The sequence below is a fragment of the Rothia sp. HMSC072B04 genome (assembly GCF_001813725.1).
Taxonomy (GTDB): domain Bacteria; phylum Actinomycetota; class Actinomycetes; order Actinomycetales; family Micrococcaceae; genus Rothia; species Rothia mucilaginosa.
The window spans coordinates 447540-501787 of the sequence record NZ_KV813803.1 but is presented as its reverse complement, the minus strand read 5'-3'; the positions used below and the strand labels follow the sequence as shown (position 1 = coordinate 501787).

Annotated in this window: 45 protein-coding genes; 4 read left to right on the top strand and 41 right to left on the bottom strand. The window is 59.8% G+C overall.

The window, feature by feature from the left end; all coding sequences use genetic code 11:
- Window positions 1-36 precede the first annotated feature (36 nt).
- The 4 genes from HMPREF2928_RS08990 to HMPREF2928_RS06330 all read right to left on the bottom strand — a co-directional run bounded on the left by HMPREF2928_RS08990 (window position 37) and on the right by HMPREF2928_RS06330 (window position 5584).
- The gene (locus HMPREF2928_RS08990) at window positions 37-993 is read right to left on the bottom strand and encodes a BsuBI/PstI family type II restriction endonuclease (RefSeq protein ID WP_083311392.1); all 957 of its coding nucleotides are present in this window, start codon (window positions 991-993) and stop codon (window positions 37-39) included.
- Window positions 990-2399: an Eco57I restriction-modification methylase domain-containing protein gene (locus HMPREF2928_RS08985; protein ID WP_210399874.1), complete on the bottom strand. Its 1410-nt coding sequence runs from the start codon at window positions 2397-2399 to the stop codon at window positions 990-992. The genes HMPREF2928_RS08990 and HMPREF2928_RS08985 overlap by 4 nt, the downstream gene beginning before the upstream one ends.
- A 224-nt stretch (window positions 2400-2623) precedes the next feature.
- Window positions 2624-4465, bottom strand: coding sequence for a translation elongation factor 4 (gene lepA / locus HMPREF2928_RS06335; protein ID WP_371440523.1), 1842 nt, complete (start codon window positions 4463-4465; stop codon window positions 2624-2626).
- A gap of 96 nt (window positions 4466-4561) precedes the next feature.
- The gene (locus HMPREF2928_RS06330) at window positions 4562-5584 is read right to left on the bottom strand and encodes a PAC2 family protein (RefSeq protein ID WP_070676389.1); all 1023 of its coding nucleotides are present in this window, start codon (window positions 5582-5584) and stop codon (window positions 4562-4564) included.
- 347 nt (window positions 5585-5931) lie between these two features.
- On the opposite strand from HMPREF2928_RS06330, the gene HMPREF2928_RS06325 reads away from it, so the two are divergent.
- Window positions 5932-6516: a hypothetical protein gene (locus HMPREF2928_RS06325; RefSeq protein ID WP_141754956.1), complete on the top strand. Its 585-nt coding sequence runs from the start codon at window positions 5932-5934 to the stop codon at window positions 6514-6516.
- Between the two features lie 267 nt (window positions 6517-6783).
- Here the strand turns inward: HMPREF2928_RS06325 and rpsT are convergent, their stop codons facing one another.
- From rpsT to pyrR, 19 genes are all read right to left on the bottom strand, one after another.
- The gene (gene rpsT / locus HMPREF2928_RS06320) at window positions 6784-7047 is read right to left on the bottom strand and encodes a 30S ribosomal protein S20 (protein WP_005505969.1); all 264 of its coding nucleotides are present in this window, start codon (window positions 7045-7047) and stop codon (window positions 6784-6786) included.
- A gap of 261 nt (window positions 7048-7308) precedes the next feature.
- A complete protein-coding gene (locus HMPREF2928_RS06315) occupies window positions 7309-7956 on the bottom strand; it encodes a type II toxin-antitoxin system PemK/MazF family toxin (RefSeq protein WP_070687758.1) in 648 nt (215 codons plus the stop codon).
- 15 nt (window positions 7957-7971) lie between these two features.
- Window positions 7972-9006, bottom strand: coding sequence for a DNA polymerase III subunit delta (gene holA, locus HMPREF2928_RS06310; RefSeq protein ID WP_070687756.1), 1035 nt, complete (start codon window positions 9004-9006; stop codon window positions 7972-7974).
- 168 nt (window positions 9007-9174) lie between these two features.
- Complete coding sequence (locus tag HMPREF2928_RS06305) at window positions 9175-11118, bottom strand: ComEC/Rec2 family competence protein (protein ID WP_246823575.1); 1944 nt, start codon at window positions 11116-11118, stop codon at window positions 9175-9177.
- 77 nt (window positions 11119-11195) lie between these two features.
- Window positions 11196-12311 (bottom strand): ComEA family DNA-binding protein, encoded by a 1116-nt coding sequence (locus HMPREF2928_RS06300; protein WP_070687753.1) that lies wholly within the window; start codon window positions 12309-12311, stop codon window positions 11196-11198.
- Window positions 12312-12532: 221 nt separating this feature from the next.
- Window positions 12533-13498, bottom strand: coding sequence for a DNA-binding protein WhiA (gene whiA / locus HMPREF2928_RS06295; RefSeq protein WP_005505961.1), 966 nt, complete (start codon window positions 13496-13498; stop codon window positions 12533-12535).
- An 83-nt stretch (window positions 13499-13581) separates the two neighbouring features.
- Window positions 13582-14634 (bottom strand): gluconeogenesis factor YvcK family protein, encoded by a 1053-nt coding sequence (gene yvcK / locus HMPREF2928_RS06290; protein WP_012903503.1) that lies wholly within the window; start codon window positions 14632-14634, stop codon window positions 13582-13584.
- A 109-nt stretch (window positions 14635-14743) separates the two neighbouring features.
- Window positions 14744-15658 (bottom strand): RNase adapter RapZ, encoded by a 915-nt coding sequence (gene rapZ / locus HMPREF2928_RS06285; protein WP_012903502.1) that lies wholly within the window; start codon window positions 15656-15658, stop codon window positions 14744-14746.
- A 314-nt stretch (window positions 15659-15972) separates the two neighbouring features.
- Window positions 15973-17412, bottom strand: a complete 1440-nt coding sequence (locus HMPREF2928_RS06280) for a bifunctional phosphopantothenoylcysteine decarboxylase/phosphopantothenate synthase (protein WP_070687751.1) — start codon at window positions 17410-17412, stop codon at window positions 15973-15975.
- Window positions 17413-17443: 31 nt separating this feature from the next.
- Window positions 17444-17902, bottom strand: coding sequence for a DNA-directed RNA polymerase subunit omega (gene rpoZ / locus HMPREF2928_RS06275; RefSeq protein WP_070687749.1), 459 nt, complete (start codon window positions 17900-17902; stop codon window positions 17444-17446).
- 267 nt (window positions 17903-18169) lie between these two features.
- Window positions 18170-18727 (bottom strand): guanylate kinase, encoded by a 558-nt coding sequence (gene gmk, locus HMPREF2928_RS06270; RefSeq protein ID WP_005505951.1) that lies wholly within the window; start codon window positions 18725-18727, stop codon window positions 18170-18172.
- A gap of 41 nt (window positions 18728-18768) precedes the next feature.
- Window positions 18769-19149, bottom strand: coding sequence for an integration host factor, actinobacterial type (mihF, locus tag HMPREF2928_RS06265; protein WP_005508715.1), 381 nt, complete (start codon window positions 19147-19149; stop codon window positions 18769-18771).
- Between the two features lie 443 nt (window positions 19150-19592).
- Window positions 19593-20468: an orotidine-5'-phosphate decarboxylase gene (gene pyrF, locus HMPREF2928_RS06260; RefSeq protein WP_070604310.1), complete on the bottom strand. Its 876-nt coding sequence runs from the start codon at window positions 20466-20468 to the stop codon at window positions 19593-19595.
- A complete protein-coding gene (carB, locus tag HMPREF2928_RS06255) occupies window positions 20468-23788 on the bottom strand; it encodes a carbamoyl-phosphate synthase large subunit (RefSeq protein ID WP_005505946.1) in 3321 nt (1106 codons plus the stop codon). Before carB ends, pyrF begins: the two co-directional genes overlap by 1 nt.
- Window positions 23789-24976 (bottom strand): glutamine-hydrolyzing carbamoyl-phosphate synthase small subunit, encoded by a 1188-nt coding sequence (gene carA / locus HMPREF2928_RS06250; protein ID WP_049327218.1) that lies wholly within the window; start codon window positions 24974-24976, stop codon window positions 23789-23791.
- A 165-nt stretch (window positions 24977-25141) separates the two neighbouring features.
- A complete protein-coding gene (locus HMPREF2928_RS06245; RefSeq protein WP_005508722.1) occupies window positions 25142-25681 on the bottom strand; it encodes a PH-like domain-containing protein in 540 nt (179 codons plus the stop codon).
- A 144-nt stretch (window positions 25682-25825) separates the two neighbouring features.
- Window positions 25826-27127, bottom strand: coding sequence for a dihydroorotase (locus HMPREF2928_RS06240; protein WP_070687747.1), 1302 nt, complete (start codon window positions 27125-27127; stop codon window positions 25826-25828).
- A 30-nt stretch (window positions 27128-27157) separates the two neighbouring features.
- Window positions 27158-28159 carry an aspartate carbamoyltransferase catalytic subunit gene (locus HMPREF2928_RS06235; RefSeq protein WP_070687745.1) on the bottom strand — a complete coding sequence of 334 codons (1002 nt, stop codon included), beginning with the start codon at window positions 28157-28159 and terminating at the stop codon, window positions 27158-27160.
- Window positions 28156-28824 carry a bifunctional pyr operon transcriptional regulator/uracil phosphoribosyltransferase PyrR gene (gene pyrR, locus HMPREF2928_RS06230; protein WP_049345471.1) on the bottom strand — a complete coding sequence of 223 codons (669 nt, stop codon included), beginning with the start codon at window positions 28822-28824 and terminating at the stop codon, window positions 28156-28158. Before pyrR ends, HMPREF2928_RS06235 begins: the two co-directional genes overlap by 4 nt.
- Before the next feature lie 388 nt (window positions 28825-29212).
- On the opposite strand from pyrR, the gene HMPREF2928_RS09275 reads away from it, so the two are divergent.
- The gene (locus HMPREF2928_RS09275; RefSeq protein WP_070687740.1) at window positions 29213-29935 is read left to right on the top strand and encodes a hypothetical protein; all 723 of its coding nucleotides are present in this window, start codon (window positions 29213-29215) and stop codon (window positions 29933-29935) included.
- A 322-nt stretch (window positions 29936-30257) separates the two neighbouring features.
- Here HMPREF2928_RS09275 and nusB read toward each other — a convergent pair whose 3' ends face one another.
- The 16 genes from nusB to aspS all read right to left on the bottom strand — a co-directional run bounded on the left by nusB (window position 30258) and on the right by aspS (window position 48608).
- On the bottom strand, window positions 30258-30668 hold the full coding sequence (nusB, locus tag HMPREF2928_RS06220) for a transcription antitermination factor NusB (protein ID WP_005505934.1): 411 nt from the start codon (window positions 30666-30668) through the stop codon (window positions 30258-30260).
- Window positions 30668-31231: an elongation factor P gene (efp, locus tag HMPREF2928_RS06215; RefSeq protein ID WP_005505932.1), complete on the bottom strand. Its 564-nt coding sequence runs from the start codon at window positions 31229-31231 to the stop codon at window positions 30668-30670. The genes nusB and efp overlap by 1 nt, the downstream gene beginning before the upstream one ends.
- Before the next feature lie 214 nt (window positions 31232-31445).
- Window positions 31446-32573: a 3-dehydroquinate synthase gene (aroB, locus tag HMPREF2928_RS06210; RefSeq protein ID WP_005505930.1), complete on the bottom strand. Its 1128-nt coding sequence runs from the start codon at window positions 32571-32573 to the stop codon at window positions 31446-31448.
- A gap of 25 nt (window positions 32574-32598) precedes the next feature.
- Window positions 32599-34137: a shikimate kinase gene (locus HMPREF2928_RS06205; RefSeq protein WP_070687738.1), complete on the bottom strand. Its 1539-nt coding sequence runs from the start codon at window positions 34135-34137 to the stop codon at window positions 32599-32601.
- Entirely contained in the window at window positions 34137-35354 is a 1218-nt protein-coding gene (gene aroC / locus HMPREF2928_RS06200) for a chorismate synthase (RefSeq protein WP_005508730.1), read from the bottom strand. The genes HMPREF2928_RS06205 and aroC overlap by 1 nt, the downstream gene beginning before the upstream one ends.
- 119 nt (window positions 35355-35473) lie before the next feature.
- Window positions 35474-36409 (bottom strand): shikimate dehydrogenase, encoded by a 936-nt coding sequence (locus HMPREF2928_RS06195; RefSeq protein WP_070687737.1) that lies wholly within the window; start codon window positions 36407-36409, stop codon window positions 35474-35476.
- A 308-nt stretch (window positions 36410-36717) separates the two neighbouring features.
- Entirely contained in the window at window positions 36718-37911 is a 1194-nt protein-coding gene (gene mltG, locus HMPREF2928_RS06190; RefSeq protein ID WP_070687734.1) for an endolytic transglycosylase MltG, read from the bottom strand.
- Window positions 37908-38471: a Holliday junction resolvase RuvX gene (ruvX, locus tag HMPREF2928_RS06185; RefSeq protein WP_012903482.1), complete on the bottom strand. Its 564-nt coding sequence runs from the start codon at window positions 38469-38471 to the stop codon at window positions 37908-37910. The genes mltG and ruvX overlap by 4 nt, the downstream gene beginning before the upstream one ends.
- Before the next feature lie 2 nt (window positions 38472-38473).
- Window positions 38474-41161: an alanine--tRNA ligase gene (gene alaS, locus HMPREF2928_RS06180; RefSeq protein WP_070687732.1), complete on the bottom strand. Its 2688-nt coding sequence runs from the start codon at window positions 41159-41161 to the stop codon at window positions 38474-38476.
- A 132-nt stretch (window positions 41162-41293) separates the two neighbouring features.
- Complete coding sequence (locus tag HMPREF2928_RS06175) at window positions 41294-41788, bottom strand: hypothetical protein (protein ID WP_005508736.1); 495 nt, start codon at window positions 41786-41788, stop codon at window positions 41294-41296.
- Complete coding sequence (locus HMPREF2928_RS06170; protein WP_049327226.1) at window positions 41788-42225, bottom strand: DUF948 domain-containing protein; 438 nt, start codon at window positions 42223-42225, stop codon at window positions 41788-41790. The genes HMPREF2928_RS06175 and HMPREF2928_RS06170 overlap by 1 nt, the downstream gene beginning before the upstream one ends.
- Window positions 42226-42531: 306 nt before the next feature.
- Window positions 42532-43164, bottom strand: a complete 633-nt coding sequence (gene rpsD, locus HMPREF2928_RS06165) for a 30S ribosomal protein S4 (protein WP_005505914.1) — start codon at window positions 43162-43164, stop codon at window positions 42532-42534.
- Window positions 43165-43860: 696 nt separating this feature from the next.
- Window positions 43861-45390, bottom strand: coding sequence for a replication-associated recombination protein A (locus tag HMPREF2928_RS06160; protein WP_070687730.1), 1530 nt, complete (start codon window positions 45388-45390; stop codon window positions 43861-43863).
- Between the two features lie 183 nt (window positions 45391-45573).
- Window positions 45574-46008, bottom strand: coding sequence for a D-aminoacyl-tRNA deacylase (dtd, locus tag HMPREF2928_RS06155; RefSeq protein ID WP_049327228.1), 435 nt, complete (start codon window positions 46006-46008; stop codon window positions 45574-45576).
- 106 nt (window positions 46009-46114) lie between these two features.
- Complete coding sequence (locus tag HMPREF2928_RS06150) at window positions 46115-46642, bottom strand: P-loop NTPase family protein (protein ID WP_070687728.1); 528 nt, start codon at window positions 46640-46642, stop codon at window positions 46115-46117.
- 193 nt (window positions 46643-46835) lie between these two features.
- On the bottom strand, window positions 46836-48608 hold the full coding sequence (gene aspS / locus HMPREF2928_RS06145) for an aspartate--tRNA ligase (RefSeq protein ID WP_044150411.1): 1773 nt from the start codon (window positions 48606-48608) through the stop codon (window positions 46836-46838).
- Between the two features lie 407 nt (window positions 48609-49015).
- On the opposite strand from aspS, the gene HMPREF2928_RS06140 reads away from it, so the two are divergent.
- Window positions 49016-49972: a DUF559 domain-containing protein gene (locus HMPREF2928_RS06140; protein WP_246823574.1), complete on the top strand. Its 957-nt coding sequence runs from the start codon at window positions 49016-49018 to the stop codon at window positions 49970-49972.
- 235 nt (window positions 49973-50207) lie between these two features.
- Here the strand turns inward: HMPREF2928_RS06140 and hisS are convergent, their stop codons facing one another.
- Window positions 50208-51569: a histidine--tRNA ligase gene (gene hisS / locus HMPREF2928_RS06135; RefSeq protein WP_049341928.1), complete on the bottom strand. Its 1362-nt coding sequence runs from the start codon at window positions 51567-51569 to the stop codon at window positions 50208-50210.
- A 304-nt stretch (window positions 51570-51873) separates the two neighbouring features.
- On the opposite strand from hisS, the gene HMPREF2928_RS06130 reads away from it, so the two are divergent.
- The gene (locus tag HMPREF2928_RS06130) at window positions 51874-53142 is read left to right on the top strand and encodes a DUF349 domain-containing protein (protein ID WP_070687727.1); all 1269 of its coding nucleotides are present in this window, start codon (window positions 51874-51876) and stop codon (window positions 53140-53142) included.
- 535 nt (window positions 53143-53677) lie between these two features.
- Here the strand turns inward: HMPREF2928_RS06130 and HMPREF2928_RS06125 are convergent.
- Complete coding sequence (locus tag HMPREF2928_RS06125; protein WP_070687726.1) at window positions 53678-53926, bottom strand: hypothetical protein; 249 nt, start codon at window positions 53924-53926, stop codon at window positions 53678-53680.
- Window positions 53927-54248 lie beyond the last annotated feature (322 nt).

Here is a 54248-nt window from a genome sequence, read left to right as displayed (position 1 = left end):
GGCGGTACACGAGGCACCAGCCGGGTTCTCATATGTCTAACTTTCGTAGGGCCCCATAAATCGTGAGCCATTGAAATGAATCATATGAGTCGGGTCGCTCTCCAGCCAGACTTCTGTCTCCCAAGCAATATCCATTAGGTGAGAGCGGAGTACTTGTCGGTTCGGGAAACAGGAAACATACACGATTCCAACTTTCGAACCTTTAAAAAGTGATTCCAAATCTTTCTTACGGAGAGGATTTACTGGACCATGAGTTGTTACTGCTTCCATTAAAAAGAGCCAGTTTTTATCCTTCTGATACACAACCAAGTCAGGCATCTTTCCGTGCATATCAAGATTAATACCAAGAGAGGAAAGTAGCTCTTCGTTATAATTTGATGTTTTACTATCCGCGTCACCTATATACAGAACCTGGCCCCCTGGCGCAAAACGAGGACAAAATTCCTCAACCATAGATTTAATTAATTTATTTTGACCGCCGGGGTTAATGTATGCAATTTCATTCGAGGGCATACGAACCGGAATCTTGTGTATTTTACGCTCTTCACGTTGCAATTCCACTAGGCTTGGAGCATATGCTAGATATTCTTCAAGAGCAATACGAAATTCACTAGAAGTATCATCATTGCTTCCTGAATACATGCGAATCACACTTAGCGCATTGGGGCTAACCCTATATACATTTTTTGATGAATTAGTCGGGCGATCCGGATCATCATCATTGTGTTCGCAAAAAGCTGCTGCTACAAACTGATGAAGAACCTCTCTGCGTATAGTCTCCCTGGAGTTTTCTGCAATTGGGAAATCAAGATTATTTCTCATCCAATCCATTAGACCACGCACTCCGATTCGATTATTTGTTGCTTGATCCCAGGTATCTCCTTCACGGAGGTTCAACAGCGACAGAAGAGTCCTTGCTGCCATATCGTTAGTTCGTTTTTCATCAAACTCAAAGAGTTTCAAAAGTCTTTTAGCTTCTTCATGTATGCTCATACGGCTTTCTCCTTCTTAATCTGTAAGGATTCGATATTATCTGAAAGAATCTCAGAAATGTCCTGAGTCGGTTGTTTTGAATGGGCAAGTTTTCGCAAAGAACTTATTGAGGGAAATGGGAGTTGACGCAAATCTCCAGCATTTACCTGGGTATGCCCACTGAAAATGCGAAAATAATCGTCTACTTGGGCTGAATTTAGCCAACGCTCAATTCCTATAGCGACATCCTTTTCAAGACCTGAGCCATTATTGTGAATATAGTTCACCTTATTATCTATTGCGAACAAGTTATTTGCATGGTACAAGGCTGCGCTTATGCGACGCTTCTCTTCTTTCGCAGAGAAACGCTTCACAAGGACATACCAGCCTGGTGAAATAACATTTTTTGCCGTATTTGGATGGAACCCATCAACCCACTGTTCTTTCTTACAAGATTCAAGAGGATGGATTACTTGTCCATTAAATATATGGGAAGCATGAATGAGAGGTAGAGAACCGACGAGTTGATTCTCAAGAAGAATCTCACGAGAGCGGAAACCCACCACTTTACCTGTCGAAACATTCAGATTCAAAGAGGATAACGTTTCCTTGGCATGGGACATTCGCTCAATAATCTCCCCGTCATAATCTGTATTGGGGACAAAGATAAAATCACCAGTTACAACTTGAGTGTACGGAACCGAACGCGTAGAGACTATTCCCTTATGGTCATGCGATACACTTAGCTGCACATGAGATTTTGCTACTCCCTTATACATACCAGTGATAACTGTTTCTTGGAGTACTCCAGACTCTCCAAAAACAGAAGAACGGGACTCAAAACTATGAATAGAATCAATACTAGATTCTTTGAGTAAATCTTGGCGAAAAGCAGTGTAGTAGGTTCCATTCATCCATGAACGCGGAGTAATGGACACCTGATAGCCACCATCCTTCAAAAGGCGCTCACCTAGGGACATGAAGGCAGCATACATATTGGGCACATTGCACCCATGCGAGCGTAGAATTTGAGCTACTTCTGACTTACTTGCAATCTTAAAATACGGTGGATTCTGAATAACATAGTCAAACAGGCTCTGACCTTGCAAAGCCCATTCAATAAAATCTTGATTAACGTATTCAAGATGCACCCCTGGGCGAGAACAATCTTTCAGAGTATTCTTCAACGCAGGAATGAGCTCAGAATCTTTTTCTACAGCAATAATCTCAAGATTGGTTTCTGGAGATTCTCGTGTGAATCGGTCCATAACTGCTGCTGTCAATATGCCAGATCCTGCGCCAGGGTCTAGGATACGAACTTTATTAGAAGTTGGAAGAGGCAACATCTGCGCCATCATCTGCGCGACTGCGAGCGGGGTAAAAAACTGACCTTGGTCGCTTTGGCTCTTCTCATCGAGAGCGCTCATAGCCTGCTGTCGTCGTATCTCAGCGCGTTCCACAAATTCCATACTTCAAGGGTAACTGCACCCCTGATGTGTGCCAAGTTAGTTCGTCATCTCAGGAATGTCCTACGCAAATTGATGTGTTTTCTAAGCTAGACAGCAGAGAACCCGGCGGTACACGAGGCACCAGCCGGGTTCTCCACAATCAACAGGTCAGCACACAGCCGGAAAAGCTACAGCAGCGAAGGCTACTTCTTCTTTTCCTTCTCCTCGCCCGAAGACAGTGCCGCAATGAAGGCTTCCTGAGGAACCTCCACACGACCGACCATCTTCATGCGCTTCTTGCCTTCCTTCTGCTTCTCCAGCAGCTTACGCTTACGCGAAATATCGCCACCGTAACACTTGGACAGAACGTCCTTACGCATCGCACGAATATTCTCGCGGGCAATAATACGCGAACCGATAGCCGCCTGAATCGGCACCTCAAACTGCTGGCGAGGAATCAGCTCACGCAGCTTAGAAGTCATCATCAGGCCGTACGAGTACGCCTTATCGCGGTGAGTAATGGCACTGAACGCATCCACCTTCTCACCCTGCAGCAGGATGTCGACCTTCACCAGGTCAGCCTCTTCCTCACCGTCGAACTTCCAGTCCAGCGACGCATAACCGCGGGTACGGGACTTCAACTGATCGAAGAAGTCGAACACAATCTCCGCCAGGGGCAGGCGGTAACGCATCTCCACACGATCCTCGGACAGGTAATCCATGCCGCCAATCTGGCCGCGGCGAGCCTGGCACAGCTCCATAATCGCACCAATGTACTCGCTCGGGGCAATAATCGTACACGCCACCATGGGCTCGCGAATCGTCGCGACCTTACCCTCGGGGAATTCGCTCGGGTTGGTCACACGCTTAGCGTTACCGGTCTCGTCCACCACGTCGTAAATAACGTTCGGCGCGGTCGAAATCAGGTCCAGGTTGAACTCGCGTTCCAGGCGCTCACGCACAATCTCCAGGTGCAGCAGACCCAGGAAGCCACAGCGGAAACCGAAGCCCAGAGCGGCAGAAGTCTCCGGCTCGTAAATCAGTGCGGCATCGTTAAGCTTCAGCTTATCCAGCGCGTCACGCAGCGCCGGGTAGTCCGAACCATCAATCGGGAACAGGCCAGAGAACACCATCGGCTTGGGGTCCTCGTAACCGCCCAGGGACTCCTGCGCAGGCTTCGCGGCGGAGGTGACGGTATCACCCACACGGGACTGACGGACGTCCTTCACACCGGTAATGAGGTAACCCACCTCGCCCACGCCCAGGCCCTTCGACGGGACAGGCTCAGGGGAAATCACGCCGATTTCGAGCAGGTCATGCTCAGCGCCGGTGGACATCATCTTAATCTTCTGACGCGGCTGCAGGCTACCGTCCACAACACGCACGTAGGTGACCACGCCGCGGTACGAGTCGTACACCGAGTCAAAAATCATGGCACGGGCCGGGGCGGAGGCGTCACCCTGCGGGGCGGGAATCGCCTCTACAATACGGTCCAGCAGAGCCTCAACACCCTCACCGGTCTTACCCGATACGCGCAGAACCTCGTCCGGCTCGCAACCAATCAGGTTCGCCAGCTCCTCAGCGTACTTATCGGGCTGAGCCGCGGGAAGGTCAATCTTATTCAGCACCGGGATGATGGTCAGGTCGTTCTCCATCGCCAGGTACAGGTTCGCCAGGGTCTGAGCCTCAATACCCTGGGCGGCGTCCACGAGCAGAAGCGCACCCTCACACGCAGCCAGGGAGCGGGACACCTCATAGGTGAAGTCCACGTGGCCGGGGGTGTCAATCATGTTCAGCGCGTAGGAGGTACCGTCAACATCCCAAGGCATGCGCACAGCCTGAGACTTAATGGTGATACCGCGTTCACGCTCAATGTCCATGCGGTCCAGGTACTGCGCCTTCATATCGCGCGGGGCAACCACGCCGGTGGCCTGCAGCATACGGTCTGCGAGGGTGGACTTACCGTGGTCAATGTGGGCGATAATGCAGAAGTTGCGAATAATCGCGGGGTCGGTCGCCGCCGGAACGGGCGGGTTCTTCGACATGGGTGCCAATCACATCATCCTTTCGAGATGCTGGCTGCGGGTATGGGCATAGTTACCTATCATTTTCCCATACCCGCGCCATATGTGCGAACGGACCTAACGTTCCGAAGAATCCTCCGCGGAATCCGCACCATCATCGGCAGGGTTTACGCCCTCGGAGGCGCCGCTGAGGGAATCCAGGTAGCCCTCAATATCCTCGGCAATCACCTCGCCGGAGACAGTGCGCAGAGTCGAATCCATCTTCTGCTCAATCTCACGCACCAGCTCAACCTTCTCGTAGTCCTTCGCCATTTCTTCGGCGAGCTCCGCCTCCCACTCATCAGCGTGGGCGCGCAGGCGGTCGTACTCCTCCGACTCGACCTTAATGCCGAGGATGACCTCCAGCGCCTCGATCAGGCTCACAACCGCGCGCGGGTTCTGCTGATCAAAGCTCAAATACCCCGGGATGCTCATGCGCAGCATGACCGAGGAGGACAGGCCGTGCTCGGCGGCGAGCGCAGACATCGCCATCGTCACCGAGGTAGAACCGGTGAAGTACTCGTGCAGAATACCGGGGATAGCCGCCAGCTTCTCGTCGTAAGTGGTCAGCGTGTACGGGTACGGGCGGGTGTGCGCCACCTGATCCTCAAAGGTCTCAACGAAGATCGCGTGGTCCACGTGGAGTTTCTTCACGTACTTGAAGAAGCGGGTCATGAACCGCCGCAGGCACAGGCTGGGAGCGGGTCCGGTCACCACGAGCAGGCGCAGGCGGCGCTCCGGGATGGTGACCATGTTGTAGAACATCTTGGGCCACACCAGAACCGTGGATTCGGAGTCGTCGCTGTTCTGCAGCTGCGGGGCGACGGAAGCATAGTCGTAGAAGTCGTCCATGTCGAAGCCGGGGCTCTCATCGCACGGGTCGAACGCGCGGTGAATCACGTCGAGGGCGTCCTCACCGTTGCCCGGGGGTTCCTTCGCGGAGTTGAAGCCGACCAGCATGACGGTCGTGTAGTTGTCCTCCTCGGAGGATTCGCTCAGGCGCAGCTTGCCGAGTAGTCCCTTCTTCGCGGGCTGTTCGGTGGAGGCGGGCTTGGCGAAAGCGTCAAAGAGTCGGGCGGGAGGGAAGTTCGGCTGGCTCATCGTTGTCCTTAGCTCGTGGTCGGTTCACCGGGTACATGGGGGGGTGTATGGAAAGTTGCCGGTGAACTGTCGGTGGTTGTGTAGTGTGTATCGGCGGTGCTCGCTCCCCCGCGCCATATATATGGTGCGGGCGGTGTGCGGTACCGCCGATAGTTCCCACTATACGGGCTCTTCCGCGACCCGCAAGCGGTTTCGTCACCGGGCGGGTGCTTGTATAGGATTGGGCATAAAAATTCAGTAACGAGTCACCAGATGCAAACAGATTACTCACCCGCAGTTGCGTTTAGCCTTTCACATGTTGCAGCGTGTCCTGTCATAGTGAAGTGTGACTGGTTATGATGACTGGTATGGATTCACAATTTATAGCAAATCTTATTTCTGGCATATCAGCACTTGCTACCGTCGTTGCGGCCATTTATACAAGGCGGCAGGCTATTGGTTCTAAGGAAGCGAAGGCAAAAGCAGAGGAATCACACAAGGCAGCTCTAGATATGCGTGATGCGGCTCAGCGTTCTGCAAAGGCTGCAGAAGAACAGGCTAACCAGGCTGAGCTGGCACGTAAAGCTGCAGAGGAACGAGCCCAACAAGCTGAAAAGTCACTCAAGCAGATGCAACAGATTGTCGCTGAACAGCAGAGCCAATCCCAGTCGCAGTCTAAGATTGCGGCTAACCTATGGCGCCCTAAATTTCAGCTAACTCATGTCCGAGAAATGCGGTACAAACTACAAAACATCAGCGAGCATTCTTTAGATGTGCTTAAAGTTGTAAACCAGAATGAATTTTTCCGGTGCGATGATATCAACCAGCAGTTTAATCCAGGCGAATCACTCGACATTCTTCTAGGTGGTGCGGGGGAGATTCCCTTACCTTCAAATTTAATTCTTCAGGTCGCGGGTCGGAATGAACCTATCCACGTTCAGATTCCTGCGTAAATCCAGCTAAGCAGGTTAAAGCCGGTAATTGCATATAACCGCAATAGAGACGGTATCTGCTTAAACGTATATCTGGCTCGTTAGGGCTCTGAGGAGGTCTGGGACGCAGCTAATTTTGGTCACGATTTACTCACGATTTTGAAGCAAGGAAGCACCCACAATAAACGATTCGGGTATAAAGAAACCCCCTACGTTCCCCTTAGAGGAGGGGGAACACAGGGGGTCTCTGCCCTTAAACCAGAGAGGTACTTAGGTACCTCGCAAGTTTTAGAAAGCCTTGTTTACCAGCGCAGCAAGACCGGACTTCTTGTTTGCAGCGGTCTTCTTGTGCAGAACACCCTTGGAAACAGCCTTGTCCAGCTTACGGTTCACAAAACGCAGAGCCTCAACAGCAGCTTCCTGGTTCTGTGCCTCAACAGCAGCCTTGACCTTGCGGGTCGCGGTCTTCAGCTCGGACTTTACAATGTTGTTGCGCAGGCGAGCCTTCTCGTTGGTGAGGATACGCTTCTTCTGAGACTTAATGTTAGCCACAATTAAACTTTCTGTTTTGTCTTATTGGTCGGTGAGGGCGACGCTGGCCGATCATCGACTGAGCGGCGTGGGGATGCCTATGGCAACCGGCCAGCAGTGCCCGATGACCATCGGACACTCAACCACACATAATACCAGATGAACAGCCTCCACGACAGACCCCCGCGGAGAGAAAAATACTGTGAAAACCGCTACAGGCAGCCTCCACATCCGGCGCAGATAATCGGCACCGGTCGCCGGTGAAACTACCGGCACAGGGCGTTAGCCGTTATGGCGAGTCCACGCACGCTCAATCAGGCGGAACGTATCCTCCGGCATAATCGCACCCTCACGGCGCATCGCATCCGGGCGAACACGAATCACACGATTCAGCTTCACCTCAGAAGCGCGGCCCTGCGGATCCCACGGACCCGAACCAATATCAAGGTAGTTCGGGTCAGCGTGCTCACGGTTATTGTGGTCCTTGCTGGTCATCATCAGCGCCAGCAGGTACTCACCGTCACGACCCACCAGAAGCACCGGGCGGTCCTTACCCTGCGAGTGGTCCTCCTCGAAGGGAACCCACGTCCACACGATTTCACCCGGGTCAGCGTCGCCGTCCAGGGAGGGCGAGTACTCAAAGTTGATCATGTCGCGGTAATCGCCCGGGTAATCCGAACCGTCGGATGCGCCGGTCGAAGCCGGTGCGGAAGGCTTCGGTGCCGAGGAAGACTTCGGGGCGCTCGGCTTGGGCGCCGAAGAGCCGGAGGTACGAGCCTCACCCTGACGAGATTCGCCCTTGTGGGACTCGCTCTTCTGGGAGGACTCGGAGCCGCCCTTAGACGCAGTAGCGTCGTTGAGGGCATCCTCTGCCGCCTTCTGCAGGAAGGGCAGCAGGGCAAAGAAAATTTTCTTCAGAATTTCGAGCATGGGCTCTATTATGCACTACAGGCGCGGAGGTAGAGCAATCGCCAAAACAGCCTGCTCCACCGCATACACAGCGTCCTGCGACTCGCCCTTCAGCTGGGCGTCCGCATCAGCCAGAAGCTGCACAATATGCGCCAACTGGGCGCCGGTAAAACGGCGGCCGTCACGCTGAGCCTGCTCAACCTGCCACGGTGACATACCCACCTCACGCGCCAGCTCGTTAGCGCTCATGCGCACGTGGTGCACGCGCGCAATATTGCGGAGACGCATGGCGAGCGCACCCAGCATCGGAATCGGCTCCGTGCCGGTGGCAAGGGAGTGGCGGAGCAGACGCAGAGCCTCCGGGGCGTTACCGGAAATCGCGGCGTCGCTCACACGGAATGCGGTGACTTCGGTGCGGCCGCCGTAGTAGCGGTTCACCGCCTCTTCGGTGATGTCACCGGGTACGTCAGAGAGCAGCTGCTGGCATGCGGCGGCAAGCTCAGCAGTGTCGGAGGCGGCAGCCGTCAACAACGCCAGAGCCCCGCCGGTAATCGGGCGCTGAGCTGCTGCGAACTCCCCCGCCAAGAACTCGCTCTTCTCGCGGTCGGTCTTGAGCGCCTTGCAGTTAATGAGCACGAACTGGGAGCGCACCAGGTCGATGAGCTTCTTGCCGCGGTTACCGCCCGAGTGGTTCAGAATGAGCATGATGTCCGGCTCGGGGGCGTTCAGGTAGGCGAGCGTATCGGTCAAAAACTCGTCGCTCATGGAGGCGAGGTTCTCAACCTCAATGATTTTCGCCGAACCGAATAGGGAGGGCGAAGCGTGCAGGATCAGCTCCCCCGCCGTGTAGGTGGCGGCGTTAATCTGAACGCGGTCCACCTCCGGGTGGATGCTGCGGAACAGCTCACGCAGGCGTGCCGCGGCACGGGAGGCGAAGTACTCCTCTGGGCCGTAGAGCATGACGGCGGGTGCCGGGGTGACGGTACGCCACGCGGTGTCGAGGGCGGGGCCGCCTCGGCGGGCGTAGCCTCGGGAACCACCACGCTGGGTTGAACGCTTACGCTCGGACACGCTTATCACTCGCCTTTATCTGCAGGGTACGGGCTGAACTCGACCCCGCTGCGCACGGGGTGCTGCGCGGGTAGAGTCTCGAGTATCCATCATAGCGTTTTCTTCTCAGATGCCTCCTAGCGTTGGTTAGGGTTAGTCGGTCAGGGTTAGATGCCCGCAGTTAGTCGGTTAGGAACGGGCGTGCCGGTGGGAGGGCGCGGTGCGCGGTACCACCCGCAAATACTGCCGGTGCGTGACCGCACGGTAGCGGCGCGCATCCACCCACCACAGGGCTACGCTCAACGCCAGCACGCAGAGGGCGCTACACACCACCGCAGGGAGGCTCGAACCGGGCTCCCACGGGTTACCCGGCGCGTGCGCGGCAGTGTGTGCCGCCCACTCGATACCCTGCGCGGCAAGGCCACCGGCACGAAGACACAGATCCGCCAGAGCGGGCAGACCCAGAAGTATGAATCCGAGCGCAACCAACCCGGCGAGCATACTCAGCGGCGACAAAGGAGCGGCAATCAGATTCGCCGGAACCGAGTAGAGCGGCACTTTACCGCTCATCGCCAAAATCAGCGGAGTGCACCATAAGGACGCCACAATCGGCGCGGCGAGCATTTCCGCGCAGAACACCGGCATGACGCGCATGAGCAGACGAATCAGCGGAGGACCCAGCAGAATCAACGCGGAGGTTGCCGTCACCGACAGAGCGAACCCCATATCCACGGCGAGGTGCGGGGCGGCAAGCAGACACATCAGTACCGTTGTCTGCAGTGCCGCCAAGGACTGGCGACCCGAGCCACGCAGCATCGCGTAAGCACCGAGCAGACCCATGGCGAGGGAACGAATCACGGAACCCTCAGAGTCCAGCAGCATGGCGTAGGCGAGTACCGCCGCAACCCCGCACAGCGCCATGACGCGGTGCGGAATGGCGAGGGTGCTCAGCCGGTGCACGAGCGGCGGCAGGACGTGGGCATTTGGCGGGGTAGGTTGTTGAGGCTGGGCGGGGCGGCGAGAATGAGCCGTGCCTCTCCCCCGCAACCGCTGCATCCAGGAATGGAACAGCAGGTATGCGCTGGCGAAACGGTACGGGCGAACCGCCAACACCAGCCGGTACGCACCCAAAAACACAATGGCAATATTCGCCCCGGACACAGCCGTAATATGGCTGAGCCCGCTGAGCTTATACTCCTCCCGCGCGGTGGAACTCATCAGCGAATCATCCCCGTAGGCGGTGCCCAAAACCAGTGCCGCCGACTCCGTGCCGAGGGTGTCCAGGGCGCGGGTGCGCAACTGCTCCTTGAGCGTGGACAGATACGGCTCCTCCGCCGTCTGGTCGGTAGCGTTCGACCCGGCACCGGAGGCGGGCGCAGGAAAAATAGTTGCGCCGCTCAGCTTCGCCGTGGAACCGTTGAACTCCACGGTGCCGAGGGCGGTCACCTTCATGCCAGGATAGATTGTCTGCGAGCGCGCGGTACCGCTCCCCTGCTGCTGAGCAGCCGAGCTCGCCGCTGAACTTACCTCTAGACGCTGCGCGGCGCTCTTTACCGAACCATCACGCCGGTACACGCGCACCCGCTCATTCACCAGCGCACGCACGCTCCGCCCCTGAATTTCCTCCAGCTTAATAACCACCAGAGTAGTGCGCGGATCCACGCGGCGAACCTGCTCCACCGTGCCATTCAGACGAAGCGAAGCACCCTGCGCCTGCTGCAGCGTGGCGCGGGATGCATCCACCCCCGTAGCGCACAAAAGCACCGCCTGAACCGTGACAATACACGCCAGAAAAACCAGCTGACCGGTCGTGCGAAAGAGCAGGCTGTAGGGCATCACCGCACGCGGCGGAAAGAAGAGCAGAATCGCCAGGCACCCCAGCAGGGCAATGAGCACACACGCCAGCGGATGCACCACCCGCCACGTGCCCACGGTCAGCGCCACCGCGGTAAACGCCCACAGCGCCAGCACCGTGAAACTCAGGCGAAGGTCCAGGTGAATGAGGCTTCCCTGGGCGCGTAGCTCCTGCTCGTCGCGGCGGGTACGCCACCGTTCAGCGCCGATGCTCCAGCGGTAGCGGGCGCGTTCATACGCCGTAGCTGCGGAACGGGTGAGGCGCCGGGTGAGGCGCAAGGAACCGGGAAAGAGCTTCCGCTCCCCTGCGTGCTGGCGGTTCTGCCGTCGGTTCTGCAAGCGATTCGGCCTGCGCATTAGACCGTCACCAGCGGGCGCAAATTCTCCAGCATCGACGGACCAATGCCGGGCACCGCATCCAGCTCATCTACGCTACGGAAACCGCCGTGCGCCTCACGCCAGGCAATAATGCGCTGAGCCATTGCCGGACCAATACGCGGCAGGGTCTGCAGCTCCTCAGCGGTGGCGGTGTTAATGTTCACCGGGGTTGAGCCCTTCTGCGCGCTGCCTGCAGGAGTTAGCGTGCGTGCAGGCTGAGGCTGAGTGCCACCCTGCGAAGCGCCGTTCTGCGATGCACCATTCGCCGCGTTACCCTGACCCGCATTCGCCGTGCCACCGTTGGGCTGAATCTGCGCCGGAGCAGCCGTCTCGCCACGATGCGGCACATAAATCTGCACCCCGTCACTGAGCGCACCGGCAAGGTTCACGCGGTCCAGGTCAGCATCCGCTGCGGCACCGGAGGCGGCGGCAATCGCATCCACGGCACGCCCCTGCGCGGGCAGCGTGTACACGCCGGGGTTGTTCACGGCACCCGCCACGTGCACCCGCACGGTAGCCTCACCGGAGGCGCCACCCTGCGCAGATTCACTCGGCTGAGCGGTGGACTGGGCACCTGGGCTCTGCTGGGCGCCCACCGCCTGCACCGACTCGGCGGAAGCGCTCGGGGAGGCGACCTGCTCGGCACGCGGCGCCGCCGAAAACTGGGTCACACCCCACACCACGGCAACCAACGCCAAAACCGCCACCAGAAGCAGCACGCGCGGCGACAAGCCCCAACGGGTACTGCGGGTGGTGCCCGGCTGATCCGCCTGCTCCCACTCCGCCCAGTCGTCCACCTCGTTCCAATCAGGCTGCTGATCCCAGTCAGCCCAACCATTCGACTCCGGGCGGGATGCCGCAGGCTCGGCAGGTGTTTCTTCGGCAGGCGCCTCCGCGGGCGTTACCTCATCGGCAATAGCCAGCGGCACGGTGTCTTCGGCATCCGGCGTACCGTTCTTGCGGGCGCGGGGGCTGCGGTAGAGGCTGTTCATCAGGGAACGGGCGCTACGCTGCGCGCCGCCCTGCTGGGCTGCACTATCCTGCACAGGGCTCTGTACAGCGTTCTGGTCGGGGTTGGGGGTCATGCTCGTCATACCCCTACCCTAGGCTCACGCGCGCGAACGCACGAGCGCACGCAAAGAACCTGTGGATAACTCCCCTCGCACAAGGCGAAAGGGGCCATCCACAGGCTCATTTTTGAAAAATATGCGGTTTTTGTTCAAAAACAGCGGGTTATGGTTTGTCACAAAACCGTCACAAACACCCCAGCCACACGAGCTTCCCGCACCGTTTAAGAGCAGAATCTAGCCCTCGCTTAGTCCTCACGCGGCAACTCAGTACCCGGAACGCCCAGCTCCGAAGCACGCTTATCAGCCATCACCAGCAGGCGACGAATACGGCCCGCAATCGCGTCCTTCGTCATCGGCGGATCAGCCAGACGACCCAGCTCATCCAACGACGCATGCTTATGCAACACACGCAGCTCACCGGCATAGCGCAGGTGATCCGGCGCCTCATGACCCAGAATCTGCAGGGCACGTTCCACGCGGGCGCTCGCCGCAACAGCCGCCTGAGCGCTACGGCGCAGGTTCGCATCATCAAAATTCGCCAGGCGGTTCGCGGTCGCACGAACCTCCTTGCGGGTGCGCGCCTCACGCCACGTGGTCAGGGTGCCGGTCGCGCCCATACGCTCCAGCAGCTGCGAAATGGTCTCGCCGTCACGCACCACCACACGGTCGGTACCGCGCACCTCGCGTGCCTTCGCAATAATGTCCAGGCGACGAGCCGCACCCACCAGCGCGAGCGCAGCCTCCGGACCGGGGCAGGTAATTTCCAGGGAGGAGGAGCGACCCGGCTCAGTCAGCGAACCGTGCGCCAAGAACGCACCGCGCATGACCGCCTCGGCGTCCTGCAGGGAGCCGTTCACCACAGCCGGCGGCAGACCACGCACCGGGCGGCCACGCAAATCCAGCAGACCGGTCTGGCGAGCCAGCGCCTCACCGCCGTGATCCACACGCACAATGTAGCGGCCGCCTCGACGCAGGCCACCACCGCTGACGCTGGTCAGCTCAGAGTCGTGGCCGTAAATCTCCGCGATGGTGCGGCGCATGCGGTGGGCGGTTGCTTCGTGGTCGACCTCAGACTCCACCACGATTCGCCCCGAGACAATGTGCAGGCCTCCGGTAAAACGCAGAATCGTAGAGATTTCTGCCTTACGAGCAGAGACTTTCGTTGCCTCGTAGTTGGCGAGTTCGTCCTTGACGAGCGTGGTTAATGCCATGAACAGGTCCTTCTGGGCGTAGTGTCTAAGAGTCTATAACTTCGGGAAATGGGCACACCAAAATAGCAGCCGCAACGGTGATTCTAGGAGCTCAGCTCAAACGCTTCGTTATACGCAGCCGCAAGCTTCAGCGGGTCGTGCACATTCGGCTGGGAGCTCGAACGCAGATGCGCCCACACAACCTTCGCACCCATCGCAGAAGCCTCACGCTCCAGCTCGGAACGGTGATCAGCCTGCATGTCAGCGTCAGCAATCACCGCGTCAAGGTGAAGCTTCGGGGCGTACTGGCGCAACAAATCCAAGTGCGTTGCCGGGGTGAAGCCGACCGTCTCCTTATCGTCGGAGAGGTTCATGACCACGCAGCGGCGCGCCTCCGTGCGGATAATCGCCTCACGCTGAGCATCCAACAGCAGATGCGGCAGAACCGACGTACGCCACGAACCCGGACCCAAAACAATCCAGTCGGACTCCTCAATAGCGGAGAGCGCCTCCGGGCAGGGGCGAGCATTTTCAGGGGTCAGACCAATATCGTGAACGCGTTCCTCCTTCGAGAGGTTCACCTGGCCGACCACCTTCACGCGCTCAATACCGCCACCGTTATGCTCACGCAGCACGGTGCCGTAAATGACCATCGGATCCAGCGCCATCGGCAGCACGCGGCCGCGCGCATTCAGTAGCGCACCCGCCCAGTCCAGACCCGCAACCGGGTCATCCAGCAGCTGCCAGAGAGTCGCAATCAGCAGGTTACCGAGAGCATGGTAATCCAGCGGGAACTCGCCCTCGTAACCCTCGGGCGCGCTAAAACGATGCTGCATCACATCACGCCACGTGCGACCCCAATCGGTGTCATCACAGAGCGCAGAAAGCGCCATACGCAAATCACCCGGAGGAAGAATACCCATCTCCTCACGCAAACGACCCGACGAACCGCCATCGTCAGCAACCGTCACAACAGCCGTCAAATCAGGCGTGACGTGGCGCAACGCAGACAGGGAACCATACAGCCCGTGACCGCCGCCCATCGCCGTGACCTTCGGCGAACGGTGCGTGGTCTTCAACAGGCGCAACGCCTGAGTCGGCAGAGCCGGCAGGCGCGGAATACCCTGAGTGTCATAACTGGTCGAATGGGTGGACATAGTAATACCTCACATACCCGGAAGGAATGGTATGCCGGCCCCACGGTGTGCGGGGCCGGACGGCGGCTAATGAAACACGACGCGGTGGTTGGGACGCGCCGGGAAAAACTTACTCGCGGCCCTTGTCACGGTGCTGAACATTCACGTTCAGCTCACCGAAAGCAGAGAGACGACGAGCCAGTTCCTCCGTCACAGCCACGGAACGGTGCTTACCACCGGTGCAGCCAATTGCGATGGTGGCGTAGTACTTGCCCTCACGGCGGTAACCTTCAAGCACGGGGCGAAGAGCCGCAAGGTAGTTGCTGATGAACTCCTCGGTGCCTGCGTGCTCCAGCACGTAGTCGCGCACCGGGGCGTCCTGACCGGTCAGGGGGCGCAACTCCGGAACCCAATGCGGGTTCGGGATGAAACGCATATCAGCCATGTAGTTAGCGTCCGAAGGCGCACCGTACTTGAAGCCGAAGCTCATCACGGTCAGGTTCAGCTTCTTATCCGCACCCTCAGCGAACATTTCACGCACGGTACGAGCCAGCTCGTGCACGTTCATGCCGGTGGTGTCAATGGTGCGGTCAGAAGCGAGGCGCAGACCTTCGAAGAGAGTGCGTTCAGCGCGGATACCGTCGAGGACGCGGCCCTCACCCTGCAGCGGGTGCGGGCGGCGCTGAGCCTCGTAGCGGGCAATAATGGTCTCGTCCTTGGCGTCAAGGAAGAGCATGGAGAAGTCAATATCGGACTTGCGCAAAGTCTCAATTGCAGCGGGCAAATCAGAGAACAGGGCGCGGGCGCGGACGTCAATACCGAGCGCCACCTTCGGCACTCGCGCACCGTCGCGGGTCACCAAATCAGCCAGGGAACCGAGCATCTGCGGCGGGATGTTATCGATAACGTACCAGCCCTCATCCTCCAGTACGTTTGCGACGGTGCTGCGGCCTGCACCGGAAATACCGGTGATCACCAGAATCTGAGGACGCTCCTCACTCTGGGCGGGCTGTACCGTGGCGGGCTTGCTCTGATTCTCGGGCATGGTGCTTCTTCCCCTTCAACGCGAAATACTCTCTATGCCATGATACTAGACCTTTATCTGACGGTTCAGGGGTACGGTCAGAAATTTCACCACTATGACAGAAATATGAGATGCTCCCCCGGCGGAAGCCGAAAGGAAAGAAATCCCGGTCACAAATCCCTGCGCATAATGCTCTCCAAGGGGGTCCACAGAAGGGGGTCGCGGCTGAGCTACGGAGGGTACAGCAAAGCCCGCACGATACCTCCTCGCAGGAAATACCGCACGGGCTCCACACTATGAACGTTCCGAAATTTTACGCGGAAACGCAGGTTACATTAGGCAGAAAGCTCCGGCAAGAAAGCCGCCACATGCTCCAACAGACGCACCGACAACTCCTTCTTCGAACCGGAGAACACCGGCGCCTCATCATTCAGAGTCGACAGCAGCGTAATCGTGTTATCGTCCGTGCCGAAACCACGATTCACACCCACCGTATTGACCGCCAGGAAGTCCGTGCCCTTACGCTGCAGCTTCTCACGACCCAGCTCCAACGGAGTCTTCTCCGCCGAACCGGTCTCCGCCGCAAAACCAACAATGAGCTTCGGACCGAGGGTGCTCTCCCCTGCCTCACGAGCCTGCTGGCGGCGCACCACGACCTCACGCAGAATATCCGGGTTGCGCACCAGCTGAATCACCGGCGCATCCTCAGAATCGGCGCTCTTCTTAATCTTGAACTCGGCAAACTCGGCGGGCCTAAAATCAGCCACCGCCGCAGACATGATCAGCACATCTGCCGCCGCGCTCGCCTCAAGGGTCGCCTCGCGCAGCTCCAGGGCGCTCACCACGCGGGTCACCTGCACACCCTCCGGCGCAGGAACCTCAAGGTTCGCACCAATCAGGTGAACGGTCGCGCCCAGGTCGCGTGCCGCCTCCGCGAGCGCCACACCCTGCTTGCCGGTCGAACGGTTGCCGAGGAAACGTACCGGGTCCAGCGCCTCACGGGTGCCGCCGGCGGTAATGACCACGAGGCGACCAGCCAGAGGACCACGCAGCGATTCGGATGCGCCAGTTGCCTGGCCCGAATCAACCTGACCAGGCTCAACCTGGCTCGAATCACCCTGACCCAGCAACGCCGAAGTCAGCGTCGCCGCACGCGCCGCCGCCAGACGCTCCTGCTCCGTGCCCGTGTACAGGGGCTCGGTCGGCGCGTAACCGGGCGTGTACACCGGGTGCACCTGGCCCTTCGGGAAGCGCTTAATCACATCCAGCGCCACCGCGAAAATGTCCTCCGGCTCAGGCATACGACCCGGGCCAGAATCCGGGCCGGTCAAACGCCCAATCGCAGGCTCAATCACGTGATAACCCCACGAACGCAGAGTCTGCACATTCGCCTGAGTCGCCGGATGCTCCCACATCTGAGTGTGCATCGCGGGCGCCAAAATCACCGGGGCGTGCGTGGTCAACACGGTAGAGGACAGCAAATCATCGGCACGACCAGCCGCCAAACGAGCCAGCAGGTCGGCGGTCGCCGGGGCAATCACCACAGCGTCAGCCTTCTCAGCCTGACGCACATGGTTCACCTCCGGCACGCGGTCAAACACGTCCGTTGAGACGGGGTTGCCGATCAGCGCCTCCAGCGTGGGAACACCCACAAACTTCGTCGCGTTCGGGGTGGGCATGGCGATCACCTCGTCGCCATTCTTCGCAAAAAGACGAAGGAGCATCGCCGCCTTGTACGCAGCAATGCCCCCTCCAATACCAACGATAATGCGCATGGTACGTCAAAGAATCCTTGTAAAAAGCAGATTACTCAGCGGACTCGTCGAGGATAACCTCTTCGATAGCAATAACCTCTTCGCTACCTGCGGGGATGTACTCCTCCTCGATAGCGCCAGAGAACTCAGCCGCGCTGAAATCGATTACAGCGGACAAATCCTCGGGCATCGGGTAGCCGTCCTCATCGAACTTAGCGTCCGGGCGGTGCTCCGCCACAACACGGTCAGCAATGATTTCACGCATTGCCACCGACAGGGACTTCTCGTTCGACTCAGCGTCAACCAGCGGGCCAACGTGCGCAGCAGTATTGTCCTGCAGGTTAGCGTAGTACGCGTTAATCTGGCGTGCACGGCGGGCACCGAAAATCACCAGGCCGTACTTGGACTCCGCCTTCTCAATCAGCGCGTCAGCGCTGGGGCTCACGATGCCCTCGGGAGCGACACCGTCAACGAAGTTGTAGTCCTCGTGTTCCTTGATTTCGTTTGCCACTAAAAACTCCAAATAGCTTGATGGAATGTACGTACCGAACGCCCCCGCACACCGTTCGCGCTATGGCGCAAACCGGGCACACTGAGGGCACGGTCAAAACTAAAGAACTATTCTACCCTCTCAACGGCTAAAACGCACGTACCAGCCTATATAAAAAGGTGGGGGCCCGAAGAAAACTCTTCGAAACCCCCACCCTTCACAACGCCTCACGGCAGAACTACAGGTCGGAAGAAACTCTAGCCCCACCGCAAACGCAAAGCATGCAGATTAGGCGGCGCCGATCAGCTCAGCAATCTCCTTCGCCGCACGCTCAACAGAGTCGTTGACGACCGTGACGTCAAATTCCTTCTCAGCAGCCAACTCAACCTTCGCGGTTTCAAGGCGACGAGCTTGCTCCTGCTCACTCTCGGTACCTCGACCCACCAGACGCGACACCAGCTCATCCCAGCTCGGAGGAGCCAAGAAAATCAGGCGAGCATCAGGCATGGTCTCGCGAATCTGGCGAGCACCCTGCAGGTCAATCTCAAGAATCACCGGGCGGCCAGCATCCAGAGCCTCCTGGACCTTAGCGCGCGGAGTACCGTACTTGTTCTTACCGTGCACCACAGCGTACTCAAGCATCTGACCGTCAGCAATCATCTGGTCAAACTCTTCCATCGAAACGAAATAGTAGTGAGTACCGTCAACCTCACCGGGGCGAGGATCACGAGTAGTAGCGGAAACAGAGAACCACACGTTCGGGTAGTTCTCACGAATGTACTGGCACACCGTACCCTTGCCAACAGCAGTGGGGCCAGCCAGTACGGTGAGAGTCGGCTGAGACATAGCTTCCTTACTGCGCCTTCATCGGCTGAAGGCACGAGGTATTAGGACTGAGAAGACTCGGAAGACTGACCAGCAGTCTTACGACGTGCACGGTTCAAATACCGCGAATTACGGTTGAAGTACTCCACCATCTTGCGACGCTGGTGTACACCAAGGCCGCCAAGGCGGCGAGTCGGTGCAATATGAAGTTCTTCAATGATGCGTTCAGCGCGAACGGCACCAATGCCCGGAAGTGCGCGCAGCATCTGCCCCACCGGCATTTTAGCCAGTGCAGGGTCGGAATCGACCATATCGAGCACCTGACGCACGGAAAGTTCACGTTCACTCAGTGCACGCTTAATTTCCTGGCGGTGTGCTCGGGCAAGTACTGCCTTCTCGCGGGCGGAGGCGCGCGCATCCTCAGTTAGCGGAGTCAGCGGCATGGTTGGGTCCCCCATTTCTGCGAGTTATAGAATTTTACTTATCAACTAATGTAACACGGATAGCACGAGAGCCCTCGTTCCACCCGCGGCACTCACCCTCGCACCAACAATGCGTCTACGCACGTCAGCACGTAAATATCAGGGAGTACCTCTATAGCATAGCGGAGTATTCGCCCTATCAAAAGCGGAACCGCGGGCGTGAGTCTTGACGGAAACACACTCCCCCACTACAGAGGTGAGAAAACTCGCATCGGCGCGAGTGTGTGGCGGCAAAATTATGCATGCGGATGTACCCAAAAATTGCGATAAAACACCCAAAACTGCCGCGCTACCGGCACAAACTACCAATAGAAAAACCAGGCACGCAAAAGGGGGCGCGCACCCCGAGCAGACCCTCAACAGAATCCACCCGGAGCACACACCCCTCTCACGCAACACGCGAACTATGCGCCGCGGGCCGCCAGCAGGTCATCACGAGCCGCCTGCGCAGCCTGCGCCAAACCCTCAACCGACGGGCCAGCAGCCAGCACGCCACGGCTGGAATTCACCAGCACCTGCGACTCCACACCCGCGAACACACGGTACAGGTCAGCGGCCGAGGCACCCTGAGCGCCGTAACCGGGCGACAGAATCGGGCCGTTGAAGGAACCCAGGTCAATACCCAGGTCAACCAGCGCCTGACCAACGGTCGCGCCAACCACCAGGCCGCACGGGCCCATCTGCTCCCACTGGCGGGAAGCATTCTCAGCGGTAGCCGCAGCGATAATACGCTTAGCCACAGCGCCCCCAGACTCGCCGGAATGACCAGACTCCGACGCGCCCACGTGCTGAACGCTCTTACCCTCAGGGTTCGAGGTCAACGCCAGCACGAAAGTGCCGCGGTCATTCTCATCAGCCAAATCCAGCGCCGGACGCAGCGACTCAAAACCCAGATACGGGCTCAAAGTCACCGAATCGGTACCCAGCGGCGACGAGGAGCCGAGCCACGCATCCGCGTACGCCTTCATGGTTGAACCGATATCGCCGCGCTTAGCGTCAGCAACAATCAGCACACCATCAGCGGCAGCGCGGGCGAACAGTGCCTCCAGCACAGCAAGACCAGCCGAACCGTGACGCTCAAACAGCGCCACCTGAGGCTTCAACGCCGCCGCAAACGGGGCGCAACCCTCATAGACCGCCTCAGTAAAAGCAGCCAGACCGGCAGCAGAATCCTCAAGACCCCACTGCTCCAGCAGGTTCGGATGCGGGTCAATACCCACACACAGCGGGCCGCGCTCCGCCATCGCCTTCGCCAGACGATCACCAAAAGCAGCGGACATTACGCCTCGCCACCCTCAGAACGAGCATCCACAGCGGCAGCCAGCTGAACGCCGTGCTCCTGCAGGCTCATGATGTCCCAGCTGTGCTCACGCAGAGCATTAATCGCCTGAACAGCCGCAGCGAACTCAGAAATGGTAGTCATGACCGGGCAGCCCACCGAAACCGCAGCGGCACGAATCTCGTAACCATCGCTACGAGCAGCACCACCGGCAGGGGTGTTCAGAATCAGGTCAATGTCACCGTTGCGGACCATGTCCACAATCGAGTGGTCGCCGTTCGCCTCAGCGAACTTCGAAGCCACAATCACCGAGTTCAGGCCGTTACGGCGCAGAATCTCAGCGGTACCACCGGTCGAAACGATCTCAAAGCCCAGCGACTCCAGCATCTTCGCGTAAATAATGACGTTACGCTTATCGTGGTTAGCCACCGAAATGAACACCTTACCGGAGGTCGGCAGCGGCGAACCAGCACCAGCTTGAGCCTTAGCGAACGCGGTGTCATAGTGCTTATCCAGACCCATGACCTCACCGGTCGAACGCATCTCCGGGCTCAGCAGCGAATCCACCACAACACCCTCCGGGGTGCGGAAACGAGCGAACGGCAGAACCGCAGCCTTCACAGCAATCGCGGTCTCCTCCGGCAGGGATGCGCCATCCATGTTCGACGGCAGGTAGCCCTCAGCCTTCAGCTCAGCAATGCTCTTACCCAGACCAATCAGCACAGCAGCCTTAGCCATCTGCACGCCGGTAGCCTTCGACACGAACGGAACAGTACGAGACGCACGCGGGTTCGCCTCAATCACGTACAGGTTCTCAGACACGTACGCGAACTGAATGTTAATCAGACCGCGCACACCGGTGCCGCGAGCAATCTTCTCGGTAGCGTCCTTCACCTTCGCAATGATGTCCGGGCCGAGAGTAATCGGAGGCAGAGTACAAGAAGAGTCACCCGAGTGAATACCGGCTTCCTCAATGTGCTCCATGACGCCACCCAAGTACAGCTCCTCGCCGTCGAACAGGGCGTCAACGTCAATCTCGATAGCGTCCTCAAGGAACTTATCAATCAGAGCAGGCTGCGAAGGCGAAACCTCGGTAGCGTTCTCCAGGTAGCGAGCCAGGTTCGCCTCATCGTAGACGATTTCCATGCCACGGCCGCCCAGCACGTACGAAGGACGAACCAGAACCGGGTAACCAATCTCATCAGCGATGCGCTTAGCACCCTCGAAAGTGAACGCGGTACCGTTCTTGGGCGAAATCAGGCCGCCCTCCTCCAGCACGCGGGAGAACTCGCCGCGGTCCTCGGCCAGGTCAATAGCCTCGGGGGTGGTGCCCAGAATCGGCACGCCCGCATCCTTCAGGGCACGAGCCAGCTTCAGCGGGGTCTGACCGCCCAGCTGAACGAACACGCCCATCAGACCGCCGGTACGACGCTCCGACTCAACAATCTCAAGCACATCCTCAAGGGTGAGCGGCTCAAAGTACAGGCGAGTCGAAATATCGTAGTCAGTCGAAACAGTCTCAGGGTTGCAGTTGACCATGACGGTCTCGTAACCGAGCGAGCGCAGCACCAGCGAAGCGTGCACACAGGAGTAGTCGAACTCGATACCCTGACCGATACGGTTCGGGCCCGAACCCAGAATCATAATCGAGGGCTTCTCGTGGTGCGCAACCTCATCCTCCAGGTCGTAGGAGGAGTAGTGGTACGGAGTGAACGCCTCAAACTCGGCTGCACAGGTGTCAACAGTCTTGAAGACCGGGCGGATACCCAGAGCGTGGCGAACACCGCGCACAACATCCTCAGAAGAGCCGATAATCTCAGCAATCTGAGCGTCCGAGAAACCGTGACGCTTAGCCAGCTTCAGGGTCTCCGGGTCAAGGTTGTCACGCTTAGCGTGAACCACGCCGGCAACCTCATTCAGCAGCACCAGCTGATCCAGGAACCACGGGTCAATCTTGGTAGCCTCGTGCAGCTGCTCCACGGTAGCACCGGCCAGCAGAGCCTGCTGAACCTGGTAAATACGCTGAGTGGTCGGAACCTTAGTCTTCTCAATCAGCTCAGCCAGCTCAGCCTCAGACAGGGACAGCGGCTTGAACGAGAAGGACGCGCCCTTCTGCTCCAGCGAACGCATCGCCTTCTGCAGAGCCTCAGTGAAGTTACGGCCCAGAGCCATAGCCTCGCCAACACTCTTCATGGTGGTGGTCAGGGTCGGGTCAGCAGCCGGGAACTTCTCAAACGCGAAGCGCGGAACCTTCACAACCACGTAGTCGAGGGTCGGTTCGAAGGACGCCGGGGTCTTCTGGGTGATATCGTTCGGAATCTCATCCAGGGTGTAACCCAAGGACAGCTTGGTCGCAATCTTCGCAATCGGGAAGCCGGTAGCCTTCGACGCGAGCGCCGAGGAACGAGACACGCGCGGGTTCATCTCAATGACGATGATGCGGCCGGTCTTCGGGTCAATCGCGAACTGGATGTTACAACCACCGGTGTCCACGCCAACCTCACGAATCACGTTGATCGCGATGTCGCGCAGCTTCTGGAACTCACGGTCGGTCAGGGTCAGCGCGGGTGCCACGGTGATGGAGTCACCGGTGTGCACGCCCACGGGGTCGAAGTTTTCGATGGAGCAGACGACCACGACGTTGTCGTTGGTGTCACGCATCATCTCCAGCTCGTATTCCTTCCAGCCGAGGATGGACTCCTCCAGCAGGACCTCGCTGGTCGGCGAGTACTGAATACCGGCACCGGCAATACGGTAGAGGTCTTCCTCGTTGTACGCCATACCCGAGCCGAGACCACCCATGGTGAAGGAGGGGCGAACCACCATCGGGTAGCCCAGCTCCTTAGCGGCTTCCAGCGCCTCCGGCATGGAGTGAACAATCACCGAGCGTGCAGACTCACCGCCGGCGCGCTCCACCACGCCCTTGAATGCTTCACGGTCCTCACCGAGGTTAATCGCCTCAATGTTCGCGCCGATCAGCTCAACATTGTACTTGGAGAGCACGCCGCGCTCATCCAGGGAGATTGCCGCGTTCAGCGCGGTCTGACCACCCAGGGTCGGCAGGATTGCGTCCGGCTTTTCCTTCTCGATGATCTTCTCAATCACCTCGGGGGTGATGGGTTCAATGTAGGTGGCGTCCGCGAACTCGGGGTCGGTCATGATGGTTGCCGGGTTCGAGTTCACGAGGATGACGCGCACGCCCTCCTCCTTCAGCACGCGCAGCGCCTGAGTGCCGGAGTAGTCAAATTCCGCTGCCTGACCGATGACGATGGGGCCGGAACCGATGACGAGGACGCTATTAAGGTCAGTACGACGAGGCATTTATGCTTCCTTTGCAGTCTTGGTTGCGACCATCAGGTCGATGAAACGGTCAAAGAGGTAGGCGGAATCGTGCGGGCCCGCAGCAGCCTCGGGGTGGTACTGCACGGAGAACGCGGGGATGTCCTTACAGGTCAGGCCCTCAACCACGTTGTCGTTCAGACCCACGTGGGAGACCATGACCTGACCGAACTCGGCGTTCGGTGCGGTCACGTAGTCACCAATCGGCGCGTCCACAGCGAAGCCGTGGTTCTGCGCGGTGATTTCAACCTTGCCGGTGGTCTTGTCCATGACCGGCTGGTTGATGCCGCGGTGGCCGAAGGGCAGCTTGTAGGTGCCGAAGCCCAGGGCGCGGCCGAGCAGCTGGTTACCGAAGCAGATGCCGAAGAACGGGGTGCCCTTACGCAGCACGCCCTGTAGCAGCTCAACCTGCTCGTCAGCGGTTGCCGGGTCACCGGGGCCGTTGGAGAAGAACACGCCGTCAGGGTTGTGGGAGTAGATGTCCTCGAGGGTTGCGCTTGCGGGCAGCACGTGCACGCGCACGCCACGCTCAGCGAAACGCTGCGGGGTCATCGACTTGATGCCCAGGTCCAGGGCGACGATGGTTGCGACCGGGGGTGCGAACCAGTTGAACTGGTGCGGCTCAACGGTGTACGCGGTGTCAACCGAAACGGAGTCAGCGAGCTTACGGCCAGCCATCGGCTCGGAGGCGCGCACCTCCTCCAGCAGTTCAGCTTCGGGGCGTTCTGCGTGCTCACCGGAGAACACGCCCGCACGCATCGAACCGCTTGAACGCAGGCGGCGGGTCAGGGCGCGAGTGTCAATGCCCTGAATACCGACGATGCCCTGCTCGATGAGCTCTTCGTCGAGGGTGCGCTCAGAACGCCAGTTGGATGCCACACGTGCTGCGTCGCGAACCACGTAGCCGGCAACCCAAATCTTGCGGGACTCAGCGTCGGTGGTGTTCACGCCGGTGTTGCCGATATGGGGAGCGGTCTGAACCACAATCTGACCCGCGTAGGAGGGGTCGGTCAGGGTTTCCTGGTAGCCGGTCATACCGGTCGAGAAAACCGCCTCGCCCAGGGACGCGCCGGTTGCGCCGTAGCCGTAGCCGCGGTAGACGGTGCCGTCCTCCAGGACGAGCAGCGCGCGGTCCGTACGCAGGGCGCCGGATCGTGTCATGTCAGTCATGCTCTTCTTCCTTTTCTCTGGTGTTCTCCCCCGCTTCCTGTACGGCCTCTACCGTGCAGGTTCCGGGGTAGTCTATGGTGCCTTCGGCGGGTGTTCGCCTGACCTCAGGCAAAATCTATGGGTGTGGGTGCGCAGTGATATTGCACCGCGATATTGCACCGGGTTTTAGGCTTCCGGTTCTGCCGCCCACTTCTCGGGCGCATCCACAGCGTTCGGGGCGATGCGGCGCAGCTCCCGCAGTACCGCCTGCTTGTCCTCGGCGTAGCGGGTGCGGAAGCCGGTCTGCACGCGGTGACCGTCCAGGGTCCAACCAATCACGACCAGGCCGTTCTTCTCCACAACCTTGCCCGCCATACCGCGGTCGGTGGTGATGACTGCGAGCTTCTTCGCCGGAATCCACAGGTCCTTCGCGCCGTTACGGGTGAAGATGATGCTGTCCGGGTAAATCAGCAGGGTGGACTTGCTCTTGAAGCCGAGCGAATCGAAACCCACACGGTCCAGCCAGTTACCGAAGATCGTGGTGCTGACGTACTCGCCCTCGAAAGCGGCGTCAGCGGTCATGCCCTCGTAGCGTTCGGGAACTTCCTTGAGGGAGCCGAACATGTTCGCCTGGCGTGCCAGGCGCGAGCGCCATCCGTGCCACATGCCGTAGATGCACAGGGCGACCAGGGCGATGCAGATGACGGCGGTCAGGAACTTTCCCACGAAGGTTCTCTCTTTCGGTTAGGGTCTCGGTCGATGATCTCGGCCTGGGTTGGTGAGGTTGGGGGCGGTGCTCCCGGCGAGGCGGTGGCAGGCGTGAACCTACCACCGCCAGGCACGGTCACCACGTACGTTCGCCTCGCGGGTTTAGCGGCGCGGGGTTGCCAGCTCGCCGTTCAGCACGGTCGGGTGGCCAGCGTAGAAGGTTGCACGAATCGAGCCGGGCACCTCCATGTCGCGGTAAGGGTTGTTCTTACCCTTGGTTGCCTGCTCCTCCGGCTTGATGACGCGGGTTGCCTTCGGGTCGACCAGCACAATGTTTGCCGGTTCTCCTTCGGCAAGCGGGCGGCCCTGCTCGTGGTCCAGGCGACCGATCTTCGCGGGCTCCTCGGAGAGGATGCGTGCCACATCGCGCCAGGTAATCATGCCGGTGTCAACCAGGGTCATCTGGATGATGGACAGTGCCTGCTCCAGGCCGGTCATACCGTTCGCGGCGCACGCCCACTCGCATTCCTTGGTCTCTGCCGGGTGCGGTGCGTGGTCGGTACCGATCACGTCGATGATGCCGTCAGCAACAGCCTGACGCAGCGCCATGACGTCCTCTTCGGTGCGCAGCGGCGGGTTCACCTTGAAAATCGGGTCGTAGGTTTGTGCGGTCTCGTCGGTGAGCAACAGGTGGTGCGGGGTTGCCTCCGCGGTCACCTTCACGCCGCGGGACTTAGCCCAGCGCACAACCTCAATGGAGCCCTTGGTGGACAGGTGGCAGATGTGCAACTTGGAGTCCAGGTGCTCAGCCAGCAGCACGTCGCGGGCGATAATTGCCTCTTCAGCGACGGCGGGCCAACCGGCAAGACCCAGGTCAGCGGACACCTTACCTTCGTTCATCTGGGCGCCTTCGGTCAGGCGCGGCTCCTGCGCGTGCTGCGCAATAACGCCGTCGAAGGTCTTGACGTATTCGAGGGCGCGGCGCATCACGGCGGGGTCGTACACGCACATGCCGTCGTCAGAGAACACGCGCACGTTCGCGGTGGAGTTCGCCATGCCGCCAATGTCGGAGAGGCGCTCGCCCTTCAGGCCCACGGTCACTGCGCCGATGGGCTGCACGCGGCACCATGCGGATTCCTTGCCGAGGCGGTCAACCTGCTCAACGACTGCGGCGGTGTCTGCCACGGGCATGGAGTTTGCCATGGCGAACACTGCGGTGTAGCCGCCCAGGGCTGCTGCGCGGGTGCCAGTCTCGACGGTTTCGGATGCCTCGTAACCGGGCTGACGCAGGTGGGTGTGGATGTCGACCAGGCCGGGCAGCGCCACCTGGCCTGCCGCCTCGACGACCTGTGCGTCTGCGGCGTCAATGTTCTCTGCGATGCGACTAATCACGCCGTCCTCGATGAGGATGTCGGCGACCTTTTCGCCGTAGAGGCTTGCGCCCTTGATCAGGTACTTGCTCATGGTGTTGGTTCCTCTCGTTAGGAAGGTCGTTTAGGATTCGTCGCCGGCGTAGAGCTTGGCGCTGGAGCCGTCGGTCAGAAGCAGGTAGAGCACCGCCATGCGCAGCGCCACGCCGTTGCTGACCTGGCGCAGGACCCAGGAGTTGGTGGCGTCGGCGGCTTCGGTGCAGATTTCCAGGCCGCGGTTCATGGGGCCCGGGTGCAGGATTGCGACCGGCTGCGGCTGTGCCTGCAGGGTTGCGAAGCGTTCGGCGGTCAGGCCCCACAGGTCGGTGTACTCCTCTGCGGAGGGGAAGTACGCGGCGTTCATGCGTTCCTTCTGGATGCGCAGCAGCATCACGGCGTCGGGGTTGGTGGCGATGGCTTCGTCGAAGTCGTGGAAGATTTCCAGGCCTGCTTCTTCAACCCAGGAGGTGGTGTTCAGCGGCAGCAGGGTCGGCGGTGCGACGAAGACGACCTGCGCGCCGAGGGTGGTCAGCAGCCAGAGGTTGGAGCGTGCCACGCGCGAGTGCAGGATGTCGCCGACGATGAGCACACGCATGCCGGACAGGTCGGTGCCGCGGGGGCTGTCGAGGCCGTCGCGTTCTGCCTTGTACTGGCGCAGGGAGACGGCGTCGAGCAGTGCCTGGGTGGGGTGTGCGTGGGTGCCGTCGCCCGCGTTGAGCACGGGGATGTCGGTCCAGCCTGCCTCGGCGAGGCGCTGCGGTGCGCCGGATGCCGAGTGGCGGATCACGAACGCATCCGCGGCAATCGCCTTGAGGGTCTGCGCGGTGTCCTTGAGCGACTCGCCCTTAGACACGGAGGAGCCAGATGCAGAGAAGTTGGTGACGGCGGCGCCCAGGCGCTTCTCCGCGGCTTCGAAGGAGAGGCGGGTTCGGGTGGAGTCCTCGAAGAAGAGGTTGACGACGGTCTTGCCGTTGAGCACGTTAAGGGTGCGGTTTTCGGCTTTGACCTGCGCCATGTAGTCGGCGACGTCAAGGATTTCGATGGCTTCTTCGCGGGTTAGTTCGCGGGTGTCGAGCAGATGCTTCATGAGAGCCCTCCCAGCTGGATAATGTCAACTCGGTCTGTTGCGTTGTCGGTTTCAGTCAGTACGACGCGTACGGTTTCGCTGGCGCTGGTGGGCAGGTTTTTGCCCACGTGGTCGGCGCGGATGGGTAGTTGCCGGTGTCCGCGGTCTACGAGGACTGCCAGGCGTACGAGGGCGGGTCGTCCGTGGGCGTTGAGTGCGTCGAGGGCGGCGCGTACGGTGCGGCCGGAGTAGAGGACGTCGTCAACGAGGACTACGGTTTTGCCTTCAATGCCGATGGTGGGCATGATGCTTTCCCCTGCGGTGTCTGGGGAGGTGGTGCCGCCGGTTCGCTGGTCGTCGCGGTAGGCGGTGATGTCCAGGGCGCCGATTCGTGTTTCTGCGTTGAAGTTCGGCTCGATGGCTTGGATGCGGGCTGCGAGTCGTACGGCGAGGGGCACGCCGCGGGAGCGGATGCCGATGAGTACGAGGTTTTCTACGCCTTTATTGGTTTCAATAATTTCGTAGGCGATGCGGGTGAGGGCGCGGCGGATTTCGTCCTCGCTGAGGATGGTGCGGCCGACGGTGGTCGCGTCCTCGGAGGTGCTTTGAGGGGTTGCCGAATGGGGGGCTGCGGTTAGATTTCGCCCCTGATTCGCGCCGGATGTGGGTACAGTTGACCCAGGCATAGCCGTCTCCTTCCCCGCCTCACGGGACGGATTTAAAGGTTTTGTGCTTCTAGTAGGGTACCACAGTTCACAGGCTACGTTCAGGTTCGGCGAGAGACCGCTCACGGTGAGGGGGCTGCAAGAATATTTCAGAGAATTAGGCACGGTGCAATAGGTGGAGCCCCCACCTGCATGCCGATATGTGCCCCTGTGTACATCTCGGGACACCTTTACCTGCACTGAAATGAATAGAAAATTGGCAAAATGAACAAATAATACGCCGGGGTGTGTGCTCTGTGGATATATGTTAGGGTAATGGCATCAACCGATAACATTCCGCTGAATTCCACACGTTGTTGCGTGGATAATTCAGCGGTTTACACAACCACACACCAGAAAAGAACTAACAATGATGTTTAACCGTAGTTCTATTGCCGCGCTCTCTGCGGCAATGATGCTCACCCTGTCCGCATGTTCCGGCGGCGCGCAGGTCAGCGCAGAATCGAGCGCTTCCACCTCCGCGAGCGCTGAATCGGCAAGCGCGGAAGCTTCTGCAACTCCCACTCCTTCACCCACTCCGACGGGTTATGAGCCCGTGCTGATTCGTGCGAACGTTGATTTGGATAACCCGTCGAAGGAAGCAGCAGATGCGACCCTCAAGGCTGCATACGATGCGTTGGAACAGTACCGACTCATTTGGAATGCATGGATGCATGGGAGCATGGAGCACACGAGCGATGAAGAGCTGCTCCGATACGTGCATAAAAACTTCCTGGAAGACACAAAGGAGGAAGTGGAGAATATTCAAAAGTTCACAGAAGAAAACCACGGTCCTATTAAGGGCGAAATTGCCTTCAATAACATCGATCCAGTCACCTATGGAACCATGAACGACGATGGTTCTGTCTCATACAACACCGGCGCAACCATCACGTTCTGTGAAGACTGGAGCAACGTTCGCTCTGCTGAGGGTAAGAAATTTAAGGACCCGCAGCTAACGCGACGGGTCTTTGTTGTTCGCCGTTCTGAAGATAATGCGTTTGTTGTTATCAAGTCTGAGACCCTTCATAACGGTTGCGGAGACGAAGCAGACGCTACGAGCGAGGCGACCGCATCCGCTCAAAGCAAGTAGCTGATACTGCACGAGGCGCATACCGGGCACGCGAGGCGGGGGCTCCGTCCTCAAGGCGCTCAGCGCCGCAGAGGGGGCACTCCCCCGCCCGCGTTGTCCGGTGAAGCCTCGCCTACCTTCCAAACCACGCGAGCGCATCCACACCAAATGCGGAACCCAACGCAGAAGCGCGCCAACCGAAGAAGCGTAGACACAGAAAACCCCCGCCGTCCTGTAGCGAACTACAGCACGGCGGGGGTTTCACGTACGCTTCCCTGCGGGCGCATCCTCAAACAGCGAACCAACCAGCTACGGGCTGGCGGGCAGGCCGCGGCGGGACGTCTTACGCGAGCAGGGTCGGCTTCACCTGACGGAGCTTATCCAGCAGACCGTTCACGAACTTCGGAGATTCATTCGTGGACAGCACACGCGCCAGACCGACAGCCTCAGAAATTGCGACAGCATCCGGAACTTCGTCATTGTACAGAAGCTCCCAAGTGCCAATACGCAGCACGGCACGGTCCACGGCGGGCATACGCTCGAAGGACCAGTCACGGGCGTAAGTCTCCACAAACTCGCGGATCTCTTCGTCGTGGTCGCGGACGCCACGAATGATTTCCTCAGAGTAAGCAGAGATCTGCGCTACCGTGTACAGTCGGCGGCGGCGGAGTACCTCAATATAATCTTCGTTGCGCTGATCCGCCTCGAAGAGCACTTCGAGGGCGCGCAATCGGGCTTTCGTACGCGAATTCATTAGTCGTTCACACGACCGAGGTACTCACCGGTGCGGGTGTCAACCTTGACCTTGGTGCCGGTCTCCAGGAACAGGGGAACCTGGATCTCGTAGCCGGTCTCAACGGTTGCGGGCTTGGTGCCGCCGGTGGAGCGGTCGCCCTGCAGGCCGGGCTCGGTGTAGGTGATTTCGAGGACCACGGATGCGGGCAGCTCGATGTACAGGGGGCTACCCTCGTGCATTGCGATGGTTGCGGTCTGGGATTCGAGCATGTAGTTTGCTGCGTCGCCGACAACGGTTGCGGGAACGTTGATCTGGTCGTAGGTCTTCATGTCCATGAAGACGTAGTCGTCGCCGTCCTGGTACAGGTACTGGTAGTCGGAGCGGTCAACGGTTGCGGTTTCGATCTTAGCGCCAGCGTTGAAGGTGCGGTCGACGACCTTGCCGGAGGTAACGTTGCGCAGCTTGGTGCGGACGAATGCGCCACCCTTGCCGGGCTTAACGTGCTGGAACTCAACGACGGACCAGAGGTTGCCGTCAATCTTCAGGACGGCGCCGTTCTTAATATCGGTAGTGGATGCCATGGGGCTCTCCTTCGTGTCATCGACGCTCACGCCGTAGTGGTACCCGGCGAGGCGCTAAGTTTTCAATGAGCAAAAATATGTCCCGTACATTCTACAGGATGCGCACGAGTTTGCCTAGCAGGGGCGTCACAGTTTTTCTGTGGCACCCCGCCCGGCTGCCGCGTATGAGCAAACACGCGCCGGGTGCATCCGGTGATTGTACGGGACTCATCACCTACTCGGTAATCTCCTGGTAGGTCATGTACAGGATCGAGTCGTCCGGCACCTCGTAGACGCGCGGGCGAGCCAGACCGTCAAGAATGATGAAGCGCAGCAGGTTGCCGCGTGCCTTCTTGTCGCGGCGCATTGCTTCGAGCAGCTGGGGCCATGCGTCTGCCTTGTAGGAGGTGGGCAGGCCCAGGGATTCGAGGATGCGGCGGGTGCGTGCCACGAGTTCTTCGTCGGCGTGGCCGGTTGCCAGCGCCAGTTCGGCGGCGTAGACCATGCCGACGGACACTGCCGCGCCGTGACGCCATTGGTAGCGTTCGTTGCGCTCGATGGCGTGGGCGAGGGTGTGGCCGTAGTTCAGGATTTCGCGGCGGCCGGATTCTCGCAGGTCCTCGGAGACGACCTCCGCCTTCACGCGCACGCTGCGTTCAATGAGTTCACGCATCACGGCGGACTGCGAGTCACGTACGGCGTTCGGGTTCGCCTCGATCAGGTCGAGGATTTCGGGGTCTGCAATGAAGCCGCACTTGACGACCTCACCCATGCCGGTCAGCAGCTCATGCTCAGGCAGGGTGCGCAGGGTACCGATCTCGCAGAGCACCGCTGCGGGCGGCCAGAACGCGCCGACCAGGTTCTTACCCTCGGCGGTGTTGATGCCGGTCTTACCGCCCACGGCAGCGTCTACCATGCCGAGCAGGGTGGTCGGAATGTGAATAACGCGCACGCCGCGCAGCCAGGTTGCCGCGACAAATCCGGCAACGTCGGTAATGGCGCCGCCGCCCACGGAGATGATCGCGTCGGTGCGGGTGAAGTCGTTCTGACCGAGCACCTGCCAGCAGAACGCCGCCACCTGGTAGTGCTTCGCCTCTTCAGCGTCCGGGATTTCGGCGCTGAACGATTCGTAGCCCATGGCGCGCAGGTCTTCCATGACCAGCTCACCGGTGGAACGCAGGGCACGCGGGTGAATCACGAGCACCTTCTTGGTGCGGTTGCCCAGAATTTCGGGGATTTTACCGAGCAGGTTGTGGCCGATGAGAACCTCATAGTTCTCACGCGGGGAGCTGCCGGTCACCGGGATGCGGGTGATATCTTCCGCGCCGGAGGCACCGAAAGTGGGGGTGGGCTGAGTGCTCATCATGTGTCCTTTCACAGGTGAGGGGTTATGCTTGGGGGCGCTGCGCGCGGGAGGCGCGGGTTGCGGTCACGTACGCCTGGATTTCGGCGGTCATCTCGGTGATGGGGCGGCCGCCTCGTGCGTCCAGGGTGAAGTGCGCCAGCTCTTCGTATCGGCTGCGGCGGCGCTCAAAAATTTCGGTCCACCGCTCGACCGGGTTCGGCTGCAGCAGCGGGCGGGTCTTATTGCCGGTAATGCGCGGGGTGACGGTGTCAGCATCAACGAGGATGTACACCACGCATTCGTCCTTGAGCAGCTCCGCGACCGAGTCGGTCATGGGCGCGCCGCCACCCAGAGAGAACACCGTGTTGCGGTACACGGGCGAGGTGAGGACCTCTTCGATGGTTTTGCGTTCGAGCTCGCGGAAATACGCCTCACCAAAAATCTCGAAAATTTCGGAGACTTCGCCGTAGCGTTCGACGATGAGCTGGTCGGCATCGAGGAACTCGTAGCCGTAGAAACGCGCCAGGTGCGTACCAATGTAGGTCTTACCTGCCGCCATGGGGCCAATGAGCACAATGGGGCGGGAGCGTTCCGCGAAGTTCTCGTGCATTTCACGCACCTGCTGCGGGTGGATGCGAGCGCCGGCGGACTCGTCTTCTGCGAGCGCCTCTGCGGGGACAGCAAGCTCTGTGGGTGCCACAGATTTAGCCGGGGTTGCGGGCAGCTCGGAAGCGTCGAGGGGCTTCTCCCCCGCATGGTTCTCTTCTTCCGCGGGGGGCGCGGCAGGTTCGGTGGGCGCAGCAACCTGAACTTTGCCGAACAGCGCCGGGGTCGGACGGACCGGCTTGGCGGGTTCAGCCGCGGGCACAGCTACGGAAGTTTCGGGCACAGCTACGGGGGCTGCGGGCGTGACCGGTACAGGCTTGGGTTCAGCCTTCTGCACGGGTGCAGAAGCGGTAGCGCTCTCCCCCGCCGCCTCTGCAGGCTGAGCCTGTTTCGGAGGTGCCGGCTTGGGCGCGGCAGGCTTAGGCACGGCCGGTTTTGGAGCTGCGGGCTTAGGTGCTTCCGCTTTTGCGGGTTCCTTGCGGGGTTCCTCTTCAGCGGTGCCCATGCCCTGCAGGGCGCTGAGCAGCTTCAGGCGCAGGTCCTCGTCCAGGCCGAGCGCCGGGTCGGCGTCCTCAGATACCGAGGAGGCGTACAGGCGCACACCCTGCGTGCTCGCCGTAGCGGCGGCGGGCAGGGGACGGGCGCCAGAACGCATCAGGTCAGCGGGGGTGGGCACGCGAGAAGCCGGGCGCACAGAAGAAACTGACGCGGAAGAAACCGATGCGTCAGCCTCATGCGCAGCCGTCTCACGAACCCCAGTGCCCGCAGCCTCAACAGCCTGCTCAGCCGCAGCAGATACACCGGATTCTGCGCCGGGTTCCGGGCGCGGCGAAGCGCCCCCTCGCGCACGCTGCGTCGCCGCAGCAATACGCGCAAGGGGGCTCGAAGCGACCGGGCGAACACCCTGCTCCACAGAAACCTCCCCGGAACCGCGACCCTTAGCGCCGCGGCCCTCAGACTCTGCCGGAAGGGGCACTACGCGTCCCAACCAGCCACGTTAGACTCCCACGCCAGAGACGCCGGAATAGCGTCCAGGTAGGAATCCATGTTGCGGCGAGTCTCACCAATCGAGTCGCCGCCAAACTTCTCCAGTGCAGCCTCAGCGAGCACCAGGGCGACCATAGCCTCCGCCACCACGCCGGCGGCGGGAACAGCACACACGTCCGAACGCTGGTGGTGGGCGCGAGCCTCTTCACCGGTGGAAGTGTCAATGGTCTTCAGAGCCTTCGGCACGGTCGCAATGGGCTTCATTGCCGCACGCACACGCAGCAGGTCGCCAATGCTCATGCCGCCCTCAATACCACCTGCACGGTTGGTATCGCGGGTAACGCCGTGCTCACCAATAGAAATCTCGTCGTGAGCGGCAGTGCCCGGGCGGTCAGCGGTCGCGAAACCGTCGCCAACCTCAACGCCCTTAATCGCCTGAATACCCATCAGCGCTGCAGCAAGGCGCGCGTCCAGGCGGCGGTCCCAGTGCACGTACGAACCCAGTCCGGGAGGCATACCGTACGCGAGCACCTCAACCACACCGCCGAGAGTCTCGCCGTCCTTGTGCGCCTCGTCCACGCGCTGAACCATCGCGTCGGAGGTTGCCTTGTCGAAGCAGCGCAGCGGGTCAGCATCCAGCTGGTCAACGTTGCGAGGCGAAGGCACCGGGGCGCCCTCGGGAGCGTGCACGCCACCCACAGCCACGGTGTGAGAAACCAGCTCAACACCCAGAGCCTTCAAAATCTGGGCGGCAACCACGCCAAGAGCCACGCGGGTTGCAGTCTCACGCGCGGAGGCGCGCTCCAGCACCGGGCGAGCCTCAGAGAAGTTGTACTTCTGCATACCCGCAAAATCGGCGTGGCCGGGGCGCGGACGAGTCAGCGCAGCATTACGCGCACGACCCTCAATCAGCTTCGGATCCACCGGGTCGGAGCTCATCACGTCAGTCCACTTGGGCCACTCGGTGTTCGCAATCTCAATCGCGACCGGACCGCCCTGAGTCAGTCCGTGACGCACACCGCCCAGGATGCGCACGCGGTCCTCCTCGAACTTCATGCGGGCACCGCGGCCGTAGCCGAGGCGGCGACGAGCCAGGGCGTCACGCACCATGTCGCTGGTGAGTTCCACACCGGCGGGTACGCCCTCAATAATGCCGACGAGCGCCTCGCCGTGGGATTCTCCGGCAGTGAGCCAACGCAGGGCCATAAGTTAACCTCTTTTCATCGCACCCGCACCGCAGCGCAGGAGGAAGGAATAATAATTCTTCACGTGTATAAATAGTGTATAAAATGCCTGTTTACTGAGCGAGTGAAAGCACGCTTTTTTCACGAAACGGAAGCACGAGGCGCAAGATCAACCGCCGCGCACATCGCATTGATTAGACCCAGCAGTTCGGCGGGCTGCAGTTCACGGCCGGTAAAGAGCAGAACCTGCTCCACCGCCTGATACAGCAGCATCTCCAGACCAGAAACCACCGTGCCGCCGTTAGCCTCCCAAGCGCTCGCCAGCACCGAAGGCCACGGGTTATACGCAACATCGAGCAGTACCGGCTGGTGTGTCGCGGAGGCGCCCTTCAGCCCGCTCAGCTGGCTCGCCCACTCATCCGCCGCATGGGCAGGAAGAGTAGACACCACCGGGTGATGACCGCGTTCAGCAAGGTTCTGCGGCAGCTCAGCCAGGGAAATCTGCTCCAGCTGAACACCCAGGCGGTCCGCCGCCTCCTGCACGCTAGCGAGCTTATGCAGCGAACGGGCGTACACGCTCACACGGGAATACCCCAGCTGATGCAGTGCGGTCAGGGCGGAAATAGCGGTCGCTCCCCCGCCCACAATCGCGGCAGAATCCTTGAGCGGTTCCGGTTCCAAACCGGCGTGGCGCAGCGCGTTCACAATGCCGATCACGTCCGTGTTATCGCCCAGTACCTTCTCACCGCGCGGATACACCGTGTTCACCGCACCGGTCACGCGGGCAGTCTCGCTCAGCTCATCGCAATACTGAATGACCGCGGTCTTCAACGGCATCGTCACCGACAGGCCCGCAATATACGGGGCGTCCTCCGTACCCTTCGGGTGACGCACACCGTGCATAATCTCCGGCAGGTCATCGGGCAGAGTATCGCGGCGATCATAACCCAAATTCTGCTCACCCAAAAAGTCATACGCGGCACGATGCAGCGCAGGCGACAGCGAATGCGCAATAGGGTGCCCCAGCACGTAGGCGCGGCGAAGATACGGGGCTTCGCGGTACGGTTCAGTCTTCATCGATAGATACTCTCTCGCTCTCAACGCTGGGGAACGCTCTCAACACTCAACGCTCGGGGCTTGCGGGCTTGCGGACACGCACGCCACGAACCCGCGGTCATAGGCGCACTCTACCCATTTTAAGGGACAAACCAATATTCAGGTATAGCCCAAAAACCGAGCACCCCCAACAACCGAGCACTCAGCATCCGGGTACAGCAAAGGCGGGTACCTCCCCCACTCTCGTGGAGGCGGTACCCGCCTCAGCAAGGAACCTTCACGCCGAAGCTACCAAATCGTAGCTACCAGCTAAACCAATGAGCTACAACTTAGCTACAGCGGTTCGGGTGCTTAGAACACCACTGGTTGTACTCTTCAACGTAACGCTGGTGCTCAGCGTACGTGCGGGAGTACTTAGTCTCACCGGAGTCCAGGTCCACAGTCACCCAGTAGTAGTACGGGTTCTTCTCAGGAGCCGCAGCAGCCTTAATCGAAGCCAGCTGCGGGGAACCAATCGGACCCTTCGGAAGACCCTTATTCGCATAAGTGTTGTACTTATTGCTCTTATCGGCCTTCTGCTCCTCAGTCAGGTGGTACGAACGGACACCCAGACCGTAGGTCACGGTCGCATCCGACTGAATCAGGCCGGAGGTCTCACCGTCGGGGTTGTTCAGGCGGTTCTCAATGATGCCTGCAACCGCCACGTAGTCCTTCGGCTGAGCCTCAAGCTCCACGATGGAGGCGATGGTCAGCACCTCGAAGGTCTTCTGGTCGCCGCTCACGCCGGCTTCCTTCAGGTCAGCCTTGGTCTTATCAACCATGGTCTGAATGACCTTCTTGATGTCGGTGTCCTTCGGGAAGCGGTACTCACCCGGGTGCAACCAACCCTCAATCGAGGGGAAGTTGCTCGGCACACCGTACTGGGTGTAGTTGCTGACCGCGTCCTCAACCTGCTTGCGGGTGAACGCGCCATCGGAGCCAGAAACAATCAGGTCGATGGTCTCGCTCACGCGCTTACCCTGCGGAATCGCCAGGTACAGTACGTTGCTGTTCGCATCAATAATGGTCGTAATCGCGCTCGAGCTGCTCATGTGCTGCTGCAGTTCATAGGTGCCAGGCTGCAAGTACTTACCCTTGCTCTCCTTGGTGTACACCTCAAGGAACTTATCAGCATCAGCAACCACGCCCGCTGCCTCAAGCTCCTGCGCCACCTGCGCGGTGGACTGGCCAGAACGAATCGTGAAAGTCACGGTCGTACCATTGCCGCCACCCGAGTAGTCACGAGTCTTGAACGGGTCATAGCGAGTAATCAGGGCACCCGAAATGATGACCAGAGCCACGACAAACAAGGAAATTGCGCTCAGCATGATGGCGCGGCGGCGGCGCTTACGCGCACGCAACGTAGCCACCGACACGATTTCCTGTTCCATCGTGATGCCGGTGATGCCCTTACGTTCATCCTCGGCTGTCGGCCTAAAGAGGTCGAGCCCGCTCTCTTCGGGCTGTTTATTCTGTTCGGTCACTGAAGGTTCTCCGTTTCGTTGACGGCACCGACCGTGGTCCCTTCTGACTCGGACGGTCGGTTTTCTTCGTGGGCCGGATCGCTCACCTTGTACCCGGCTACGGACTGCCCCGCCTTGAGGGCATCCAGACTGTACTGCAAAATGTTCACAGCCGCCACCTGGTCAACCATAGTCTTGAAATCTCGGCTGGAAACCCCAGCCTCGTGCAGTGCACGGTGAGCGCTCACGGTGGTGAGTCGCTCATCCACCAGCCAAATGTTAATGTGTGTTTTCTCTTCGGCATCCAGCTCGGAGCGCAGAGCCTGCGCGTACTCCCGAGCCATTTCCGTGGAGGGAGAATCCCCACCACGCATGGTCTTCGGAAGCCCGACGAAAACCTCCACCACCTCGTTCACCTCAATCAGCTTACGCAAAACACGGCGGTCAGAGTTCTTCTTCGCGTCGCGGCGTAGCGTCTTGAGCGGGGTGGCGAGAATACCGTCGGGGTCGCTGAGGGCGGTGCCGACGCGGGCGTTACCCACATCGACACCCATCCGCACTCCGCGCTGGAATTCTGCCATGTTTAGGCCTGAGCCTGTGCGATAGCGTCGCGGACAGCGTCCAGTGCAACACCAATCTTGGATGCGTCCTGGCCACCACCCTGAGCGACGTCGTCCTTACCGCCGCCACCGCCGCCGAGAACACCGGCAGCGACGCGGACCAGAGCGCCAGCCTTCACGCCAGCCTCACGAGCACCCTCGTTGGTTGCCACCAGGACGACGGGGCGGCCATTAGCCACACCCACCACGGCGACAACAGCGGTCTCGGAGCCGAAGCGCGAACGCAGATCCAGAGCCAGCTCACGAACGCCGTTAGCGTCCAGCTCGCCAGCGTCATGCGCCAGAACGCGCACGGAACCGATGGTCTGTGCGTTCTCCAGCAGCTTGCCAGCCTCAGCCTGCAGCTTCTCGCGGCGCAGCTGAGCCAGTTCCTTCTCAGCAGCCTTCAGCTTAGCCAGAGTCTGGTTAATCTTCTCGGGCAGATCAGCGGAAGACTGAACCTTCATCAGGCCGGTCAGCTGGTTCACCAGGGTACGCTCAGCAGCCAGGTGGTTGAAGGAGTCCAGACCCACCAGAGCCTCAACACGGCGGTTACCGGAGCCAACAGAGCCCTCGGTCAGCAGGGTCAGGGAGCCAATCTCAGCGGACGAACCAACGTGGGTACCACCGCACAGCTCGCGGGAGAACTCGCCGCCGATTTCAACAACACGCACCACATCGCCGTACTTCTCACCGAAGAGGCTCATAGCGCCCAGAGCCTTAGCCTCAGCAATCGGCATCTCACGAGTAATCACCTCGTGGTTATCGCGGATCGCGAGGTTAGCAACCTCTTCAACCTCACGCTTAGCGGACTCGGACAGACCCTCGCCCCACGCGAAGTCGAAACGCAGGTAGCCTTCCTTGTTGAAAGAGCCACGCTGAGTAGCCTCGTTGCCGAGCACCTGGTGCAGGGCAGCGTGAATGATGTGGGTACCGGAGTGTGCCTTCTCACCGTCGCGGCGGCGCTGAACGTCAACCTGTGCCACAACATCGGCACCGGTGTGAACCTCACCCTCACGCACAACGGCGCGGTGAACGCTCAGACCCTTCACGGGCTGCTGAACGTCCTGAACGTCAATGATGAAGCCGTTGCCGGTAATGACACCGGTATCAGCAGCCTGGCCACCGGCTTCCGCGTAGAACGGGGTCTCGTCCAGAACAACCTCAATCTTGTCGCCAGCCTTAGCGGCGGGCACGGAAACGCCGTCCACCAGGATTGCACGCAGCTTAGTCTCAGTACGCAGCTCGGTGTAACCAGTGAAGATGGAGCCGCGCTCGTCCACGAGCTTACGCAGCTCGGACAGGTCAGCAAACGCGCCCTTCTTCGCCTTAGCGTCAGCCTGCGCACGGTGACGCTGCTCAGCCATCAGCTCGCGGAAGGACTTCTCATCCACCTTCACGCCAGCCTCAGCAGCCATCTCCAGGGTCAGGTCAATCGGGAAGCCGTAGGTGTCGTGCAGAGCAAACGCCTCAGCACCAGAAACAGCGTTGGAGCCGTCCTTCTTAGCCGCGGCAACAGCCTCTTCCAGACGCTCAGTACCGGTCTCAATGGTGTGCAGGAACGCCTTCTCCTCAGCGTACGCAATGCGGGAAATACGCTCGAAGTCGTCACCCACGTACGGGAAAGCACCCTTCATCGCATCACGCGAAGCCGGGAACAGCACGGGCAGGCAGGGCTCAGTCACGCCCAGCAGACGCATCGCGCGAATCGCACGGCGCATCAGACGGCGCAGAATGTAGCCGCGACCCTCGTTGGAGGGGGTCACGCCATCAGCAATCAGCATCAGCGAGGAACGGATGTGGTCAGCCACCACGCGCATACGCACGTCATCCTCGTAGCCCTCATCCTCAGCGGACTCAGAGCCGTGGTACTTCTTACCGGACAGCTTAGAAGCAGCGTCCAGAACGGGGCGAACCTGGTCGGTCTCGTAGAAGTTCTCAACACCCTGCAGCAGCATGGCAAGACGCTCAACGCCCAGACCGGTATCGATGTTCTTCTTCGGCAGATCACCCAGAATCTCGAAGTCATCCTTACCGATGCCCTCGCCACGCTGGTACTGCATGAACACAAGGTTCCAAATCTCAATGTAACGGTCATCGTCAGCCGCCGGGCCGCCTTCCTTACCGTACGCGGGGCCACGGTCGTAGAAAATCTCCGAGTCGGGGCCTGCGGGGCCGGGCTGACCGGTGGACCAGTAGTTTTCCTTCATGCCCATACGCTGAATACGCTCAGCCGGGAAGCCCACCTTGTTGTGCCAAATGTCGAAAGCCTCATCGTCACCCTCATAAATGGTGACCCACAGGCGCTCCGAATCCAGGCCGAAACCGCCCTTATCCTGAGGGGTGGTCAGCAGCTCGTAAGCAAACGGAATCGCCTGCTCCTTGAAGTAATCACCAAACGAGAAGTTACCAGCCATCTGGAAGAAGGTACCGTGACGCGCAGTCTTACCGACCTCTTCAATGTCCAAGGTGCGGATGCACTTCTGCACGCTGGTCGCGCGGGAGAACGGAGGGGTCTCACGGCCCAGGAAGTAGGGAATGAACGGCACCATACCGGCGATGGTGAACATAGCGCCGGGCTCGTTCGAAATCAGCGATGCCGAAGGCACCACAGTATGGCCGCGGGAAGCGAAGAAATCGATCCAGCGCTTAGAAATCTCCTGTGAGAGCATCTCGTTCCTTAGAGTAATCTGTGCGAAATTCTAAATTAGTCTACTGACCTATGGTGCCTGTCCGAGAGCAAAATGGCTAATCGAGCCACCCTCGTACCGTGGTTAACGGACAAAAGCACCACCTTTAAAAACCTAGTTGAAGAAGCCGTCGCCGAGCTGACGGTCACGCGCAATACGCTGCTCACGCGCTCGCTTCTGAGCCTCTTCCAAGGAGGCAATCTCAGCCTCCACCTCAATGAGTTCACGCTCAGCCAGGCGGCGGTTCGTGGACTCAATCTCAGCCGAGCTCATCTGGCGGTCCCAGGTGTCCAGGGAGCCAGGACGCAGATCCTGCTTCTGGCGCTCCACCTTAGCGTTGAGCTCCATCTCCTTCTCCTGCATGCCTTCACGCACGCGGGCGGCGAACTCAACAGCACGCAACGCATACGGCTGCAGGGGCTTGCCAATCGGCGAATCGAAGAACTTTCCCATCTGAGACTCCGGGTTGAGGGCAAGCTCACCGTGCTCACGCATGAGCAGGGCGCTGCCGGGGGTACGCTGAGCAGGTTCGGAGGCGGCACGCCTGGAAGCGAAGTAACCAACCGCCGCGCCGGCGCCGAGCAGAAGAGCTGAACGAAGCAGACCCATTAGTTCTCACCGCCTGCAGAGTAAGAGGACTGTGCCGAACCGTACTGACCGCCAGTGCTACCAGTGTTGGCGGTGCCGTGTGCATCGCCGGACTTACCGCCGCGGAACGCCTGACGCACACCGTACGAGAAGGACGCAACCTTAATCAGCGGCTGACCCACAGTCGAAGTCACCAGCGAGGACAGCGCAGAAACGTTCGCGGACGCATCCGAAACGTTCGAGGTGATGTCGTCAACCTTCTCCAGCTGCTCATTGGTGGTCACCACAGTACGGGTCACCTCTTCGATGAGAGGGCCGGTGCTCTGGTTCAGCGAACGAATCGTCACGATAAGCTCATCAAACACCTTGGTCAGGCGAATAATGGGTAGCGCAAGCAGAGCCACCAGAATCGCAAAAACTCCTGCTGCAATCAGGCCCGCAATATCTCCGCCGGTCATCTATAACCCCATTCCGCTCAATGCATGATGCTTATCAATAGTCGTACAAGGCTGGACGCCACCGTGGCGCGCAGCCGGATCGTGCATACAGTTCAGGACTGTATACACAGCTCAATCCCCTATTTTAGTCGAAAAATCCTTCAAGCGCCCCCTAAACTCTCATGAAACTCCCAGCGACGGAAGATTCACAGGTTCAGCGGCACCACTGCCCTGTAGTGTATATACCCCAAAAAACCCGCGCGTTAAACGGGAACAACCCGCCCCCACCGAACGGTGCAGGACGGGTTGCTTCTCGAAAAATCGAGATTATGCCAGACGCGAGTAGTACTCAACGACCAGCTGCTCGTCGCAGATCACGGGGATCTCTTCGCGCTTGGGCTTGCGCTCAAGCTTTGCGTGCAGCTTCTCGATCTCAACGTTCAGGTATGCGGGAACCTCGGGCAGAACTGCCTGGTGCTCGCCTGCAGCCGCAGCCTGGAAGGGGGTGGTCTTCTCAGCCTTGGGGTGAACGTGGATCAGCTGGCCGGGCTTGACGTGGAACGAGGGGCGGTCCACGCGAACGCCGTCAACCATGATGTGACGGTGAACAACCATCTGACGTGCCTGTGCAATGGTGCGGGCGAAGCCTGCACGCAGAACCAGAGCGTCGAGGCGGGTCTCGAGCAGCTCGACCATGTTCTTACCGGTCTGGCCCTCGGTACGCTTTGCCTCGAGGTATGCGCGGCGCATCTGTGCCTCGCGGATGTTGTACTGAGCGCGCAGACGCTGCTTTTCCTTCAGCTGGGTAGCGTAGTTGGAGTCAGCCTTCTTGCGGGCACGGCCGTGCTGGCCGGGGCCGTAAGGACGACGCTCGAGGTACTTTTCTGCCTTCGGGGTCAGTGCAATGCCCAGGGCACGGGACTGACGCACGGTACGGCGGGTGCGGTTGTGCTTAGCCACAATCTACCTTTCTATGTGAGGCTCCTGCACCCTCACGGATGGGGCCTCGGTCTGTTGAATACTGGCCTCCTCGGTTGACCCCGCCGAGATCCGTACGCGACCGATTCGGTCGTTGCTGTACGGCGGTGGGGCGGAGAGCTCGGGGCAGAGTACCCCGCAGCTACATTACTGACGCTCGCACAAATGCGGGCATAGTAATTGCCAGACCCGTCAAGCTTACCGGATGCACCCGGGCTTTACCAGCCTTTTGGGAAATCTTTGGTTCAAATCACTGTGCGTGTGGGTTTTTAATACTTACCCACACGACCCCACAGGAATTATTTATGCCCGTCAGAGCTATTTAGGTGCGACTTCCCCGAAAAATCGCGGCGCCGGGATGTTGGATTGTAATCATTTCGTTATTTTTAACCTGTGTCTTTATGGGAATAGCTTGAATCAGACCCCCATATCGCCTAGACTAGAAACCATAACAAGCTTGGCGTCCGCCCTTCCGGGAAGGCCGATAGTCAAGACGTCTATCACAACTCAAAACTCTGACGCGGTGCGCAGTACTACCGAGGTACTACGCACCGCTTTCTGTTTGCGCTCAGCCCTATACGGCTGTTTGCTCTATACGGTTGCTTTCCTGCCGAGGCGCGCCACTCCCCCGGTGGTCAGCACTCAGAGTAGTAGACGGCTCGATGGGAGCCACGTAAGCTAACGGGTCGTATCCTGCACCGGAGCCGCATCCAAAATACGGCGAATACGCTCACGACGCTCCGTCAACGTACGCTCAAAACCATGCTGCGTGGGCTCGTAGTAGACCGTACCGCGCAGAGTATCCGGCAGGTACTGCTGCGCCGCCACATGCCCCGGCTCATCATGCGCATACACATACCCCACGCCGTGACCAAACTGCTTAGCCCCCGCATAATGACCATCACGCAAATGCACCGGAACCTGACCGGCAGCACCCGCACGTACATCCGCAATCGCGCGGTTAATCGCGTTATACGCCGCATTCGACTTCGGCGCGAGCGCACAATAAATCACCGCCTGCGAGAGAATAATGCGCGCCTCCGGCATGCCCACCAGCGCCACCGACTGCGCCGCAGCCGTCGCCACCTGCAACGCCTGCGGATCAGCCAGACCAATATCCTCACTCGCCAAAATCATGATGCGGCGCGCCACGAAACGCGGATCCTCGCCGCCCTCCAACATGCGCGCCAAGTAGTGCACCGCGGCATCCGCATCAGAGCCGCGCATGGACTTAATGAAGGCGCTGACCACGTCATAATGCTGATCGCCCGAACGGTCGTAGCGGATCGCGGCGCGGTCCACCGCCTCCGTAGCATGTACCAGGGTGATGCGCACGGGCGCGGCAGGTTCCGGGTCCTTCTCCCCCGCTTCCCCCGCCGGGTCTTCTGAACCCTCGGCGGAAACGGCAGGTTCTACCGAAACCTGTTCAGCCTCGCTAAACGCAATCGCAGCTGCCGCCTCCAGCGAGGTCAGGGAGCGGCGAGCATCGCCTCCAGAAACCGCCGCGAGGTGGGCGCGCGCATCCGCATCAATAACCGCCGCACCGTCAAAACCGCGCGGATCAGCCAACGCACGATCAATCAGACGCTCAATATCGGACTGCTCCAGCGAATGAACCCGCAACAGCAGCGAGCGCGAGAGCAGCGGCGAAATAATGCTGAACGACGGGTTCTCCGTCGTAGCCGCCACCAGAATCACCCAGCGATTCTCCACGCCGGGCAGGAGCGCATCCTGCTGAGCCTTCGTAAAACGGTGAATCTCGTCCAGGAACAGCACGGTGGTCGTACCGTACATGTCGCGGTCGAGCAGCGCCTGATCCATGACCGCACGCACGTCCTTCACGCCCGCGGTAATCGCCGAAAGCTCCACGAACTTACGACCCGGCGCGCGCGCAATCACATGCGCCAGGGTGGTCTTACCCGTACCCGGAGGGCCGTACAAAATCACCGAGGACGGGCCAGCTGGCCCGGCGTTCTCCCCCGCCAACACGCGCAGAGGCGCACCCGGAGTCAGTAGATGCTCCTGGCCGAGGACCTCGTCAATCGTGCGCGGACGCATACGCACCGCCAACGGCGCACGAGATGCCGAACGGGCCGAATGCGCACGCGATACAGAGGCACGCGAGGAGGGCTCCTCAGCGGGCGCACCGATCAGGGTCACGCGGTCCCCGTCATCGGGCAACTCAAGATCAAAGAGGGAATCAGCCATAGTCTTACTCTATCGTTTCACAATCTGGAGGCGGGTACGGGTGTGGGTATACAGCTGCGGATTTAGCTCGCGGCGTGACACCACACGGGTTTTCGATAGGTTAGTGTCTTCGCCGTGGGTTTTAAACCCCGGGGCAAGGCTTTAAACCTCGGGACAATCCACTAACCTATCGAAAGCGCCGGCCTAGAGGGTCTCACTATCGAGAATCAGGGTCACCGGGCCGTCATTGACCAGCTCCACCTGCATGTCCGCACCGAACACGCCGGTCTCCACGTGCAGGCCACGCTCACGCAGCGCCTGAACATAGTCGTTGAACAGCGGCTCACTCACCGCGCCAGGAGCCGCTGCAGACCAGGAGGGGCGGCGGCCCTTCTTCGCATCCCCGTAGAGGGTGAACTGGCTGACCGCCAGCACGGGTGCGCCCTCATCAAGGAGGGATTTCTCCCCCTCCAGCAGGCGCAGGTTAGCGGTCTTATCGGCAAGCTTCGCAATCTGCGCCGCACCGTCACCGTGCGTGATACCGACCAGCACCAGGTAGCCGGGCTGCTCAATCGCGCCGACCGTCTCACCCGCCACGCGCACCGCCGCGCGGGTCACGCGCTGAATAACTACTCGCATCGTTCACCTTTCAACTTGGAGCCGGCCTTCACCGGGCTCATACATCTCTTTCGACACCACTCTCGGCGGCTGGTTTAGAGGAGCCGCAGTTCTAGAGGCAACGGTCTCAGAGCACGCCGCGCAGCTGCACGGCACGCAAAAACTGGTTCGCCGCCCGTGGAGTACGAAACTCAATAAAACGCTTCTGCAGATGCTGGCCACGAGCCTCCGCCAGCAACTCCCCCACGTGCGGGTAGCTCCTCCACGTGTACCGAATCATGTTGTCCGGGTCGTGCAGAATATTCTTCAGCGGCGGCTCCACATTATCAGCCCACAGCCTCTGACCCGTCACCGCACGACGCACCGTCCGGCGAACCACACGCCACATGACCACCGCACGGCTATAGCGTAGGTAAATCACCACATCCGCACGCTCCAGCAGGCGGCCACGCACCTGCGGATACTGCCACTCCGTAATCCACGCAGGTTGCTCAATGAGTGTCTGAACATCCGCCTCAAAACTAGGGCGCGGAGTCCAGTTCGGGCCCCAATGCAACGAGTCCATCTCCGTATGCGGAATGTCCAGGAGGCGCCCCAACCGCGCCGCGAACGTCGTCTTACCGCTACCGCTCGGGCCGGCAATCAGAATACGCATGCTCCCCTCCCCCTTTGGTTAGTACACAAATCGGCACGCACGCCAGTTGATACAAAAGGTGGGCTGCGACCCTGCACCAGCAGAATACACAGCCCACCCTCAACGGCGACCCCGGCACAACTCAACGCCCGCCGGGTCCACGCCGCACAGGCCCGCACCCCCTACGGGGCGCACGACCAAAGACTAGAGAAGATTACTCCTCGTCCTTCTTCTTCGGCTTGAAATCAACGCCAGCTTCCTTACGCTGCTCCGGAGTAATCGGAGCGGGTGCGGCGGTCAGCGGGTCGAAACCGTTACCGGTCTTCGGGAACGCAATAACCTCGCGGATCGAATCAACGCCAGCCAGCAGAGACACAATACGGTCCCAACCGAACGCAATACCACCCATGGGCGGTGCGCCGTACTTGAACGCATCCAGCAGGAAGCCGAACTTCTCCTGAGCCTCTTCCTCGCCAATGCCCATCACAGCGAATACGCGTTCCTGCACGTCACGGCGGTGAATACGGATCGAACCGCCACCAATCTCGTTACCGTTGCAGACAATGTCGTAAGCGTAGGCCAGGGCCGAACCCGGGTCGGTGTCGAAGGTGTCCATGAACTCGGGCTTCGGGGAGGTGAACGCGTGGTGCACAGCAGTCCACGCGGAGTGACCCAGAGCCACGTCACCGGACTCAGTAGCCTCAGCAGAAGACTCAAACATGGGAGCGTCAACAACCCACACGAAGGACCACTCGCCGTCCTTAATCAGGCCGGTACGGTGACCAATCTCAACACGAGCAGCACCCAGCAGCGCACGGGAAGCCTTAGCCTCACCAGCAGCGAAGAAGATGCAGTCGCCGGGCTTCGCGCCGGTAGCCTCAGCCAGGCCAGCACGCTCAGCGTCAGTAATGTTCTTAGCCACCGGGCCGGTCAGCTCGCCATCCTCCTGAATGAGAACGTAAGCCAGACCCTTAGCGCCGCGCTGCTTAGCCCATTCCTGCCAAGCGTCCAGGGTGCGGCGGGGCTGGGATGCGCCACCGGGCATCACCACGGCGCCCACGTAGGGAGCCTTGAACACGCGGAAAGTGGTGTCCTTGAAGTACTCGGTCAGCTCAGTCAGCTCCAGACCAAAACGCAGGTCAGGCTTGTCCGAACCGTACTTCTCCATCGCATCCTTGTAGGTCATGCGCTGAATCGGGCGGGGAACCTTCACATCAATCAGGTTCCACACAGCCTCAACGATGCGCTCGCCCAGCTCAATGATGTCTTCCTGATCAACGAACGAAGCCTCAATGTCCAGCTGAGTGAACTCGGGCTGACGGTCGGCGCGGAAATCCTCATCACGGTAGCAGCGGGCAATCTGGTAGTACTTCTCAATACCGCCCACCTGCAGCAGCTGCTTGAACAGCTGCGGGGACTGCGGCAGAGCATACCAAGAACCCGGAGCCAGACGAGCCGGCACCAGGAAGTCACGCGCACCCTCAGGGGTGGAACGGGTCAGGGTCGGGGTCTCAACCTCAATGTAGCCGTCCTCGGCCAGCAGGTTGCGTGCCGCACGGTTCGCGTCCGAACGCAGGCGCATGATGCGAGCCGGCTCCGGGCGGCGAAGATCCAGGTAGCGGTAGCGCAGGCGCGCCTCCTCACCCACCTCAACGTGCTCGTCAATCTGGAAAGGCAGCGGAGCGGCAGTGTTCAGCACCTCAACGGCGGACACCTCAACCTCAATCTCACCGGTAGCCAGGTTCGGGTTCTCATTACCCTCCGGGCGCTTAGTCACCAGACCGGTCACACGCAGCACATACTCGTTGCGCAGGTGCTCAAAATCAGCCTCATTGTGGAAAACACACTGGGTGACACCCTCACGGTCACGCAGGTCAACGAAAGCGACACCACCGTGGTCGCGGCGGCGAGCCACCCAACCGGTCAGGGTAACAGTCTCTCCAATATTTGCGGCGGTCAGCTCGCCGTTGGTGTGAGTGCGAAGCACAGACATTCCTTTCATAGCGGGCACCTCACGACTATAGACAGTAGCCGGGTACACGCGGTTGATGATATGCGCACACTGCGTGCGCCTCATATATTGTATCCCCTCCGGGCAGGTCGATGGCGGGTCGGGGCAAGTCAGGCACCAGAAAATGGGGTGCGGAGGCGGGATGCGGGTAGGGCGGCAGGTTCGTGGGTGTCTGCGGTCGATAGGTTAGTGTCTTCGCCATGGGTCTTTAACCCGGGGTGAAGGCATTAACCTATCGAAAAGCCACTACCCTATCGAAGTATTACCGGGGAATCCACTCCGCATGCCTGTGGACAAACACTTTTTCGGTAGAATCCGCGAAGTTATCCACAGATTTCACAAACAAGCCCCACAACCTCACACAGCCTGCCAGGATAAAGCCTATGAACACCGTAACTATTCCGTGGCAACGCGTCCCAAACGTACTACCGGCTACACCAGAAATTACCCGCGCCGCAGAACTGCACCCATTCGTGCTGAACTCCCAGATGCTCAACCTGCGAGGAATCGGGCCAAAACGCATTCGCAAGCTAGTGGCGGAAGGGTCTCTGCAACGTATCCAGCGAGGAGCCTATATTTACACCCGCGATGCCCAAGCGCTCACCCCCGAAGAGCGGCTCACGGTACGGTGCATCGCTGCTCAGATGATGGGTCTTCAAGGAATCTTCTCCCACACATCAGCCGCGGCGCTATGGGGACTTGATGTACTCTCTGTTCCCCAAATGATAAGCGTGTATAGCTGTAGTCATAGCACCTCTGACAAGGGAAGAATCACCCGGCATTACAGCGCCCCTGGCCCCGAGGAAGTCACCAGGTTGCCGGGCACATCCATCATGGTTACGACGGTGGCTCGCACGCTGCAGGATTGTGCTCGCAGCATGCCCTTTCGGGAGGCGGTGGTCCTCGCTGACTCCATCATGCGGCGGAAACTCTTGGAACCCCACGAGGTGACTGAGATTCTACTGAACCTCACCGGGTACGGCGGCTCCGCCGGGCCTCTCCTGGCGCAGGCGGTGGATGCATCCAGCGAGTCGGCTGGTGAAAGCCTCACCCGGTGCCTACTCATGGAGCACAGGCTGCCCCTCCCCGTAACGCAGTACCCGATTTCATGCGAAGGCCGTAACTATCGAGTGGACTTCACCTGGCCCGAGGCGCGCGTCATTCTCGAGTTCGACGGCGAACAGAAATACGTGGACCACCCCGGCAGGGACCGCTACGAAGCCACCCGCGACCGTGCTCTAACCCGCGCCGGCTGGACGGTCGTACACCTCACATGGGCTGACATCTTTCAAAAAGAGCGGGAAGTCATCACCCACTTGCGGAAACTACTCTTGAGATAAAGCGAGGAAACGCCTCAGTCGATAGGTTAGCGCCTTCACCCCGGGTTAAAGACCCACGGCGAAGACACTAACCTATCGAAAATCTGGGCTCACACAAAAGACCCGCCCGGCAGGGAGGTCAACATCCTCCCCACCAGGCGGGTACACATCCATATGCAGGCTACAGTAACCAAATTATTACAGCAGCCAGATAATACTGCAACCAAACACCGCAGGCATTACAGGCCCCTAATGTTTACAGGCCCTCAGCACGTACAATCTGAACGTGCAGATCCTCAGCCGGCGGCATCCACGAAGCCGGATCAGCAGCAACCTGCTCACCCGAACGGATATCCTTCACCTCGTGAACCGGGGCACCCGACTCATCCGACGAAATAAACCACACGAACGGAATGCCGCGCTTCTCAGCGTACTTAATCTGCTTACCGAACTTCGCCGCATTCGCGGACACCTCACAGGCAATACCGCGGGCACGCAGCGCATCCGCAACATCATTCGCAGCGGACCAGCCCTCATCATTCGTCAGGGCAACAAACACAGCCGAAGGCACCTTACGGCTCGCCTGCGCAAAACCCTGCGACAGAATACGAGCCACCACACGAGTCACACCAATAGACAGGCCAACACCCGGGTACGTCTTCTTACCGTTCGACGCCAGCGACTCATAGCGGCCACCCGAGCAAATCGAACCCAGCGACTCGTGACCAACCAGAACAGTCTCATACACGGTGCCGGTGTAGTAGTCCAAGCCGCGAGCAATCGACAGGTCAGCCAGCACCTTACCCGGCGCACGGCGGGATGCCTCCTCAATGACCTCAGCCAGCTCAGCAAGACCCTGATCCAGCAGCTCGTGCTCCACCGAATACTTCGCGGCAAGCGCACGCACCTGCTCCACAAAAGAAGCATCCTCAGTGCGGATCTGCGCCAGCTCCAGGGCGGCAGCGGCAGCATCCGCGCTCGCACCAGCCTCAGCCTGCAGCTCCTCAGCCACACGCTCAGCGCCGATCTTCTCCAGCTTGTCAATAGAACGCAGAACAGCCGCAGTATCAGTCAAACCCAGGCCCAGGTAGAAACCCTCAGCCAGCTTGCGGTTATTCACACGCAGCTTGAACTCAGGAATCGGTAGCTTCGACAGCGCATCAACAACAACCAGCGCCAAGGTCACGTCGTAACGGAACGGCAGCTCGCCGTCGCCAACCACGTCAATATCAGCCTGAGTGAACTCGCGGGCACGACCCTCCTGCGGACGCTCACCACGCCACACCTTCTGAATCTGGTAACGCGAGAACGGGAAATTCAGGTAACCGGCGTTCTCCACCACATAACGGGCAAACGGCACAGTCAGGTCAAAGTGCAGAGCCAGCTTTTCCTTAGCCTTAGCAGCCTCGTCCTCCTGCAGGCGAGAAATTGCGTAAACTTCCTTGTCAATCTCACCCTTGCGCAGCAGCTGCTCAATAGTCTCTACCGAACGAGTCTCAATCGGGGAGAAACCGTGCAACTCAAAAGTCTCACGCAAAGTGTCCAGAACATGATTCTCAACCAACCGCTCAGCCGGAAGATACTCGGGAAAACCAGACAGCGAAGCCTTGCGAGCCATAACGCGATACTCCTTGACAAAGAACTCGACAACAAAACCCCCGGAACACCTCCGGGCATATCTACCCATCATACCAACACCCACCCCAGCACAGCACCCACTCCCCCAGCGCACCCGACACAAACCCGCACAAACCCGCGGCCGGCAGGTTCGCCCACAACACAACACGACCAGACACTACTCACACACACCCCACAGAGGCTATGCTTAGGAGGTGCACACGCACACCCAAACGGGTGCCCACCACGGGGAACAGCGCAAAGGCGCCCCACCCCCAGCACCCCCGAGTGAAAGAGTTATAGCGGTGACTACCAAACCCGACGACACTGTAAACCTCGAAAAGGCACGCCAGTACGGCCGCGTCTCCGAGGACGGCCACGTCTTCGTCATTGTCGACGGCGAAGAATACGCCGTAGGCCAGCTGCCCGGCGCCTCCGAAGAAGAAGCGCTCAGCTACTTCGCCCGCAAGTTTGAAAACGTCGAGGCGCAGGTTGCCCTGCTCGAATCCCGCCTCGCCAACAACGCCCCCGCCGCAGACCTGCAGAAGGGCATCACCTCCATCGGCGCGCAGATTGGTGTGCGCAACATGGTCGGTGACTACTCCGGCCTGCAGAAGCGCCTCGTCTCCCTCGCAGAGCAGATCGCTGAACTCGGCGAAAAGCAGCAGCAGGCACGCACCGAAAACCGTGAACGCGCCCTCGCCGTCCGCGAAGAAATCGTCGCGGAAGCCGAGCAGATTGCCGGTCAGGACCCCGACCAGATCCACTGGAAGAACTCCCACTCCCGCATGAACGAACTGTTCGAAGCGTGGAAGAAGGCACAGCGCGAAATTCACCTGGCGAAGAGCGTAGAGGACGAGCTGTGGAAGCGTTTCCGTGCAGCCCGCACCACCTTCGACCGCAACCGCCGCGCACACTTCTCGCAGCTGGACGACCGCAACGCACGCATCAAGCGCGCCAAGGAAGAGCTGATTGCACGTGCGGAAGAGCTGTCCACTTCGACTGACTGGTCTGAGACTTCCCGCGTATACGGCGACCTGATGCGCGCCTGGAAGCAGGTACCCCGCGGCCACCGTCGCGAAGACGACAAGCTGTGGGCACGCTTCCGCGCGGCACAGGACGTGTTCTTCAACGCCCGCAACGAAGCCGAAGCAGCGCAGGACGCAGTCTACGCCGAAAACCTCAAGGTCAAGGAAGCACTGCTCGAAGAAGCACGCGCACTCCTGCCCGTCGAAGACATTGAGGGCGCGAAGGCAGCCTTCGAGAAGATCCTGGACCGCTGGGATGCGGCAGGCCGCGTGCCCCGCAACGACCTGCGCCGCGTCGACGGCGAGCTGCGCCGTATTCAGGACGAAATCAACGGCGCCGAAGAGGCAAAGTGGAAGCGCAACGACCCCGCCAAGGCGGCACGCGCGAACTCCCTGCTCGCACAGATCGAGGACTCCCTCGCCGAGCTGGAAGCAGAGCTCGCAGCAGCTGAAAAGGGCGGCGACTCCAAGAAGATCGCCAAGGCTAAGGAAGCTCTGGAGGCGCGCCGCGCCTGGGCAGCAACCCTGCAGGGCTTCGGCAACTAGGGTCTAGCCGACGGTCTAATTAACGCCGAGAAGCCACATGTGTTTCGAAAAGCCACCATTATCGTGGCTTCTCGAAACACATGTGGCTTCTGCGTGTCTGCGGGGGTTATATTCGCGCCTCCCACCCTATGCAGATGGAGGGCGCACCGGGTTCATGGATTTTCGATAGGTTAGTGACTTTAATGCGGGTTAAAGACCCACGGTGAAGACACTAACCTATCGAAAATCTCTGTCTAAAAAGCAGGCGGCCCCGGATGCGCCAGGTAGGCGAGAGCCGGTTATGGTTTAGGTTTTTCGGTAATGGGTTAGTGACTTTGGGCTGGGGTTTTAACCATCACTAAAGACGCTAAGTCATGACTGAAATTGCTAGGTCATGACCGGATTTTCACCGGTGCTGAGGCCCCGCCTCTGCAGAATTTGTGCCATGGTTTAGTGTCTTCGACTATGGTTTTTAACTACGACCAAAGACACTAACCTATGGCACAAATCCGCAACTCATGACCGGATCCCCATCTGTGACAGGTGGGCGGGTGGGCTACACGGCGAGCACGTACATGTCGCGGAGTGCCTCTTCCGCCTCGTCGAGGGCGTATCCGCTCTGGCAGAGCGCATCGCAGCCGTTACCGTAACGGAGGCCGGCAAGGAACTCGCGGTCGGTCACCTCCGGCAGGTACACCATGAGGTATTCGCCGTTGTCAGTGAAGAAGTCGTCAATGTTGGCGGCGTCCTGACCGGAGTAGAAGGCGCGGAAGTCTTCGTCATTGTAGTAACCAACCGTGTACATGATGGGCTCCTTTGGTCGCTCGGCGGAGGGGGGTGAGAACGCGTCGTTGTTCTCTACTACCAAGGTACGGGGCACCCCTGACAAGATAAGGGGCTGCGCTGCCCCGCCCCGGAGAAAAGCCAGAAAAAATATTGTGTGACGAGGGGTTTTCTGGAGGCGCACTCCCCCGCCTATACACATCACACAGAAAATTCGGTCATAGGTTACGGACTTCTGCCATGGTTTTTAACTACGACAGAAGTTGCTAACCTATGGTCGAAATTAGCGCCGGGTGGATTACGTGGCGGGTAACTGGCTGTTTCGATAGGTTAGTGTCTTCACT

What these genes read in the sequence shown, in the direction of transcription:
- HMPREF2928_RS08990 (WP_083311392.1), bottom strand. Translation starts at nt 993, where the DNA reads ATGAGCATACATGAAGAAGCTAAAAGACTTTTGAAACTCTTTGAGTTT.
- HMPREF2928_RS08985 (WP_210399874.1), bottom strand. Translation starts at nt 2,399, where the DNA reads ATGAGCGCTCTCGATGAGAAGAGCCAAAGCGACCAAGGTCAGTTTTTT.
- lepA (WP_371440523.1), bottom strand. Translation starts at nt 4,465, where the DNA reads ATGTCGAAGAACCCGCCCGTTCCGGCGGCGACCGACCCCGCGATTATT.
- HMPREF2928_RS06330 (WP_070676389.1), bottom strand. Translation starts at nt 5,584, where the DNA reads ATGAGCCAGCCGAACTTCCCTCCCGCCCGACTCTTTGACGCTTTCGCC.
- HMPREF2928_RS06325 (WP_141754956.1), top strand. Translation starts at nt 5,932, where the DNA reads ATGGATTCACAATTTATAGCAAATCTTATTTCTGGCATATCAGCACTT.
- HMPREF2928_RS06315 (WP_070687758.1), bottom strand. Translation starts at nt 7,956, where the DNA reads ATGCTCGAAATTCTGAAGAAAATTTTCTTTGCCCTGCTGCCCTTCCTG.
- HMPREF2928_RS06300 (WP_070687753.1), bottom strand. Translation starts at nt 12,311, where the DNA reads ATGACGAGCATGACCCCCAACCCCGACCAGAACGCTGTACAGAGCCCT.
- whiA (WP_005505961.1), bottom strand. Translation starts at nt 13,498, where the DNA reads ATGGCATTAACCACGCTCGTCAAGGACGAACTCGCCAACTACGAGGCA.
- yvcK (WP_012903503.1), bottom strand. Translation starts at nt 14,634, where the DNA reads ATGTCCACCCATTCGACCAGTTATGACACTCAGGGTATTCCGCGCCTG.
- rapZ (WP_012903502.1), bottom strand. Translation starts at nt 15,658, where the DNA reads ATGCCCGAGAATCAGAGCAAGCCCGCCACGGTACAGCCCGCCCAGAGT.
- HMPREF2928_RS06280 (WP_070687751.1), bottom strand. Translation starts at nt 17,412, where the DNA reads ATGCGCATTATCGTTGGTATTGGAGGGGGCATTGCTGCGTACAAGGCG.
- gmk (WP_005505951.1), bottom strand. Translation starts at nt 18,727, where the DNA reads ATGTCTCAGCCGACTCTCACCGTACTGGCTGGCCCCACTGCTGTTGGC.
- mihF (WP_005508715.1), bottom strand. Translation starts at nt 19,149, where the DNA reads ATGCCGCTGACTCCGCTAACTGAGGATGCGCGCGCCTCCGCCCGCGAG.
- pyrF (WP_070604310.1), bottom strand. Translation starts at nt 20,468, where the DNA reads ATGTCCGCTGCTTTTGGTGATCGTCTGGCGAAGGCGATGGCGGAGCGC.
- carB (WP_005505946.1), bottom strand. Translation starts at nt 23,788, where the DNA reads ATGCCTCGTCGTACTGACCTTAATAGCGTCCTCGTCATCGGTTCCGGC.
- carA (WP_049327218.1), bottom strand. Translation starts at nt 24,976, where the DNA reads ATGACTGACATGACACGATCCGGCGCCCTGCGTACGGACCGCGCGCTG.
- HMPREF2928_RS06240 (WP_070687747.1), bottom strand. Translation starts at nt 27,127, where the DNA reads ATGAGCAAGTACCTGATCAAGGGCGCAAGCCTCTACGGCGAAAAGGTC.
- HMPREF2928_RS06235 (WP_070687745.1), bottom strand. Translation starts at nt 28,159, where the DNA reads ATGAAGCATCTGCTCGACACCCGCGAACTAACCCGCGAAGAAGCCATC.
- pyrR (WP_049345471.1), bottom strand. Translation starts at nt 28,824, where the DNA reads ATGCCTGGGTCAACTGTACCCACATCCGGCGCGAATCAGGGGCGAAAT.
- HMPREF2928_RS09275 (WP_070687740.1), top strand. Translation starts at nt 29,213, where the DNA reads ATGATGTTTAACCGTAGTTCTATTGCCGCGCTCTCTGCGGCAATGATG.
- nusB (WP_005505934.1), bottom strand. Translation starts at nt 30,668, where the DNA reads ATGAATTCGCGTACGAAAGCCCGATTGCGCGCCCTCGAAGTGCTCTTC.
- efp (WP_005505932.1), bottom strand. Translation starts at nt 31,231, where the DNA reads ATGGCATCCACTACCGATATTAAGAACGGCGCCGTCCTGAAGATTGAC.
- aroB (WP_005505930.1), bottom strand. Translation starts at nt 32,573, where the DNA reads ATGAGCACTCAGCCCACCCCCACTTTCGGTGCCTCCGGCGCGGAAGAT.
- aroC (WP_005508730.1), bottom strand. Translation starts at nt 35,354, where the DNA reads ATGGCCCTGCGTTGGCTCACTGCCGGAGAATCCCACGGCGAGGCGCTC.
- HMPREF2928_RS06195 (WP_070687737.1), bottom strand. Translation starts at nt 36,409, where the DNA reads ATGAAGACTGAACCGTACCGCGAAGCCCCGTATCTTCGCCGCGCCTAC.
- ruvX (WP_012903482.1), bottom strand. Translation starts at nt 38,471, where the DNA reads ATGGCAGAATTCCAGCGCGGAGTGCGGATGGGTGTCGATGTGGGTAAC.
- alaS (WP_070687732.1), bottom strand. Translation starts at nt 41,161, where the DNA reads ATGCTCTCACAGGAGATTTCTAAGCGCTGGATCGATTTCTTCGCTTCC.
- HMPREF2928_RS06175 (WP_005508736.1), bottom strand. Translation starts at nt 41,788, where the DNA reads ATGGGTCTGCTTCGTTCAGCTCTTCTGCTCGGCGCCGGCGCGGCGGTT.
- HMPREF2928_RS06170 (WP_049327226.1), bottom strand. Translation starts at nt 42,225, where the DNA reads ATGACCGGCGGAGATATTGCGGGCCTGATTGCAGCAGGAGTTTTTGCG.
- HMPREF2928_RS06160 (WP_070687730.1), bottom strand. Translation starts at nt 45,390, where the DNA reads ATGGCTGATTCCCTCTTTGATCTTGAGTTGCCCGATGACGGGGACCGC.
- dtd (WP_049327228.1), bottom strand. Translation starts at nt 46,008, where the DNA reads ATGCGAGTAGTTATTCAGCGCGTGACCCGCGCGGCGGTGCGCGTGGCG.
- HMPREF2928_RS06150 (WP_070687728.1), bottom strand. Translation starts at nt 46,642, where the DNA reads ATGCGTATTCTGATTGCCGGCCCGAGCGGTAGCGGTAAGACGACGTTC.
- HMPREF2928_RS06140 (WP_246823574.1), top strand. Translation starts at nt 49,016, where the DNA reads ATGAACACCGTAACTATTCCGTGGCAACGCGTCCCAAACGTACTACCG.
- hisS (WP_049341928.1), bottom strand. Translation starts at nt 51,569, where the DNA reads ATGGCTCGCAAGGCTTCGCTGTCTGGTTTTCCCGAGTATCTTCCGGCT.
- HMPREF2928_RS06125 (WP_070687726.1), bottom strand. Translation starts at nt 53,926, where the DNA reads ATGTACACGGTTGGTTACTACAATGACGAAGACTTCCGCGCCTTCTAC.